We start from the raw sequence: 54,332 nt of genomic DNA, 5'->3' as shown, positions 1-54,332 counted from the left end.
CGCAGATCCGCAAGGGCTGGGGCGAAGCGGTCACCATCCAACTGTTCTCGGCCCCCAAGCGCATGGGCCTGGAAGAGGCCTACACCGTGCTGGCAGGCTGGATGGAACTGGCCGACAAAGGCGCCGAAACCGAGGCCTGAGAAAGAGTTTCAAATTGTCTGCGCGGTGATCAGACAAGGTAAAAAGCGGCGGGAAAGCGGAGTTTAGGGGCCTAAATGAGCATTTCCCGCCGCTTTTTAACGCAGCATGGTCGCCGCGCAGGCAATTTTCAGGCAAAAAAAACCCCGGACTTCGTATGGGGAGGGGGAAGTTCGGGGTTCAAGTTCTAGACCGCTAGGGCGGGGTCCAGATATCTGCCAACACTTAACACAACATAGGAGCATCGAAGGGCTTCACCAGCCATTCAGTAACTCTGAGTGAGCTTTCACCGATTTAGTTCCGGCGGATTGCAAAAACTATTGGCAATAAACGATGAAATTTTCCGTGCTAATAGCCCCTGGCCAGCTTTTGCCGCGACACTATGCCGCGGCAAAAACCGCTTAAAAGAGCCCTTAGTGGGCCTCATCCCAGTTATTTCCCACGCCGACTTCAACCAATAACGGCACATCCAGAGTTGCGGCACCGCTCATGTAGCCGCGAATCTCATCACGTACTTGATCCACCAGGTCCTCACGCACCTCCAGCACCAGTTCGTCGTGTACTTGCAGAATGACCCGGGCATCCAGCCCCGAGGACTCCAGCCAGTTGTCCACCGCCACCATGGCCTTCTTGATGATATCCGCCGCCGTGCCCTGCATCGGCGCGTTGATCGCGGTGCGCTCGGCCCCGGCACGCTCCTGCGGCTTGTTGGAGTTGATCTCCGGCAGGTACAGCCGGCGACCGAAGATAGTCTCTACGTACCCTTGGTCCGCCGCCTGGGCACGGGTACGGTCCATATACTCGCGAACCCCCGGATAGCGGGCGAAATAGGTATCGATGTAGGCCTTGGCCTGCTTGGTATCGACGCCGATATCCTTGCCCAGCTTCTGCGCGCCCATGCCATAGATCAAACCAAAGTTGATGGCCTTGGCACTGCGACGCTGATCGGACGTAACGTCCTTGAGCTCCACCTTGAACACTTCGGCAGCCGTAGCGGTGTGCACATCCAGGTTGTTGCGGAAGGCATTGAGCAGGCCTTCGTCCCGGGACAAGTGCGCCATGATCCGCAACTCGATCTGCGAATAGTCCGCCGCCAGCAGCTTATAGCCGGCCGGGGCGATAAAGGCCTGGCGAATACGCCGACCTTCCGCGGTGCGCACCGGAATGTTCTGCAGGTTCGGATCACTGGAGGACAGACGCCCGGTAGACGCCACAGCCTGATGATAGGAAGTGTGGATACGCCCCGTGCGCGGGTTGATCTGCTCAGGCAGGCGATCGGTGTAGGTGCTTTTCAGCTTGCTCATGGAGCGGTACTGCATCAACACCCGGGGCAGCGGATAGTCGTCTTCGGCGAGCTTGGCCAACACCTCTTCAGCCGTAGAAGGCTGGCCCTTGGCGGTCTTCTTCAGCACCGGCAGGCCGAGTTTGTCGTAGAGAATCGTCCCCAGTTGCTTGGGCGAGCCCAGGTTGAACTCCTCACCCGCGATCTCGAAAGCCTCGCGCTCAAGGGCAACCATCTTGTCCCCCAGCTCGATGCTCTGAATCCCCAGCAGCTTGTCGTCCACCAGAGCGCCCTGACGCTCGATACGCGCCAGGACCGGCACCAGCGGCATCTCGATATCGGTCAATACGCTGGCCAGGCTCGGAATGGCTGTCAGCTTCTCGAACAGCACCTGGTGCAGACGCAAAGTCACATCGGCATCTTCAGCAGCATACGGCCCCGCCTGCTCAAGGGGGATCTGATCGAAAGTCAGCTGTTTGGCGCCCTTGCCGGCGATGTCCTGGAAGCTCACGGTGCTGTGGTCCAGGTACTTCTGCGCCAGGCTGTCCATGTCATGGCGAGTGGCGGTGGAGTTGAGCACGTAGGATTCGAGCATGGTGTCGAAGGCAATGCCGCGCACGTTGATGCCGTTGGCCTGATCGCCACCTATGGCGCAATTGGCCAGGATGTTCATGTCGAACTTGGCGTGCTGACCGACCTTGAGCAGCTTGGGATCTTCCAGCAACGGCTTCAAAGCCAGCAGCACAGTGTCGCGATCCAGCTGCTCCGGAACGCCCATATAGGAGTGGGTCAACGGAACGTAGGCCGCTTCCCCGGCCTTGACCGAGAAGGACAGCCCCACCAGTTGCGCCTGTTGTGCATCGATACCGGTGGTCTCGGTATCGAACGCAATCAGCTTGGCGTTTTTCAGCTTCTCCAGCCAGACCGCAAAACGCTCCTGGTCGAGGATGGTTTCGTACTGCAACTCAAGTGGCGCCTGCTCCGCCGCTGCCGGTTGCTCTGCCACCGCCTCAGGCGCATCGGCAGAGCTGAGCTCGACGCGCTTGGCGTCACGCTGCAAATCATCGAGCCAGCTCTTGAATTCCAGCAGGCTGTAGAGCTCCGCCAGTTTCTCGCGGTCGGGCTCGCGCAAGTGCAGGTCATCCAGCCCCACATCCAGGGCCACATCCACCTTGATGGTCGCCAACTGATAGGAGAGAAAGGCCATCTCCTTGTGCTCTTCCAGCTTGGCCGGCAAGGTCTTGGCGCCGCGAATCGGCAGGGTCGGCACGATATCAAGCTGCTCGTAGAGCTCCTTCAGGCCGCCATTGACCCCGACCAGCAAACCGGAAGCCGTCTTCGGACCAATACCCGGTACGCCCGGAATGTTGTCGGAAGAATCGCCCATCAGTGCCAGGTAATCGATGATCTGCTCGGGAGCGACGCCGAATTTCTCCTTCACGCCTTCCACATCCATGCTGCTACCGGACATGGTGTTGACCAAGGTAATGTGCCCGTCGACCAACTGGGCCATGTCCTTGTCACCGGTGGAAATCACCACCGGGCGATCCGCCGCCGCGCTGCTGCGGGCCAGGGTGCCGATCACGTCATCGGCCTCGACCCCTTCCACGCACAGCAGCGGGAAGCCCAGGGCGATCACGCTGGCGTGCAGCGGCTCGATCTGCACCCGCATGTCATCGGGCATGCTCGGGCGGTTGGCCTTGTATTCGGCGTACATGTCATCGCGGAAGGTCCCGCCCTTGGCATCGAACACCACCGCGAACGGGCTGTCCGGGTACTGCTTGCGCAGGCTCTTGAGCATGTTCAGCACGCCCTTGACCGCGCCGGTAGGCAGGCCTTTGGAGGTGGTCAGAGGTGGCAACGCGTGAAACGCGCGGTACAGATATGAAGAACCGTCCACCAGGACGAGGGGGGCTTGGCTCATGAGCAGGATCAACCTTTTCGGCGGGTCCGGCGCTAGAATAGCGGGACCGTTGACGACAAAGGGACAAGGTTATCATGCGCACACTAAATCGCTTGCTGCTGGCCGGCTTGATTGCAATCGCTCCAATGGCCGTGATCGCCGCAGAAGATGCGCCGTCAGCGGACCCGGAAGTGACCATTCGCACGGAAGGCGACAAGACCATCCAGGAATACCGGCAAAATGGCTTTCTGTACGCCATCAAAGTCACGCCCAAGGGCGGTAAACCCTACTTCCTGGTGCGCGCTGATGGCTCCGACGGCAACTTCATCCGTTCGGATCAGCCGGATATGCTGATCCCTTCGTGGAAAATCTTTGAGTGGTAAACCACTCCGACTTCAACTCATTGGCGCTGGCTCGATAGCGGCGCCCGTACTGGCAGTTTTTAACCATGTCTGTGTTCACCCCCCTGGCTCGGCCCGAGCTGGAAACCTTTCTCGCCCCTTATGGGCTCGGCCGCCTGCTTGACTTCCAGGGGATCGCCGCTGGTAGCGAAAACACCAACTTCTTCATCAGCCTGGAGCAGGGCGAGTTCGTCCTGACCCTGGTGGAGCGCGGCCCGGTCCAGGAAATGCCGTTCTTCATCGAACTGCTGGACGTGCTGCATCAGGCCGACCTGCCGGTGCCTTACGCACTGCGCACCACAGACGGCGTAGCCCTGCGGGAATTGGCTGGCAAACCGGCGTTGCTGCAACCGCGCCTGGCGGGCAAGCACATCAAGGAAGCCAACGCCCAGCATTGCTCTCAGGTGGGTGAGTTGCTCGGGCATCTGCACGTGGCGACCAAGGACAACATGATCAAACGCAAGACTGATCGTGGCCTGGACTGGATGCAGGAAGAGGGCACCCAGCTGTTGTCGCACCTCGATGCTCCCGCTCAAGACCTGCTGCAGCGGGCGCTGGATGAAATCACCGAACAGAAGACCGGGATCCTTGCCTTGCCTCGGGCCAACATCCACGCCGATCTGTTTCGCGACAACGCGATGTTCGAAGGCACCCATCTGACCGGCCTGATCGACTTCTACAACGCTTGCTCGGGGCCGATGCTCTACGACGTGGCCATTGCCTTGAACGACTGGTGCTCCGACGCCGAAGGCGTGATCGACGGACCCCGGGCCCGGGCGCTGTTGGGCGCCTATGCGGCGCTGCGACCATTCACTGCGGCCGAGGCCGAACTCTGGCCGACCATGCTGCGGGTGGCCTGCGTACGCTTCTGGCTGTCACGACTGATTGCCGCCGAGAGTTTCGCCGGCCAGGACGTACTGATTCACGATCCAATGGAGTTCCAGCAGCGCCTGGCACAGCGGCAACAGGTCAGCCTCACGCTGCCGTTCGCCCTGTAAAACTTTTCGCGGGCCAGCCCGCTCCTACAGGTGCACTCTGTAGGAGCGGGCTGGCCCGCGAAAGTCATCCCGCAACAATCCCTGCTTAAAGCTGCTCCAGACAGCCCGCCAGATCGTTCCCCAATTTCTCCAGCACCTGCTCATAGCCCTGAGCGGTCGCGGGCGTATAACCACCCAGCGCATCCAGCTCTGCCAGTTTCACCGGCAAGCCGGCCACCAACGTCTCGGCCAGCCGTGGACGCAGAGGCGGCTCGCTGAACACACAGGTCTTGCCCACCTGCTGCAAGCGCGCGCGCATGGCCGCCACGTGCTGCGCACCCGGCTGCACTTCCGCAGCAACGCTGAACACCCCGGCGTGCTTGAGGCCATAAGCGTCCTCGAAGTAATCGAATGCCTCATGGAACACGAAGTAGGGCTTGCCGGCGATCCCCGCCAGACGAGCCTTCAAACGGGTATCCAGGGCATCCAGACGCTCATTGAATGCTTTCAGGTTGCTCTGGTAACGGGCAGCGTTGGCCGGGTCGGCAGCGCTCAAGTCCGCAGCGATGCGCGTCGCGATCACCCGGGCATTTATCGGCGACAGCCACAGGTGGGCATCCAGGCTTCCCGGGCGATGATCGTGATCGTGTTCGTCGGCTTCTTCGGCATGCGAGTGGCTATCTTCGGCGAAATGGCGAAGCTTCATGCCCGGCAGATCCTGCACCGCCACCGAGGGCAGGCTGCGCCCCTTAAGGACCCGCGGCAGAAAACCCTCCATGTCCGGGCCGATCCAGTACAGCAGGTCCACACTCTGCACCTTGCGTACGTCCGACGGACGCAGCGCATAGTTGTGCGGCGACGCACCCGGCGGCAGCAGCACCTCGGGAACCGCAACGCCGTCCTGCACCGCCGCCGCGATCAGTTGCAGCGGCTTGATGCTGGTGAGTACCCGGACTTCGGCCTGGGCCGAGCCGATCGCGAACAAGCTGAAGGTAAAAGCGACAAAAAGGCGAAAAAGTGTGGGCACGATGGACACTCGAAGAGGCGAGAACGGGTAACATAATAACGTCTCTCACAAACCTCGTCGCCGCTCATGCCTAAAACACCCCTTGCCAGCCGTCCACACGACCACTCTCACTGCGTACACAGCGCACTGTCTGAGGCCGACGCCCTGTGCGCACGGCAAGGCCTGCGCCTGACCGCCCTGCGTCGGCGGGTACTGGAGTTGGTGTGGCAAAGCCACAAGCCCCTGGGGGCTTACGACATTCTCGCCGTACTCAGCGAGCAGGACGGTCGTCGCGCCGCCCCGCCAACGGTTTACCGGGCCCTGGATTTCCTCCTGGAAAACGGCCTGGTACACCGCATCGCCTCGCTTAACGCCTTCGTCGGCTGCAACCACCCGGAACACGCGCACCAGGGTCAGTTCCTGATCTGTCGCGAATGCCACGCCGCCATCGAGCTCGAACAGAAATCCATCAGCGACGCCATCATCACCAGCGCCCGCGACGTCGGCTTCGTGGTCGAGGGCCAGACTGTCGAAGTGGTCGGACTCTGCTCGGGCTGCCAGGGGGCTTGATGAGCACTGCGTTGATCCGCCTCGAGCAGGTCGGGGTGACCTTTGCCGGGCAGAACGTCCTGGACAACATCCAGCTCAGCGTCGAGCCCGGGCAGATCGTGACCCTGATCGGCCCCAACGGCGCCGGCAAGACCACCTTGGTGCGCGCCGTACTGGGCCTGCTCAAGCCCGACAGCGGCAGCGTCTGGCGCAAGCCCAAGCTGCGGGTCGGCTACATGCCGCAAAAGCTCCATGTCGACCCGACCCTGCCCCTGTCGGTACTGCGCTTTCTGCGCCTGGTGCCAGGCGTGGATCGCAGCCGAGCCTTGGCAGCCCTCAAGGAAGTCGGCGCCGAGCAGGTGATCGACAGCCCGGTGCAAAGCATTTCCGGTGGCGAAATGCAGCGCGTGCTGCTGGCCCGGGCATTGCTGCGCGAGCCTGAACTGCTGGTACTCGACGAGCCGGTACAAGGCGTTGACGTCGCCGGCCAGGCCGAGCTCTACAGCCTGATCACCCGCCTGCGGGACCGGCATGGCTGCGGCGTGCTGATGGTCTCCCATGACTTGCATCTGGTAATGAGCACCACCGACCAGGTGGTCTGCCTGAACCGCCACGTCTGCTGCTCGGGCCACCCCGAACAGGTCAGCGGCGATCCCGCCTTCGTCGAACTGTTTGGCAAGAACGCACCAAGCCTGGCGATCTACCACCACCATCACGATCACGCCCATGACCTGCATGGCTCGGTGGTCACCCAGCCCGCCTCGGGCCACCCCCATGTCCACGGAGAAAACTGCAAGCATGGCTGATTTTCTGCTCTACGCCCTGCTCGCAGGTTTGGCCCTGGCGGTGGTTGCCGGCCCCTTGGGGTCCTTCGTGGTCTGGCGGCGCATGGCCTACTTTGGCGACACCCTGTCCCATGCTGCGCTCCTGGGAGTCGCCCTGGGTTTCCTGCTGGATGTCAGCCCCGCCGTGGCAGTCACCGTAGGTTGCCTGTTGCTGGCGGTGCTGCTGGTGACCCTGCAACAACGCCAGCCTCTGGCATCCGACACGCTGCTGGGGATTCTTGCTCCCAGCACACTGTCCCTGGGCCTGGTGGTACTAAGCTTCATGCATGAAGTGCGAATCGACCTGATGGCCTACCTGTTCGGTGACCTGCTGGCGATCAGCCCGGGCGATCTGGCGTGGATTCTCGGTGGCAGCGCAGCGGTGCTGTTGCTGCTGGTGGCACTGTGGCGGCCCCTGCTGGCAATCACCGTGCACGAGGAGTTGGCCAAGGTCGAAGGCCTGCCCGTGGCTGCGCTGCGCCTGGCGCTGATGCTGTTGATTGCCGTGGTGATTGCGGTGGCGATGAAGATTGTCGGGGTATTGCTGATTACCTCGTTGCTGATCATCCCGGCCGCTGCGGCACAGCGTCACGCCCGTTCGCCGGAGCAGATGGCCCTGGGCGCAAGCCTGCTGGGCATGCTCGCGGTGTGCGGCGGGCTGGCGCTGTCCTGGTTCAAGGACACCCCGGCCGGGCCGTCGATCGTGGTCACGGCCGCCGCATTGTTTCTGCTGAGTTTTGTTCTGCCCCGTCGAGGGGTGTAGACTTGCTCGCTTTTTGCGCAATTAGAGAGTCGCAGGAATGAAGCCGTTCGCCTCCCGTTATCTGCTCCTTGTCGCATTCTCCCTGCTGCTGGGGGCCTGCCAAAGCACGCCACCGGCGACCACCCAGGTCCCCGATGCGCGGGCCTCGGCCATCGCGCAGCTGGAACAAAACATTGCCAGCAGTGAGCTGGCCACCGCTGAAGACCAACTCAGTGCACTGCAGGCACAAACGCCTGACGACCCACAGTTGGTGCAATACCAGCGGCAGATTGCCGAAGCCTATCTGCAGCGCAGCCAGATCGTCCTGCAAAAGGGCGATGTGAATGCCGCGGCCACAGCCCTGAGTCGGGCTCGGGCGCTGATGCCCAAGGCCCCGGCGCTGACCGGTGGGGTCAACAACGCCATCGCCCATGCACGCAAGGCCGAGCTGGACCAGGCCGAAGCCGCCTTGAAGGCTGCCGAAGCGCGCCCAGCGGCCAAGCTGATCGATTCTGCGGCCCAGAGCACCACCATCGCCTTGAACGTCACCGATATCCGCAAGCTGCGTCATCAGCTCGATGCGCTGGCCACCGATGTGGTGAATTATCAGTGCGACGTGAGCATCCAGGTGCCGCGCACCGAGGATTATCCCTGGCTGTCGACCTTGCTCGGCAAGCGGGTGAAGAAACTCGACCCCGACTTTGAACAGAAGATCAGCCGGCAGATCGTGCGCCATGTACCGGCGCAGATGGTCTTGAGCCCGCGCAAGGCGCAGTAAAGCCCTCGCCGGCAAGCCGGCTCCTACCGGGAGCGGGCTGGTCGGCGAAAGTTTGTTCAGGCCGGGATTGCCTTGGCCTTTTCCTCTCGATCCCAGACCCGATGCTGCCCAATGGCGGCAAAGAACGCTTTGAGTGCTTTGGCATCTCCTCCAACGATCAAGCCCTTGTCTGCTTCCAGCTTGAGCACCGCCAGCAGCTCCCGGGCTTCGCCGTGCAAGGCGATGGCCTTGAGATGTTTGTAGGCCTCCAACAGGTAATGCAGCGCCACACCATTGCCGCTCAGGGTCTTGATCGACTGCGCGCCGCCCGGCACGAACACCGCGTCGAACGCCACTGACGGCAGGCCTTCCATGGAAGCATCCACCGACAGGCGCTTGCCATCCGCGCTGGTAACCGGTGCCGAGGTCGGCCCCAACAGCTTGGCGTGCGCCCCTTCAGCCTTGAGAGCCTTCTTCAACGCGTCAATCGCTGCACCATCAACGCCGTTGGCCGCTAGAATCGCCACTTTCCGCGTTTTGATATGACCCGGCAGCAGGTTCGCCTGGCTCAGGGCCGGCGAGCGTGTCAGCGACGTCTTGCGCTCAGCCACAGTGGCCTTCTTCGGCGCCGCCAAGCCCAGGTTCTCGGCCACACGAGCGGCCAGGTGCAGATCGATGTTGGCGAGGATCTCGTTCACTTGCCGCTCACGGATCCACTGCCGCTCGACCTTGCCCAGCTCGAAGCTGTAGGCCGCGATGATGTGTTCCTGCTCGTGCTTGCTCATGCTGTTGAAGAACAGCCGTGCCTGGGAGAAATGATCGCCGAACGACTCGCTGCGCTGGCGGATCTTGTGGGCATCGATGCGCTCGTTATAACTCTCGAAGCCACCATCCTGGGCCGCCGGCGGGGTTTCTTTCGGCCAGCCCCCATCAATGGAGTTCGGCTCGTAGGCAGCCCGCCCCCTGTCGATGGTGCTGCGGTGCATGGCGTCGCGCTGACCATTGTGCAAAGGGGTCAGCGGTCGGTTGATGGGCAGCTCATGAAAGTTCGGCCCACCCAGGCGACTGATCTGTGTATCGGTGTAGGAAAACAGCCGCCCTTGCAACAACGGGTCGTTGGAGAAATCGATCCCCGGCACGATGTGCCCCGGGCAGAAGGCGACCTGCTCGGTTTCGGCAAAATAATTGTCGGGGTTGCGGTTGAGCACCATCTTGCCCAGGGGCGTGATCGGCACCAGTTCCTCGGGGATCAGCTTGGTGGGGTCGAGAATGTCGAAGTCGAAATTGTGTTCGTCTTCTTCGGCGATGATCTGCACGCCGAACTCCCACTCCGGGTAATCCCCGGCTTCGATGGAGTCCCACAGGTCACGGCGATGGAAGTCGGTGTCCTTGCCGGCGAGCTTCTGCGCCTCGTCCCAGACCAGGGAACAGGTGCCCACCGTCGGCCGCCAGTGAAACTTGACGAAGCTTGCGCGCCCCTCGGCGTTGATCAGACGGAAGGTGTGCACGCCAAAGCCCTGCATGCTGCGCAGGCTTTTCGGAATGGCCCGATCGGACATGGCCCAGATCACCATGTGTGCCGATTCCGGCTGCAGGGAGACAAAATCCCAGAAGGTGTCGTGGGCCGAGCCGCCGGTGGGGATTTCGTTATGCGGCTCGGGTTTCACCGCATGCACGAAGTCGGGGAACTTGATGGCGTCCTGAATGAAGAACACCGGCATGTTGTTGCCCACCAGATCGAAGTTGCCCTCGTCGGTGAAGAACTTCACCGCAAAACCCCGGACATCACGCACGGTATCGCCGGAGCCTCTTGGCCCCTGGACCGTGGAAAAGCGCACGAACACCGGGGTCTTCTTCTGCGGATCGCGCAGGAAACCGGCCTTGGTCAGCGCCGAATGATTGTCGTAGCTCTGGAAGTAGCCATGGGCGCCAACACCCCGGGCGTGAACGATGCGCTCGGGAATCCGCTCATGGTCGAAGTGGGTGATCTTCTCCCGCATGATGAAGTCTTCCAGCAGCGAAGGACCACGAGCGCCCGCCTTGAGGCTGTTCTGGTTGTCAGCGACCTTCACCCCCTGATTGGTCCGCAGGGCCTGGCCCGTGGCGTCGGAGCGGAACGGCTCCAGGCTCTGTAACTTGGTGTTGCTGTTGCCCCGGTCCAGGGTATCGGTCCCGGCCATCTGGCTTTTCGGGGCATTGGGCTTTTTCGTACTCATCAGACAAAAACTCCTCGTTGGCGAAGTCCCTGGCGCGCCGGGGCTTCGTGAACACAGGCCCGCAGGCACGGCACCTGGGGCTTTTCGAGTGGCTTAAGTAGTGACTGACGAGAAACCGCGAGCGTTCCTTTTTTATGACCTTTGATCGCGTTATTGCCAAATGGCAGGATGATTGCGAAATAAATGCTAAGAACCTCTATACGGACAGGCTAAAATGCGCGCCCGGCTAACCGCTGATCCTTTTCTAACGCGCCCCACAAGGTTCGCTACGTGATCGAGTTTCAAAACGTCCATAAAACCTACCGGGTCGCCGGTAAGGATATTCCCGCCCTGCACCCGACCAGTCTTCGGGTCGAGAATGGCCAGGTGTTCGGCCTGATCGGTCATTCCGGCGCGGGCAAAAGCACGCTGCTGCGCCTGATCAACCGCCTGGAAAACCCCAGCGGCGGCACGATCATCGTCGACGGTGAAGAAGTCACCGCGCTGGACGCCAACGGCCTGCGCCGCTTCCGCCAACAGGTCGGGATGATCTTCCAGCACTTCAATCTGCTGTCCTCCAAGACTGTGGCTGACAACGTCGCCTTGCCCCTGACCCTGGCCGGCGAGCTGTCGCGCAGCGACATCGAACGCCGTGTGGCTGAGTTGCTGGAGCGGGTCGGCCTGTCCGACCACGCCAAGAAATACCCGGCACAACTGTCCGGCGGCCAGAAGCAGCGCGTCGGCATCGCCCGCGCCCTGGCCACCAAGCCAAAGATCCTGCTGTGCGACGAAGCCACCAGCGCCCTCGATCCGCAGACCACGGCCTCGGTCCTGCAACTGCTGGCCGAGATCAATCGCGAGCTGAACCTGACCATCGTTCTGATCACCCACGAAATGGACGTGATCCGTCGCGTCTGTGACCAAGTGGCGGTCATGGACGCCGGCCAGATCGTCGAACAGGGCTCGGTGGCCGAGGTGTTCCTGCACCCCAAGCACCCGACCACCAAACGCTTCGTCCAGGAAGACGAGCAGATCGACGAGAACGAGCAACGCGACGACTTCGCCCACGTCCCGGGGCGTATCGTGCGCCTGACTTTCCAGGGCGATTCCACCTACGCACCGCTGCTGGGCACTGTGGCCCGGGAGACCGGGGTCGACTACAGCATCCTCGCCGGACGCATCGACCGCATCAAAGACACCCCTTACGGGCAACTGACCCTGGCCATCACCGGCGGTGACATGGAAGCGGCCTTCGCCCGCTTCACCGCGGCGGATGTCCACATGGAGGTGCTGCGCTAATGAGCGGCTTACTGCATTACTTCGACAACGTTGACTGGGCCGATATCGGAGTGGCGGCCAGCGACACCATGGTCATGCTCAGCACGTCCCTGGTATTCACCGTACTGGTCGGCCTGCCGCTGGGGGTCTTGCTGTTCCTGTGCAGCCCAAGGCAGTTGCTGGAACAGAAAAATGTCTATTCGATCCTGGGCTTTGTGGTCAACGCCATCCGTTCGCTGCCGTTCATCATCCTGCTGATTGTGATGATTCCGACCACTATCCTCATCACGGGCACCTCCCTGGGTGTGGCGGGCGCCATCCCTCCGCTGGTGGTGGGCGCTTCCACCTTCTTCGCGCGCCTGGTGGAAACCGCTCTGCGTGAAGTGGATCGCGGCATTATCGAGGCCACCCAGGCCATGGGCGCCACGACCCGGCAGATCATCATGAACGCCCTGCTGCCCGAGGCCTGCCCCGGCATCATCGCGGCGATCACGGTCACCGCCATCGCCCTGGTCGGCTACACCGCCATGGCTGGTGTCGTGGGTGCAGGCGGCCTCGGTGACCTGGCCATTCGTTATGGTTACCAGCGTTTCCAGGACGATGTGATGGTGGTGACCGTGGTGATGCTGATTGTGTTGGTTCAGGTTCTGCAAACCGTTGGCGATAAGCTGGTGGTGCACTTTTCCCGCAAATAATTGCAATCGCCGGCCCCGGCCGGCAGGCGCCCGGGGTCGGGCGACTTACAAGGAGCTTGTTCGATGAAAAAACTACTCGTCGCTTTCGCAGCCGTTGCCGCGTTCTCCGCGCACGCCGCCGAAACCCTGACCGTGGCCGCCACACCGGTGCCCCACGCCGAGATCCTGGAATTCGTCAAACCGGCCCTGGCCAAAGAAGGCGTGGACCTGAAGGTCAAGGTCTTCACCGACTACGTGCAGCCCAACGTGCAAGTGGCCGAAAAACGCCTGGACGCCAACTTCTTCCAGCACCAGCCATACCTGGATGAGTTCAACAAGGCCAAGGGCACCAAGCTGGTGAGCGTGGCCGGCGTGCACCTGGAACCCCTGGGCGCCTACTCCAGCAAATACAAGCAACTCTCCGAATTGCCAGGCGGCGCCACCGTGGTGATCCCCAACGACGCCACCAACGGCGGTCGCGCCCTGTTGCTGCTGGACAAGGCCGGCCTGATCAAGCTCAAGGATTCCAACAACATCCTGGCCACCATCAAGGACATCACCGAGAACTCCAAGGACCTGAAGTTCCGCGAACTGGAAGCCGCCACCATCCCCCGCGTGCTGACTCAGGTCGACCTGGCCCTGATCAACACCAACTACGCCCTGCAGGCCAAGCTGGACCCTTCCAAGGATGCCCTGGTGATCGAAGGCAAGGATTCGCCTTACGTGAACATCCTGGTCGCCCGTCCTGACGACAAGGACTCGGACGCCATGAAGAAACTGGTCGCCGCCCTGCACAGCCCAGAAGTGAAGCAATTCATTCTCGAGAAGTACAAAGGCGCCGTACTGCCAGCGTTCTGATCGGTTGCAGAAATACAAACGGGGCGCCTTGGGCGCCCCGTTTTGTTTGTAACCGCTGCCGAAGGCTGCGATAAGGCGCAAAGCGCCTTCCGAGGGCCTCAAGCACGCGTCCTCTTCGAGGCCGATCGCAGCCTGCGGCAGCGGCTACAGGGTTCAGCGGTTCAGCGGTTCAGCGGTTCAGCGGTTCAGCGGTTCAGCGGTTCAGCGGTTCAGCGGTTCAAGCATGCCGCGTTATTGGCGCTGCAACATCACCGGCAACTGGGCCACCAGCTTCTGGTTGTTCAACGGTGCGCGGATAAAGCCACGCTGGTGGCCGTCCGGACCGATCACCGCGAGGTTGCCGCTGTGGTCCACGGTGTAGTTGGGCTTGCTGGTGTCCGCCGGAATGAAGGGAATGCTCACCGCGTTGGCCAGTTTCTGCAGGTCTTCCACCGAGGCGGCGGTCAGGCCCTTGAAGTCCTTGTCGAAGTAGCCCAGGTACTGCTTGAGCTGTTGCGGCGTATCGCGGTTGGGGTCGACGCTGACCAGGATCACCTGCAGCTTGTCCACCGCCTCCTTGGGCAGCTCACTCTTGATCTGCCGCAGTTGGGCCAGGGTGGTGGGGCAGATGTCCGGGCAGAAGGTGTAGCCGAAGAACAGCAGCGACCACTTGCCCTTCAACTCATCGATCACCACGGGCTGGCCGTCCTGGTCGAGCATCTTCACCGCAGGCAGCGTACGGCTCTGGGGCAGGAGGATGATGCCGGCGTCGATCAATGCGGTGGGATCGCCCTGACCCTTGCCGGACAGTACTTTGTTGACGGTCAGCCCCAGGATCAGGGCCACCAGCGCAACGAGAATAAAGACGGTTTTCTGAGTTCGAGTCATAGGTTCAACAATAGGTAGTGGTCTACGAGCAGGGCGATGAACAGCAGGAACAAGTAGTAAATAGAGTACTTGAAGGTGTTGATCGCCGCGTGCGGCCGAGTGCCACGGTACAGCACCCAGGCCCATTGCAGGAAGCGCCCGCCCAGAAGCAAAGCGCACACCAGGTACAGCACGCCGCTCATGTGGATGGCATAGGGCAGCAGGCTCACCGCCAGCAGGGCAAAGGTATAGAGCAGGATGTGCACCTTGGTGTAGTGCTCACCGTGGGTCACCGGCAGCATCGGGATATCGGCCTTGGCGTATTCCTCCTTGCGATGGATGGCCAGGGCCCAGAAGTGCGGCGGGGTCCAGGCGAAAATGATCAGCACCAGCAGCAGCGGCTCGGCGCTCAAGTGCCCGGTAGCAGCAACCCAGCCCAGCAGCGGCGGCGCCGCACCGGCCAGTCCGCCGATCACGATGTTCTGCGGCGTCGCGCGTTTCAGAAAGCCGGTGTAGACCACCGCGTAGCCCAGCAAGGACGCCAGGGTCAGCCAGGCCGTGAGCGGATTGGTGAACGCCAGCAGCAGCGCTTGCCCGGCCAACGCCAGGCACAGGGCGAACGCCAAGGCCGCCCGGGGTGAAACCCGGCCTTGGGCCAGGGGCCGTTTGTGGGTCCGGGCCATCAGCGCGTCGATGCGTCGGTCCACCACATGGTTCACCACCGCCGCGCCACCCGCGCACAGGGCAATGCCCAGGTTGCCGAACACCAGCACCGTCCACGGCACCCCCGCGCGGGTGGCGAGGAACATGCCCACCAGGGAGGTGATCAGCATCAGCACCACCACCTTGGGTTTGGTCAGCTCCAGGTAATCGCGCCAGATGGCCTGGGGATGCTGATGTTCGCTGATCAGAGTCGCCATGGCATCTCTCCTTTGATGGTGATGGGACCCGCCATCTGTTTGCGCGGGCTGAGACGCCAGCCCAGGGGCAGGCGATCCCGGGCCTGCACCAGGCTGGTACGGGCGTGATAGTTGACCAGCACCAGGGTCAGCAACAGCACCGCGCCCCCGGCGTTATGCGCCACCGCCACCGGCAGCGGCAAATGGAACAGCACGTTGCTGATGCCCAGGCTGACCTGCGCCGCCAGCGCCACCAGCACCAGCCCGGCCAGGCGGGTCATGCCGGTTTGCCGGAGTTGCCAGGCCAGCCCCAGCAACACCAGGGTCACCAGCACCGCGCCGACCCGGTGGGTCATGTGGATGGCGGTGCGGGCGTCACTGTCCAATTGTCCGCCCAGGTAGTTGGGGCCTATGTGCTGGGTCAGGTGAAAGCCGTTGGCGAAATCCATGTTCGGCCACCACTGGCCATGGCAGGTGGGCAGGTCGATGCAGGCCACGGCGGCGTAGTTGGAGCTGACCCAGCCGCCCAGGGCGATCTGCCCGATCACCAGCACCAGCCCGGCCGTTGCCCAGTACTGCAGGCGCCGCGGCACAATCAGCGCCGGCAGCACGCCGGACAGGCGCAAGGTCAGCAAGAACAGCAGGCTCAAGGTGGCGAAGCCCCCCAGCAGGTGCGCGGTGACCACTTGCGGCCAGAGCTTGAGGGTGACCGTCCACATGCCGAAGGCCGCCTGGGCAAACACCACCACCATCAGGAACAGCGGCAGCTTCAGGGGCTGCCCGGGATGCCGGCGATGGGTCCAGGCACGGGCCGCCAGCAGCACGATCAACAGCCCCAGGGTGCCGGCGAAATAGCGGTGGATCATCTCGTTCCAGCCCTTGTGGGCTTCCACCGGGGTGTCGGGAAAATGCAGTTCGGCATGGGCCAGTTGGGCTTCGCTTTTGGGCACGCTGATAAAACCGTAGCAGCCGGGCCAGTCCGGGCAGCCCAGGCCCGCGTGGGTCAGCCGGGTGTAGGCGCCCAGCAGCACCACGATCAGAGCCAGCAAAGTGGCAAACAACGCGAGGCGAAATCCAGGTTTGGCCATGACGATGCCCTTATCCGATATTCGACAGTTTCAGCAGGTGCCGCAGGTCATTGAGCAGGTCCTTGCCCTTGACCCGAGCGTCGTAGCGCAACACCAGATTGCTGTGGGGATCGACGATCCACAGCTGCGGCGCGTCCTTGTCGTTGACGCCTTTGGCATAGGTCACCAGGTCCAGGGGGTAGCGTTGCAACTGCGGGTACTCGCGCTGCAGCCTGGCTTGGTATTCGGCGCTCAGCGGCTGGGCGCTGGCCAGGGCATGGCTGGCCCGCGAAGCATCGCGGCCCAGGGCCACCTGGATCTGCCGCGCCAGGTACACCAGTTGCTGGCAATCGGCATCGCACGCCTTGGGGGCCGTGACCAGGATCTGCCAGCGAGCCTCCTCGGACTGCACGCCGATCTGCGCCCGGGTCTGGCCATTGCCAATCAGCTCACCGTGATAGCTGCGGCTTTCCGGCACCCAGAACTGCAGCTTGTACATGCCGGTGGCGAGGATCATCGGACCGATCACCATCAGCAGGATCAGGATCAGTTGCCAACGGCCGCGGCGCCGGTTGGGCACCTGGGCGTCAGAGATGTTGGGTGGATTCATGGCCGTTCCCATGGCGGTTCTCCCGTGCGTTGTGCCAGCCGAAATAGAGATAGAGGAGCAGCAGGGCCAGGGCCATGGCGAACCACTGCACGGCATAGCCCAGGTGTTTTTCCGGCCCCATGGCCACCACCGGCCACGCGGTCAGGTAGGCGCCAGCACCGGACTCCTGACGCACTTCATGGTTGAAGCCGCTGCGGCCAAGCTCGGCCCATAGAGCCTCCGGGTTCACGGCGGTGATCAACCGTGGCCAGCGCGCAGCAGCCGGGTCGGCCTGCAGTTGGAACGCCGCGCCCGGAGAAACGTAGACCCAGGCATCCAGACTCAGGCTCTGCTCCGGGGTGCTGAATGCCGCAGGCGTGCGCCGATCGGGCCAGGGCAGCCAGCCACGATTGACCAGCAACCAGCGCCCGCTGGCCTGATCAAGGAAGGGTTGCAGCAGCTCGACCCCGACCTTGCCGTCGTGCAGGCGGTTGTCCAGCAGCAGGCTGTGATCGGCATCGAAATGACCGTGCAGGCGCACCCGACGAAAGGCCGGGTCCTCGACCGCCAGCAACTCGAACAACGACACCGGCTCGGCCGCGCGGCGCTCGGCGTAGCTGGTCAGCAATTGGCGCTTCTGCTCGCCACGGCTCAGTTGCCAGAAGCCCAGGGAAACCAGCGCAGGCAGCAGCAACAGCACCACCAGGGTCGGCACGACTCCCGGCCGGAAGCCTTTCATGACCGGCCCGCAAGGCTGAGAAATCCACTCGCTATACTGCTGTACATCGCGTTTCCCCCGGAGTCCCACCATGCTCAAAACAGCCATCGTCCTGATGCTGATTGCCACGGTTATCAGCCTGTTCAGCGGCCTGTTCTTTCTGGTCAAGGACGACAGCCAATCCAAACGCCTGGTGACCGCCTTGAGTATTCGGGTATGCCTGGCCGCAATCACCGTGGGCTTGATCGCCTGGGGTTTCTTCAGCGGCCAGCTGGTGTCCCACGCGCCCTGGTAGGGCGCTGCAGGCCCTCAGAGCACGTAGACAAAAACGAACAGGCCGATCCACACCACATCGACGAAGTGCCAGTACCAGCTGGCCGCTTCAAAGCCGAATTGATGTTCGGCGTCGAAATGCCCACGCATGACACGCATCAGCATCACGAACAGGATCAAGGTGCCGATGGTCACGTGGGCGCCATGGAAACCGGTGAGCATGAAGAAGGTGGCGCCGTAGATCCCCGAGCCCAGCGTCAGGCCCAGCTCGCGATAGGCGTGGATGTACTCTTCGGCCTGGAAGCCGAGGAAGGCGCACCCCAGCAGCACGGTCAGCGCCAACCAGATCTTCAGCGCTCCACGATGGCCTTTCTTCAAGGCATGGTGGGCGATGGTCACGGTGACACTGGAACTGACCAGCAGCACGGTGTTGAGCAGCGGCAAGCCCCAGGGGCTGATGGTGCCCGTGGGCGATGGAAAGAGTTTCGGATCGGGGTTGTTGAGCAGGGGCCAGACGAACTCGAAGTTCGGCCAAAGCATATGGGCGATGCCCTTGTTCCCCTCACCGCCGAGCCAGGGCCCGGACAGGTGTCGCACATAGAACAGCGCGCCGAAGAAGGCCAGGAAGAACATCACTTCGGAAAAGATGAACCAGCTCATGCCCCAGCGGAACGAGCGGTCCAGCTGAGCACTGTACAAGCCGGCGCGGCTTTCCTTGATCACCGCGCCAAACCAGCCGAACAGCATGTAGGCCAGCAGCAGGCTACCGACGAAAAAGATCAGCGGGCCATGGGATTCCGGGCGCGCCGCCTTGAGGTCGTTGAACCAGGTCGCCAGGCCGAACACGGTGACGAACATGCCCACCGTCGCAATGATCGGCCACTTGCTCTGGGCAGGAACGTAATAGTGCTCATGAGTCGCCATGGGTTGTTCTCCTTATCGGGCACGCCAGATCGTCTATCCACCGGTCTTGGCGGCAACCGCCACCGGTGGATGACGCGCGGTGATATCGAACAGCGTGTAAGCCAGCGTCAGGTGCTTCACATCCTTGGGCATGTCGCGGTCAACGATGAAACGCACCGGCATCTCGATCTTCTCCCCGGGCTGCAGCACCTGCTGGGTAAAGCAGAAGCACTCGGTCTTGTGGAAATACATGGCCGCGCTGCTGGGGGAGATGCTCGGGATGGCCTGGGCGCTCATCGGGTGATCGCTGGGGTTGCGGGCGATGAAGACCATCTCGTTCACCGCCCCCGGATGGACCACGATGTCATCGGACTTGGGATAGAACTCCCAGACCATGTCGATGGCATTGGTGGACAGGAACTGCACCCGCACCTGGCGCGAAGCGTCGATCTGCTGCCCCTGGTCCGCGTACTGCCCGCCAGTCTTGCCATTGATGCCCAAGGCCTTGCACATCACGTCGTAGATCGGCACCAGGGCAAAACCGAAAACGAACATCGCCGCCACCACCAGCAACAGGCGGGTCACCAGCTTCTTCAGCGAGATCTCGGCCATCTCAACGTCCTCCCGAACCTGTAGGAGCCGGCTTGCCGACGAACCGGGCACCAGGTTCTGGCGCCTTCGCGAGCAAGCTAGCTCCTACAACACAGCTGTTCATTTCACTTCCGGTGGCGTGACGAAGGTGTGGTACGGCGCCGGCGATGGAATGCTCCACTCCAGCCCTTCGGCCCCTTCCCACGGCTTGGCCGGGGCCGGTTTGCCACCGCGAATGCACTTGATGACGATGAACAGGAAGAAGATCTGCGTCGCGCCGAAGGTGAAGGCCCCGATGGAGGACACCATGTTGAAGTCGGCGAACTGCAGGTTGTAGTCCGGAATCCGCCGCGGCATGCCCGCCAGACCCACGAAGTGCATAGGGAAGAAGGCCATGTTCATGCCGACGAAGGACAGCCAGAAGTGCAGCTTGCCCAGGGTTTCGTCGTACATGTACCCGGTCCACTTGGGCAACCAGTAATAGGCCGAGGCGAAGATCCCGAAGATCGCCCCCGGCACCAGCACGTAGTGGAAATGCGCCACCACGAAGTAGGTGTCCTGGTACTGGAAGTCCGCCGGGGCGATGGCCAGCATCAACCCGGAAAAGCCGCCAATGGTGAACAGAATGACAAAGGCCACGGCGAACAGCATCGGCGTCTCGAACGTCAGCGCGCCCTGCCACATGGTGCTCACCCAGTTGAACACCTTGACCCCGGTGGGCACGGCAATCAGCAGGGTGGCGTACATGAAGAACAGTTCGCCCACCAGCGGGATGCCCACCACGAACATGTGGTGCGCCCAGACGATGAACGACAGGAAGGCGATGGCCCCGGTGGCATAGACCATCGAGGTGTAGCCGAACAGCGGCTTGCGGCTGAAGGTGGGGATGATCGAGCTGACGGCGCCGAAGGCCGGCAGGATCATGATGTACACCTCGGGGTGACCGAAGAACCAGAACACGTGCTGGAACAACACCGGGTCACCACCGCCGGCAGCGCTGAAGAAGCTGGTGCCGAAGTGAATATCCATCAGCATCATGGTCACGCAACCGGCCAGCACCGGCATCACTGCGATCAGCAGGAAGGCGGTGATCAGCCAGGTCCAGACGAACAGCGGCATCTTCATCAGGGTCATGCCCGGGGCACGCAGGTTGAGGATGGTGGCGATCACGTTGATCGCCCCCATGATCGAACTGATGCCCATCAGGTGGATGGCGAAAATGAAGAAGGTCACGCTTTCCGGGGCGTAGGTGGTGGACAGCGGGGCGTAGAAGGTCCAGCCGAAGTTCGGCCCGCCGCCGGGCATGAATAACGTCGAAACCAGCATCAGGAAGGCCGCCGGCAGCAGCCAGAAGCTGAAGTTGTTCATCCGCGGCAGGGCCATGTCCGGCGCGCCGATCATCAGCGGGATCATCCAGTTGGCCAGGCCGACGAAGGCCGGCATCACCGCGCCGAAGACCATCACCAGGCCGTGCATGGTGGTCATCTGGTTGAAGAACGCCGGCTCGACGATCTGCAGCCCGGGCTGGAACAGCTCGGCGCGGATCACCATGGCGAAGGAGCCGCCCAGCAGGAACATCGCGAAGCTGAACCACAGGTACAGGGTGCCGATGTCCTTGTGGTTGGTGGTCAGTACCCAGCGCATCAGGCCCTTGGCGGGACCATGGGCGTGGTCATCATGGCCGGCGTGGCCGTGGTCATCGATCACTGCACTCATGCCCTGTCTCCTGCAAACGGGTGGGCTGGACGCTCAGGGACACTGCACCCCGAGCGGTTGCGGAAATACCCAATAAGCCGGCTCATTTGCTTTCCGCCTGTTTCAGCGCCAGCACTTCTTTTGGCGTGACCATGTCGCCCTTGTTGTTGCCCCAGGCGTTGCGCTCGTAAGTGACGACGGCGGCGATGTCGACTTCCGACAACTGCTTGCCGAAGGCCGCCATGGCAGTCCCCGGTTTGCCGTGAAGGACGATATTCAAGTGATCGCCCTTGGGCCCGGTGGCGATCTTCGAGCCCTTGAGGGCCGGGAACATCGGCGGCAGGCCCTGGCCTTCCGCCTGGTGACAGGCGACGCAAGCGGTGTGGTAGACCTTATCGCCACGGGCCACCAGCTCATCGAGGGTCCATTCCTTGCTGGTCAGCTCCTTGAGCTTGGCGGCCTCGGCCTTGCGCTCGCCCATCCAGGTGTCGTAGTCGGCCTGGCTCTTGACCTCGACCACGATCGGCATGAAGCCGTGGTCCTTGCCGCACAGCTCGGCGCACTGGCCACGGTAGATGCCGGGCTTGTCGACCCGGGTCCAGGCTTCGTTGACGAAGCCCGGGATGGCGTCACGCTTGACCGCAAAGGCCGGCACCCACCAGGAGTGGATCACGTCGGCGGCGGTCACCAGGAAGCGCACCTTGGCCCCCACCGGCAGCACCAGGGGCTGGTCGACTTCCAGCAGGTAGTGCTCGCCCTTGACGCTCTTGTTGTGGATCTGCTCGGCGGGGGTGGCCAGGTTGCTGAAAAACTCCACATCCTGGCCGAGGTATTTGTAGTGCCACTTCCACTGGTAGCCGGTGATCTGGATGTCCACGTCCGGCTCGCTGGTGTCGTACATCTTGATCAGGGTCGCCGTCGCCGGGACAGCCATGGCCACCAGGATCAGGAAGGGGATGATGGTCCAGAGGATTTCCACGGTGGTGCTTTCGTGGAACCGGGCCGGGACCTGGCCCGTGGAGCGGCGGTGAACGATCATTGACCAGAACATCGCGCCGAAGACGATGACGCCGATCACCACACAGATCCAGAAGATGGTCATGTGCAGGTCGAATACCGCGTGGCTTATCTCGGTAGCCCCAGGCGTCATATTCACCGTCCAGGCGGCTTGCGCCTGGCTGAATATCGACAACAACAGGAGGCCCATCCAGACATGTGGATGTCGCATCATTGCGGGTTCCCCTTATCGTTCTTGTTATCCCGCCGGCTTAACACCTGCGGCAAGGGAGCGGCTGCCTAGACTACGAACTTAAACCGGCCGGGCCTCGCTGCATTTGCAGTCGGGCGTCATCAGCTAACTTCATACAATGGCGAGTATAGACAGCGACTCTGACCTCGCAACGCGAGGGCGTAAATCAGCTGAAACACTGGAAAGGAGGTTTGCAGGCCACGGCACAAAAGGGGTCGAGTGCCCGGGATGGCAGAACGATATAACCCCGCTGTCTAAGCATGAAATAATTATGACAAATGCGTCTTAAGCATTTTCGTAAGCAGGCTAACTTATGTTCTCCCTATTCAATTGCCCTTGTTCCCTGGAGTTTTCATGAACACCGCCGCATTGCGCGAGCAGATCCAACTGGCCCGGCAACACGAAGCCAGCACAGGCCTTCTGACCCGTCAGTTGGAAACGCAACTGCCTCACCTGCACCCTGCCATCCAGCTGCCCGAAGTCGACGCCAAGGACGTCATGACCCGTTTCGTCAGCGCCTACATCGACCAGGTTCCGGACCTGCTGGACGCCGCCAATGCGGTGGCCCGTGAAGCCGGCATCGAATCGCAGATCAAGCCTGTACTGAAGATCGCCGAGCAATTCTTCCTCCAGCCGCCGGCCATCATGGACGGCCACGTCGGCCTCGACAGCCTGCTGGACGAAGCCTACCTGGCACTGCGCCTGGTGGAAGAGGTCAACGATCTGTACATCAAGCACTTCGGCCGTCCACTGATCCCCCTGGACATGACGGTCGCCAACCTCATCGCCCACCAACTGATCGGTGAAACCTTCGCCAACCAGCTGGACGAAGCGGTACACCACGCGGTCGACGCCATGCTCGACGAAGAAAGCTTCGCCCTGGAATCAGTGGAAGCCTACCGCGACAAACTCAACAGCCCGGACACCGAGGCCGCCTGGAAACGCTGGCCCTGCCTGTCACGCCAGCTGGGCGTGGAGCTAGAGCTCGACCAGCCCGCCGCCTGAACCCACTCCTCGCCAGCAAGGCTCGCAACGAGCCTTGTGGCGAAGGGGGCAGCCCATTCCCTGCTGCCATCAACTTCTTGCTGACGCCACTCCAATCCCACCACCACTGCTCAAGCGTCCTTCCAGGCGTCGCTTCAAGCCCCGCGCCTCGATCATCAACCGCGACCCCTTGGCCTGATTGGCCCGAGTCCATTCCTCCAGCAGCTCCAGGCAGGCGTGATCGATGTAACTGAGGTGGTTGAGAGGCACATGCACCGTCGTCGCCGGTGGAATGCTCGCCAGAACCCGAGTCAGGGCCGGCACTTTGAGAAAGGTCGCGGCCCCCATCAGACGCAGCTCCATCTCGCCGGCGGCGGGAAGGTCGATCAGGCTGATCTTCAAGCGCGAGGCCTTGAACGCCAGCTTGGCCAGCGTCAGGGCAAAACCTATCAGCACCCCGGTCAGCAGATCGCTGAAGACAATCGCCAGGGCCGTCACCGCGTAGGTCAACATCGGCATCCGCCCGTAGCGCCCCAGGCCGCGAAACACCTTGAGGTCCACCAGCTTGAAGCCGGTGTAGACCAGCACCCCGGCCAGGCTCGCCACCGGAATGCTCTGCAGCACGCTGGACAGCAGCAACACGAAACCCAGCAGCCACAGACCATGGAAGATCGTCGAGAAACGGGTCTGGGCCCCGGCCTGGACGTTGGCCGAACTGCGCACGATGACCCCGGTCATCGGCAAGGCCCCAAGCAGGCCGCAGAGCATATTGCCCACGCCCTGGGCCGACAGTTCACGGTCGAAGTCCGAACGCACGCCGCTGTGCATGCGATCCACCGCAGCGGCAGACAGCAAGGTCTCGGCGCTGGCAATGAAGGCCACGGCGAAGGCCGCGATCAACAGGTTGGGGTCCGCCAGATTGAGCAGGTCGGCGGGGCGTAGCCAGTCGATGGCCTCACTCAGGTTGGCCGGCACCTCGACCCGCTTCACCTCCAGGGCCAGGACCAGGCTGGCCAGAGTCGCCAGGCCCACACCCAGCAACGCCCCCGGAATGAAGCGCAGCGATTGTGGCCGCCACTTGTCCCACCCCCACATCAGCGCGATGGTCGACAACCCCAGCAAGCCCGCCTGCCAACCCAGGCTCGGCAAGGCCTGGGCCAGCGCCTGAGGGAAACCGACAAGGTTAGCCAGCCCCGAGGCCTGGGGCGCGGCATCGAGCATCACATGCACCTGGGACAGCACGATCAACACACCAATCCCCGCCAGCATGCCGTAGACCACCGCCGGCGCCGTGACCCGGAACCAGCACCCCAGGCGCAGACGCCCGGCCAACAATTGCAGCAGCCCGGCCAACAGCAGGATCGGCCCGAGCATGGCCACACCGTGCTGGCGCACCAGTTCGAACACCAGCACCGCCAACCCGGCAGCCGGACCGCTGACCTGCAAGGGCGAGCCCGCCAGCCAGCCCACCACCAGCCCGCCGATGATCCCGGTGATCAGGCCCTTGGCTGGCGGCAGGCCCGAGGCAATGGCGATCCCCATGCACAGGGGCAGGGCCACCAGAAACACCACCACCGAAGCCAGCAGCTCCCGTGGCAGGACACTTTTCAACTGTGCTGCACGCATGACAGTTCTCCTGACTTTTGTTCAGGCGTGGCAAAGCCGGACCGCCAAACGGCGGCCCTGGCTACAACCACTCAGGTGTATTTAGGCGGGATTAGAAGCGCGCTTTGGGCGTCGCAACGGGGATCGGATGAGTGCCATCGAGCGGCAGGAAACAGCCCTTGTCCGCGTCGTAGGCCTTGATCGAACTGGTCTCGATGTCGTAGACCCAGCCATGGATGAACAATTGGCCGTTGGCCATGCGCGAAGCCACCGAAGGGTGGGTGCGCAGATGCTGCAACTGGGCGATGACGTTCTCCTCGGTCAGCACATGCATGCTGGAGGATTCATCGGCGCAATCGCAGTTCTCGTGGACCATGGTCCGCGCCACTTCGGCGTGCCGCAGCCAGGCCTTGACCGTAGGCATTTTCTCCAGGCTTTGCGGATTGAGCACCGCGCGCATGGCGCCGCAGTCCGAGTGCCCGCAGACGATGATGTGGTGCACCCCAAGGGCCAGCACCGCGTATTCGATCGCCGTGGAAACACCCCCGTTCATCTGCCCATAGGGCGGCACCACGTTGCCCACGTTGCGGGTCACGAACAAGTCGCCGGGAGAGCTCTGGGTAATGAGTTCGGGAACGATGCGCGAATCCGCGCAAGCAATGAACATCGCCCTTGGCCGCTGGGCGGTGGCGAGTTTCTTGAACAGTTCTTCCTGCTGCGGGAAGACTTCATGATGAAAATGCAAAAAGCCGTCAACGATATGCTGCAGCGCTGCATCGGCGGTTTCGGCAACCTCGGTGGGTGCGGGAGCCGACGCAGCCAACGGCTGTTTATCCTTGTCACTCATGATTCAGCCTCTCTGTCGGATTTGGTGAATTTTCCAGAATTATCCGGCACGACGCCAGTAATCGATTAAAAAATAACCGGGGCGCCGACCGCGACCCGTCGGTCACTTGATGGGCAAGGTAGCGCTAAAAACTTAACTCAAACTGAATGGAACGCTCTAGAACGCCACTATGGGCGATGTCAAAAGGTGACCAGCGGACCTCCGTCAGCAACATCCGCTAGGCAACCATAGGCCAATGCTTCTCACAGCAACGACATCTGCCCCCCCGGCGGACAGAAGGCCGAGCAATCAAGATCGAAGCCCGCGCGCCGATCGAGCCCCAGGCGCTTGAGCGCCTTGGCGAAACGCTGGGCCAACAGGTCGGCGAAGGGCCCCTCACCGCGCATGCGGCTGCCGAAACGGCTGTCGTAGAGCTCACCACCCCGGCTCTGGCGGATCAGGCTGAGCACATGGGCGGCCCGCTGCGGGTAATGCGCCGCCAGCCACTCCTCGAACAGCGGCGCCACCTCCAGGGGCAGGCGCAGCATCATGTAGGCCGCACTCTGCGCCCCGGCGGCATGGGCCTCGCTGAGCAGGCTTTCCAGTTCGCTGTCGTTGATCATCGGGATCATCGGCGAACACAGCACCCCCACCGGAACGCCCGCTTCACGCATCACCCGGATCGCCCGCAAACGCGCCTTGGGCGCCGCCGCCCGGGGTTCGAGAATGCGCTTCAACTCATCGTCCAGGGTGGTCAGGCTGATCATCACCGCCACCAGCCGCTGCCGGGCCAGCTCGACCAGCAGGTCCAGGTCCCTCAGGATCAGCGAGCCCTTGGTGACGATGGTCACCGGATGCCGATAGCGCAGCAGCACTTCCAGGGTGCGTCGGGTCAGTTGCTGCTCGCGTTCGATGGGCTGGTAGGGGTCGGTATTGGACCCCAGGTTGATCGGGGCACAGCGATAGCCGGGCTTGGACAGTTGCTGCTCCAGCAGCGCGGCGGTGTTGCTCTTGGCGATCAGCTTGGTTTCAAAATCCAGCCCCGGGGACATATCCCAATAGGCATGGCTGGGCCGCGCGTAGCAATAGATGCAGCCGTGCTCACAGCCGCGATAGGGGTTGATCGAGCGATCGAAGGGCAGGTCAGGCGAGGTGTTGCGGGTAATGATGGATTTCGCCGTTTCAAAACGCACCTCGGTGCCCTGGGTCAGCGGCACTTCCTGGTACCAGCCGTCGTCCTCGGCCACCGAACGATTGGGCGCGAAACGATTGTGCGGATTGCTCGCGGTACCGCGACCACGGGGAGGCAGGGGGGTGAACATGGGAGCGCTCCATTACTGTATGCATACACAGTAATGGAGCCGGATTTATCTGACCAGCACCGCCGGACCGAAACCCACCCCCCGCAAGTGAACGCTCCCCGGCGCGACACAGGCCGCACCTTCGCCGGCAAGCCGGCTCCTACAGGTTTGTGGCGTTGGGGTATAAGGCAGGCTCAAAGAACAGGAGCGCAAACATGCCCAGGACACCTGGCAGGCTGGAAAAGATCTTCTACGCAGCGGATGCCTACCTCCCCAGCTACGAACAAGGCGCCGACCTGATCATCGTCAGGGCGCCCGATGGCCAGCTCTGGGGCCTGGCCTGCGAATTCGAGCTGTGCACCCAGGACATCGAAAAGGCCACAGTGAACGACCAGCAACCTTTCGATGAAGCGGACCCGAAGTTCGCCGCGGTGCGCTGGAGCCCCCACCACGATGGCATCGGCCTGCTCCCCGCCAGCTGGGAAGACCTGATGAACGCCGGATTGGCGGACTGCATCGCCGGCTATCAACTGGAAAGCCGCTTGGGCATCCAGCGCTTCACCCAGGACTGAACAGCCACCACCGGACCGACGCCCGCAGCGGGCGCCGGCCTCGACGCTAGCGACCAGTGAACGGCCCCAAATCATCGTTGGACGTGCTCTGCAGGTCGCCATTGCGCAACGCCGCCACGTCCCCGGCCTCCACCGCCGACGCCTGGTTGCCCCAGCTGCCGCGGATGAAGTTGACCACATCGGCCACCTCCTGGTCCGACAGGCGCCAGGCGAAAGGCGGCATGGTGAAGGTCGACGGCGCGCTGTGGGTGGCCGGCAAGGTGCCGCCCTTGAGCACGATGTGAATCAGCGAGGTGGCATCCGCCGATTGCAGCACCGGATTGCCCGCCAGCGCCGGGAACACCCGGGTGTAGCCCTGGCCGTCGGTGCGATGGCAGGCTGCGCAGTTGTCGATGTACACCGCCGCGCCGGGCTGGCTGTCATCACCTTTCCACAGGGCCTCGGCCACCTGCTGGTCATACGAGTGCGGCTGATCCTTGGGATCATTGGCCGGCAGCGACTTGAGGTAGCGGGCAATAGCCGTCAGGTCGGCCTCGCTCATGTACTGCATGCTGTGCACCACCACATCGCTCATGCCACCGAACACCGCACTGCGATCGCTGCGGCCGGTCTTGAGGAACTGCACCAGCTGCTCTTCGCTCCAGCTGCCCAGGCCATCCTTGTGGTCACCGCGCAGGCTCTTGGCGATCCAGCCCTCAAGCGGCGCACTGCCGGACAGGAAAGCACTGCCGTCGCTGGCGCTCAGGGCCTTCTCCTGCATGGTCAGGGCCCGGGGCGTGTGGCAGGCGCCACAGTGGCCCAGGCCCTCCACCAGATAGGCACCGCGGCTGATCACCGGATCGCTGCCGGTCGCCAGCGCCGGGGTCTCCACGCTCGGGGCGAACATCCAGCGCCAGATCGACAGCGGCCAGCGCATGCTCAGGGGCCAGGGAATGTCGCTGTCCTGGTTGTCCCTGACCACCGGGGCCACGCCTTTCATGAAGTAGGCGTACAGCGCCTGCATGTCGGCGTCGCTGACCCGGGCATAGGACGGGAAGGGCATGGCCGGATACAGGGTGCTGCCGTCCTTGACCACGCCATGGCGCACGGCCTGGTCGAAGTCCTCGAAGCTGTAGTCGCCGATGCCGGTCTTGTCCGGGGTGATGTTGGTGGAATAGATCACCCCGATGGGGGTTTCCATCGGTAGCCCGCCAGCGAAAGGCTGGCCGTCCTTGGCGGTGTGGCAGGCCACGCAGTCACCGGCACGGGCCAGGTACTCGCCCTGCTTCACCAGGGCCTGCTGATCCACTTCGGCGGCGCTGACAGAGGCGCTGCCCAGCAGCGCCAGGGTGGCGATAACGAGTGCTTTCATGGTCATCGCTCCTTATGCCTGCACCAGCGGGCCGGGGTTTTTCAGGTACTGCTCGCGGATCGCCCGGGCCGACCAGTAGGTCAGCGCCGCCACCAGGCCGGTGGGGTTGTAGCCCAGGCCCTGGGGGAAAGCCGAAGCCCCGGGAACGAAGACGTTGTGCACGTCCCAGCTCTGCAAGTAGCGGTTCAGGGCACTGGTCTTGGGGTCGGTGCCCATGATCGCGCCACCGTTCAGGTGCGTGGTCTGGTAGGACGCGGTGTTGAAGTGCTCCCCCACCTGCTTGCCCAGTCGGGCAATGGCCTTGGGATTCATCGCCTCGGCGATCTTGCCCATCTTCTCGACCATGAAACGGTTCATCTTGATGTCGTTTTCCTGCCAGTCGAAGGTCATCCGCAGCAGAGGCAAGCCGTAGGCATCGCGGTACACCGGGTCCAGATCCAGGTAGTTGCTGCGGTAGGACTGATGCGCGCCGTGGGCGTCCATGGATACCTGGTGGGTGTAGTAATCGGCAGTGGCCTTCTTCCAGGCGCTGCCCCAAGTCGGGGTGCCCGGCGGGTTCGAGGTGCCGGCGATCGGCCGGCTCCCGGCCTGGTTGACCCACATCGGCGAGCCGCCGACGAAGCCGTGCGGGCCGTGGTCGAAGTTGTCGGCGTTGAAGTCGTCCACCGCCACGCCGTTGCCGCCGGCGCCGATGAAGTTGTTGGTGTGCACGTCCTTGTCGAAGTAGGCCTTGATGGTGGCCATGTTCTGGTAGGCGAAGTTCCTGCCCACCACGCCTTCGCCGCTGATCGGGTCGTAGGGCTTGCCGATACCCGACAGCAGCATCAGGCGCACGTTGTGCAACTGGAAGGCGCCGAGGATCACCAGGTCCGCCGGCTGCTCGATCTCCCGGCCCTGGCCGTCGACATAGGTGACGCCCGTGGCGCGGGCCTTGCTGCTGTCGAGGTTGACCTTGAGCACGTGGGCGTTGGGGCGCAACTCGAAATTCGGCAGCGGCTTGAGGGCCGGCAGGATGTTCACGTTGGGCGAGGCCTTGGAATACATGTAGCAGACGTAGCCGCTGCAGAAGCCGCAGAAATTGCACGGGCCCATTTGCGCGCCATAAGGGTTGGTGTAAGGCCCTGAGGTATTGGCCGACGGCAGGTTGTAGGGCTTGTAGCCCACTTCATGGGCGGCTTTCTGGAACAGCTGTGCGGAATAGGTGTTTTTCTGCGACTCCAGGGGGAAGTGGTCCGAGCGATCCGGTGCATAAGGGTTGCCGCCCTTGCCGTCGCCCACCAACTGGCCCTTCACGGTCCAGGCCTGGCCCGAGGTGCCGAAGACCTTTTCCGCGAAGTCGAAGAACGGCTCCAGCTCTTCGTAGCTGACGCCGAAGTCCTGGATGGTCATGTCCTTGGGGATGAAATGCTTGCCGTAGCGTTCTTCGTAATGACTGCGCATGCGCAGCTCGATGGGGTCGACGCGAAAGTGCACGCCAGACCAGTGCAGGCCGGCGCCGCCCACGCCGTTGCCCGGCAGGAAGGCGCCGAGTTGCCGGTTGGGCAAGGCCACGTCGTTGACGCTGTGGCGAATGGTCACCGTTTCTTTGGAAATGTCCTGGAAGAGTTTCTTGCGCACGCTGTAGGTGAGCTCGTCGATCACCTGGGGATAACTGCCGTCGGGGTAGGTGTCCTGCATTGGCCCGCGCTCCAGCGCCAGCACGTTGAGCCCGGCTTCGGTCAGCTCCTTGGCCATGATCGCGCCGGTCCAGCCGAAACCGACGATCACCGCGTCGACCTTTTTCATCACTGTTGCCATGCTCAAGCCCTCTGGCCGCGAATCGATACTGCCGGGAAGGGGTATTGCTCGTTGCGTTCCACCCAATCCATGAAATCGGCGCGCGCGCCGGGAAAGCCGATCAGGGTCCAGCCCACCAGGCCTTGGTTGCCACCGTGGATCGGATCGCTGAAGAAGCCTTCCTTGGTGTTTTGCAGCAGCAGATTGAAGAAAAGCTTGGCCGGGAGCGCATCGAACTGCGGGGTTCCGGCTTCCAGCTGCTTGAGCAAAGCGTCTCGGGTAGCGCTGTCTTGCGCAGCAAAAACTTGACCCTTGAGGTCTTTGCACCATGCATCCACAGCGGCAATGCCCAGGCGATAGATGTCTTTGGGCACCAGCTTGCTCTGCCAACCCATCTCCGGTGCGGCGTCGGCCTTGAACGGGCCTTGCATGTACCACAGGGCGCCGGCGGCGTAGGGGGTGTTCATTTGGCGGTCGATGTACTCCGGCACCCCGGCTTCCAGGGCACCTGGCCCCATTTCGTCCGCCGGGATCAGGCGTTCCACCGCCGCCTTGATGAAGGCCCACTCTTCGGCGCTGAAGTAACTGGGCTCATAGTTCTGGCTGCCACTGGGCAGCTTGCTCGGCGCCGCCGGCCTGGCAGCGACGGCCGTCTCGGGCGCGGCCGCCAGCATGGAACTGCCCAGGCCGGTACTGGCGACAGTGACCACAGGGATCAAGGTCAAGGATTTACGCAAAAACTCACGCCGCGGGTTGTCTCGATCTTGATCAGACATGGGTGCACCTCATCAGGCATTGATGGAAAGGTCAGCCGCGTCATGGCGCGACTTTGTGTTTTGGCAACGCAGAAGGCCGGGCAAGACCCGGTTTTTATGAGCACATCAGCAAAATTTGGTTACAAATGGTAGCAGGCTAAGCATTTGGATGAACCGTTTCAGGCGAAAAAAAGATCAGAAGCGGCGGAAAATTACGTATCAGCTTCAGGTTTCTATGACAGTTGGCTCACGGGGCATTGCTGGCCAATGGCGGCTGCAGCACCTGTGTGTTCGCCACCTGTTCGGTGAAAAGCTGGCTCGAAACGGTGGGGGGTCAGGGGGCCGCGTAGGAGCGAGCTGGCTCGCCAAAGCCCACGGGGCGAAGGAAGGATGGCCAATCGTTTCGCCGGCAAGCCGGCTCCTAAGAGGGAGCCGGCTTTGTCTGGCGTGGTCAGTCGGTTTTTTTCTTCAACTTGGGGTTGGGGAAGAACTGCACCGATTGCACCTTGGTGTCGGCCACCTTGGGCGTCGCGCTGTTGACCCGGGTCCCGAGTTCCTTGGGCACCGACAGGCCCTGCTCGTTGAGGGTGTCGGAGTAGCCACAGGCCACGCACTCGCGATGGGGTACGTCGTCCTCACTCCACATCATCAGCTTGTCCTGCTCACTGCACGCCGGGCATACCGCCCCGGCGATAAAGCGTTTCTTGGTCTTCACGGGTGCGTCACTCATGCTGCCGCGTCCTCGCTGAGGCCGCTGTGGCGCAAGAGTGCGTCAATCGACGGCGCCCGTCCGCGGAAATCGACAAACAGCACCATCGGCTCCTGGGAGCCGCCACGGGCCAGGATCGCCTCGCGGAACGCCCGCCCGGTGGCCGGGTTGAGCACGCCGTCTTCCTCGAATTTGGAGAAGGCATCGGCCGACAGCACTTCCGCCCACTTGTAGCTGTAGTAACCCGCGGCATAACCGCCGGCAAAGATGTGGGCGAAGCTGTTGGGGAAGCGGTTGTAGGCCGGCGGACGCATCACCGAGACCTCGTCACGCACGGTTTCCAGCACTTGCAGCACGCTGCGGCCATCGCCGTGGGTGGCATGCAGTTCGAAGTCGAACAGCGAGAATTCCAGCTGGCGCACCATCATCAGCCCGGACTGGAAGTTCTTCGCCGCCAGCATCTTCTGCAGCAGGTCCTGGGGCAGCGGCTCGCCGGTTTCATAGTGACCGGAGATCAGCGCCAGGCCTTCGGGCTCCCAGCACCAGTTCTCCATGAACTGGCTCGGCAGCTCCACCGCGTCCCAGGCCACGCCATTGATCCCGGAGACTCCGGCATGCTCGACCCGGGTCAGCAGGTGGTGCAGGCCATGGCCGAACTCGTGGAACAGGGTGGTGACTTCGTCGTGGGTCAGGAGTGCAGGCTTGCCGCTGTCGGCCGGGGTGAAGTTGCACACCAGGTTGGCCACCGGGCTCTGCAACACACCGTCAACGGTGCGGCGACGGTCGCGGGCACCGTCCATCCAGGCACCGCCACGCTTGTTGGAGCGGGCGTAGAGGTCGAAGAAGAAACGGCCAACGTGCTGACCGTTTTCCTTGATTTCGAACAGGCGCACGTCCGGGTGCCAGCTGTCGAAGCCCTGCTGCTCGGCAATCTCGATGCCGTACAGGCGCTGGACAATGGCGAACAGGCCGCCAAGTACCTTGTCGATGGGGAAGTAGGCGCGCAGGGCTTCCTGGGACACGCTGTAACGCTGCTCGCGCAGCTTCTCGCCATAGAAACCGCTGTCCCAGCTTTGCAGGTCGGGGCAACCCTGTTCGGCGGCATAGGCCCGCAGCTGTTCCAGGTCCTGAGCGGCAAAGGGTTTGCTGCGCTTGGCCAGGTCCCGCAGGAAGCTCAGCACCTGATCGCTGGACTCGGCCATCTTGGTGGCCAGGCTCAGCTCGGAAAAGCTGGCAAAGCCCAGGAGCTTGGCCAGTTCCTGACGCAGGTCGAGGATCTCTTCCATCACCGGGCCGTTGTCGTTCTGACCGGCGTTAGGGCCTTGGTCCGACGCCCGGGTGCAGTAGGCGGCATAGACCTCTTCACGCAGGGCACGGTCCTGGGCGTAGGTCATCACCGCGTAGTAGCTGGGGAATTCCAGGGTGATCAGCCAGCCGTCCAGGCCTTTGGCCTGGGCCGCGGCGGCCATCTGCGCCTTGGCCGAGTCGGTCAGGCCGGCCAGGGCCGCTTCGTCGGTGATGTGCTTGGTCCAGGCCTGGGTGGCGTCCAGCAACTGGTTGGAGAAACGGCTGGCCAGCTCCGAGAGCCGGCTTTGTACCTCTGCGTAGCGCTGTTGCTGCTCGGGCGGCAAGTCGATACCCGACAGGCGGAAGTCCCGCAGGGAGTGTTCGAGGATGGTTTTCTGCGCCACGTCGAAACCGGCGGCTTCGGGGCTCTTGGCCAGGGCGTCGAAGGCCTGGAACAGCTCGCGGTTCTGGCCCATTTCCGTGGAGTAGGCGCTCAAGGCCGGCAGACAGGCCTCGTAGGCTTCACGCAGTTCGGCGCTGTTGCACACCGCGTTGAGGTGGCTGACCGGACTCCAGGCCGCGCTCAGGCGGTCATTGAGCTCGTCCATGGCCAATACCAGACCGGCCCAGGTGGGCTGGGTGGCTTGGGTCTTGAGGATTTCAGCGATAGCGGCGCGGTTGTCAGCCAGGATCTGTTCGATGGCCGGTTGCACATGCTCGGCGCGGATCGCCGAGAACGGCGGCAGGTCGTAGGGCTGCAGAAGAGGGTTGTTCACACTCACGGTGGGCACCTTGGCTGGAAGAAACATGCAGGGAAACGTAGCACCATCTTAATTACAATGAGCAGCCACCGCAGCTATAGCCCCCATTAATAAATCTCAGAGAGGCATTCGCACTTGGCCATTCGCAGCTATCAGAACCACACCCCGAGCCTGGGCGAACGGGCCTTTGTCGACCACTCGGCAGTGGTCATCGGCGACGTCGAGATCGGCGCCGACAGCTCGGTCTGGCCCCTGACGGTGATCCGCGGCGACATGCACCGCATCCGCATCGGCGCGCGCACCAGCGTGCAGGATGCCAGCGTGCTGCACATCACCCACGCCGGCCCCTTCAACCCCGACGGCTTCCCGCTGCTGATCGGCGACGACGTGACCATCGCCCACAAAGTCATGCTCCACGGTTGCCGCATCGGCAGCCGGGTGCTGATCGGCATGGGCAGCATCGTCATGGACGGCGCGGTGGTGGAAGACGACGTGATCGTCGGCGCCGGCAGCCTGGTGCCACCGGGCAAGCACCTGGAAAGCGGCTTTCTCTACGTCGGCAGTCCAGTGAAGCAGGCGCGCCCGCTGACCGACAAGGAGCGCGCCTTCTTCACCTACAGCGCCGCCAACTACGTGAAGCTCAAGGACCTGCACCTGGCCGAAGGCTACGACCGTCCCTGATCTGCTACTGACTGCCGAGGAACTGCCATGCATTACCAAACCGTCCTGTTCGACCTCGACGGCACCCTGACCGATCCCCGCGAAGGCATTACCCGCTCGATCCAGTTCGCCCTGGGCAAGCTGGGGATCGACGAACCGGACCTGACCCGGCTGGAGCACTTCATCGGCCCGCCGCTGTTGCAGGCCTTCATGCAGTTCTATGGTTTCGACGAAGCCCGGGCCTGGGAGGCGGTGAACTTCTATCGCGAACGCTTCAAGGTCACCGGCCTGTATGAGAACCGGGTCTTCGACGGGGTCGCGCCGCTGCTGGAAACCCTCGGCGGGCAAGGGCGCCAGCTGTACATCGCCACCTCCAAGCCCTGGGTGTTCGCCCGGGAAATCGCCCGCCACTTCGACTTCGCCCGGCACTTCAAGGTGATCTACGGCAGCGAACTGGACGGCACCCGCACCGACAAAGTGGAGCTGATCGCCCATTTGCTGGAGCAGGAACAGCTGGACCCGGCCAGCACCCTGATGATCGGCGATCGCAAGCACGACCTGATCGGCGCCAAGCGCAATGGCTTGGATGCGGCGGCGGTGGGGTATGGATTCGGCAGCCGTGAGGAGCTGAGTGCCGAAGCTCCGGCCTATCACTTTGAGACGCTGGCCGAGTTGCATCAGGCGTTTTTGCGGCGTTAGAACCGCTGTTCGCCGGCAAGCCGGCGCCTACAGGTCAGGGGTGGGAGCCGGCTTGGCGGATAAGGCGCTCTGCAGCCTGAGCAAATCAGCCTTGCGCTGCTCGGCCGGCAGGCGCCCCAGTTTCTCCACTGCAAGGAAGAACGCCGGCCAGTCGCCATTGACCTCCTTGAACAGCGCGGCAAACGCCGGCACCCATTGGTCGTACAGACCGAAGGGCAGCAGCCGGGCGTTGTTCAACGGTGCGTTGATCCAGGCGTCATAGCGCTTGGAACCGGCCCACTCGCGGTCCCGCAGCTGCCGATAATCCCGGCGCAGCACCTCGAACTCCTGGGCCTTGCGCTGGCGCATCTGCTCGGCGGACAAGGGTTGGGCATACAACTGCTCCAGGCGTTTGCGAGCATCCAGCAACAGCTGGATGAACTGATCCCGTTGACGGACATCAGCGTTGTCCTGGGGCGGCAACCCTCGATAGGCCCGCCACTGGCGGGTGCCTTCCTGCTCGACGAAAGTGGCGAAGGACTCATTGAACTCGGTGTCGTCCTTCACATAGCAGCGCTGGTGCGCCAGCTCATGGAAGATCAGGGTCGCCAGACGCTCATCGCCCCAATGCATCATCGAGCTGATGATCGGGTCATCGAACCAGCCCAGGGTCGAATAGGCCTCCACCCCGCCGATCGCCACGTCCATGCCTTTTTGCCGCTGCAGCGCCGCCTCGCCCCGGGCGGCGCCCTGGCTGTAGTAGCCGCGGTAGGCCACGCAACCGGCAATGGGGAAGCAATGGGTCTGCGGGCTCAGGGAAAACTCCGGGGTAGCGAACACGTTCCACACCACATAGGGCCGGCCGATGTCGACGTACAGGCGGTAGCTGTTGTTATCCGGCAGGTGCAGATGCTGGCTGGCAAAGGTACGGGCCCGTTGCGACTGGGCCAGATGGGCCCGCAGGGTCGGGTCGCGGGTGGGGTCGGCGACCACCTGGGCCACCGGCGTGCGAGCCCGCAACAGGTGCATCTGGCCGCTGGCCAACTGGCTGTAGTACGCAACGCTGCTGCAACCGTTGAGCAGCAAAAGCGTCAGGGCCGCAAACAAAAAGCGCAAAAGAGGATCAGGTAACCCATGGCTTGAACGCGGCCTATTCAATTGGAATCATCCATAGAGAGTCTGCCCGCAAGACTATCTCGCCAACCTGGAGTTTCGCCATGTGCGTGTTGCTGCCGACGGCCGCACTCTTGTCTTTCGCCGGCGGCGCTGGACTGCCCGAACCGGCCCCGGCGCAAGCCTGGATCGACCTCACGCCGTCCCCAGGACTGCCACCTGCTGGCTGATGAGCAGCACACCCTGCTGGCGGCGGGCTGCCAGCGCAATTGATCGGCGCTATGCTGAGGGCCTTTCGCTTACTCGGCCTCCGTCATGCGCCCACTTCTGTTGATCCTCGCCCTTGCCACCCTCAGTGCCTGCAGCACGCCCCTGCCCAGTGTCGATCCGCAACAGGCCTGGATCGACCTGGCCACGCCGACGCCGGGGGGCAAGCTGGTCATGGCCGAGCGCCTGGACAACCAGCGCCTGCGGGACGGGCGTTTCTTCCAGGTCAGCCCCGGCAGCCACGAGCTGATGGTGCGTTTCGACTTCGAGGTGTTCGGCGGCGGCATGGGCATGACCACCGATCCCCAGGAGCGACTGTGCTACCTGAGCCTGCGCTACGACCATTTTGAAGCCGGCCAGCGCTATCGCCTGGAGGCGCGCAACCTGGCCTTCACTCCCAGCGCCCGGCTGTACAACGCCAGGCGCGAGATCGTCGCCGAGGAGCGCCTGATCAACTGCGTGCCGTGAGCCGGCTCAGCGATCGTTCTTCTGATAGATGATCTTCTTCGTGCCGTTCTCACAGCTGCCGACCACCATGTTGTTGTCGTGGACCTCGTCGTTGGTGACGATTTCCAGCGTGTAGGAGGCAACGCCCTGGGCCTGGATCTTGGCTTCGATCTCGGCCTTGAGTTCCTCGCAGGGCTTGGGGGCGGCGAAGGCCGATGTGGCCAGCGCACAGCAAACAACCGCCAAGGCAAAACGTTTCATGATCTCAAGCTCCCTTGCTACGGTGCGCACGAGCATGCGCTGAAGCCGCAGTCGCGTATTCGACCACAGGTTCTTGTCCGCCGCACAGACGCATTCACCGGCATGCCGGCTCCTACCAACCGAAGCAGGAGCTGGCTTGCCGACGCAACGATCAACCCAACAACGTCGCTTCCAGGCTGATCTTGGCATTGAGCACCTTGGACACCGGACACCCTTCCTTGGCCTTGTTGCTCAGCTCCGTGAACTGCTGCTGGCTGGCGCCGGGGATCTTCGCCTTGAGGATCAGGTGCACCGCCGTGATGGCGAAGCCGCCGTCCACCTGATCCAGGGTCACTTCGGCCTGGGTATCGATGCTGTCAGCCTTGAGCCCGGCATCACCGAGAATCATCGAAAACGCCATGGAGAAGCAGCCCGCATGGGCCGCACCGATCAACTCTTCCGGATTGGTGCCCTTGCCACCTTCAAAACGTGCCTTGAAGCCATAGGGCGCCTCACGCAACACCCCGGTTTCGGTCGAGATCGAGCCGATGCCGGTTTTCAGATCACCTTCCCAATGAGCCGAAGCCTTCTTTTTGATACTCATCTCTTTCTCCTCAAGAACCGGGTGCGAAGGGTCGCACCGCGCTTGTTTCTGTTGCCTAAGGGTTCTGAGGATAGATCCGGCGGCAAAGTTCAGCCGGTGTGCGCGACGTCTATTTACCCGACAAATTCACTCTGACTATTGAAACTCGGGTATATGCCCACATTGCATGAGTCTGACTTACAAATTTCGGCAGGTTTTGGCTCATGACAAAGGCCTGCACCCCTATGGAGAAGCAGGCCTATGAAACCGCTGTCCGCTGTTAAATTCTCGACCCTCGACCTGGTGCCCGTGCGTGAAGACGGCAGCCCGGCGCAATCCCTGCGCAATTCCCTGGACCTGGCCCAGCACGTGGAAAAGTTCGGCTACACCCGCTTCTGGGTCGCCGAACACCACAACATGGATGGCATCGCCAGTTCCGCTACTTCGGTGTTGCTGGGTTATCTGGCCGGTGGGACATCGAGCATTCGCGTCGGCTCCGGCGGGGTCATGCTGCCCAACCACGCACCGCTGGTGATCGCCGAACAGTTCGGCACCCTGGAAAGCCTGTACCCGGGACGCATTGACCTGGGCCTGGGCCGCGCCCCGGGTTCCGACCAGATGACCGCCCGCGCCCTGCGCCGGGAACGCTCCGGCAGCGCCGACGATTTCCCCGAGGACGTGGCGGAACTGATGGCCTACCTCGGCCCACGAACTCCGGAGCAACGGGTGATCGCAGTACCGGGCACCGGCACCAACGTGCCGGTGTGGCTGCTGGGCTCCAGCCTGTTCAGTGCGCAACTGGCCGGAGAGCGGGGTTTGCCTTACGCCTTCGCCTCGCATTTCGCACCGCGCTATATGCATGAGGCGATTCGCGTCTATCGCAATCACTTCAAGCCTTCCGCGGTGCTCGACAAACCTTACGTGATGCTGGGCGTGCCTCTGGTAGCCGCGGATACCGATGAACACGCGGATTACCTGGCCACCTCGGTGTACCAGCGGATTCTCGCCCTGATGCGCGGCCAGAGCCTGGTCCAGCGCAAGCCGGTCAACAGCATGGACGGCCTGTGGCTGCCCCATGAGAAGGAGGCGGTGTCGAGTTTCCTGGGGTTGGCGATGATCGGCAGCCCGGCGAAGATCCGCGCCAAGCTGGAGGTGCTGATCGAGCAGACCGGCGCCGACGAGCTGATCTTTACCTGCGACCTGTACGAACACGCCGATCGCCTGCACTCCTATGAGTTGCTGGCCCAGGTGATGCAGGGCTAAGGCTGCTTTCGGGCACAAAAAAGCCGACGCTGATGCGTCGGCTTTTCAATGGGCTTCTACAAAGGCTCAACCGCGCTTGTAGACAATCTCCTTGGTGCCGGCTTCGCAGGAGCCAACCACTTTGCCGTCAGCCGCCGCGCCTTTGTCGACCACTTCCAGCGAATAGTGGGTGGCGCCTTTGGCATCGATCTTCGCGGCGATCTCGCTTTTCAGCTCTTCGCACGGCTTGCCGGCGGCAAGGGCAGTTCCCGCAAGACTCAACAAAGCAGCAGCTAATACTAGTTTTTTCATCGGTCACATTCCCTGGTCGGATCAAAAGAGGCGGCGTTGCAGCCAGCCTGACAGAGGCTCAAGACAGTTGTAGCGCTGTGCCACTTCCTATGGCACTCGGCCAGCGCACAAGTTCCAGAGCCTAGCCCAAGCTTTCAACTATTGGCAATCCGGAAGCCTACCTTGAGGGTGACCTGGAAATGCGCCGCTTTACCGTCCTTGATATGACCCCGGGTTTCGGTCACTTCGAACCACTCCAGGTGCTTGATGCTCTTGTGCGCCTCGGCCAGCGCGTTGTTGATTGCCTCTTCGATGCTGTTCGGCGACGAACCCACCAGTTCGACTTTCTTGTAGGTGTGATGATCGGTCATGGCGCTCTCCTTTTTTGCTGTGAAATACAGCCTAGCAGTGATTTTTCTTATTACTTGGGGCGCCATTGCTCACGGCTAGTTCAGATTTTCTGCACTTTCTGAACAGGCCGCAGTCGGAACCTACAGAGTCCGTTCACTACCTCTCAGGAGAGCCGACATGGCCAACACCTCGTTACGCAAAGCCTCACTGGAAAGTATGGAAGCCGAGATCGAAAGCCTGCTCAAATCCCTGGAAAGCCTCAAGGACGATGCGACTGACGAATCGCGCAAAACCCTCAAGGCCCTCAAGAGCAACGCCGAGAATGCGCTCAAGCATTCCCGCAGCCTGATCAGCGATGCCTACGAAGAAGTCAAAGTGAAAACCCGCGAAACCGGGATCGCCACCCGCGAATACGCCCAGGAACACCCGTGGGCGACCGCTGGCGTGGCGGTCGGCACCATTGGTCTGCTGGCCGCCTACCTGCTGTGCAAGCGCGGTAACTAAAGCGTCTGGCGCAGTTCGTTTTTCAACCACTGCGCCAATTGCCGGGCGCGCCCATCGGCGGCGCGCTTGGGTAACCACAGCGCCAGTTGCCCCGGGGTGTCGGAAAACCCCCACGGGGCAACCAGCCTGCCCGCCAGCAAGTCCTCGGCCACCAGCGGCTCTGGAGCGATTGCCACGCCCAGCCCGGCCACGGCCGCTTCCAGCAAGTAATACAAATGCTCGAAACCCTGCCCGTACTTCAGCGCCTCGGCGCTGATGCCGTTGTGCCGTGCCCAACTGGGCCAGGCCTGGGGACGCGAGGTGGTGTGCAGCAGCGACTCCGCCGCCAGGGCCGCCGCTGGCGCTTCGCGCAAGTGCGAGTAACCGGCATAGCGCGGGCTGAGCACCGGCCCGATTCGCTCGCTGGCCAGCTCATAGACCTGCATGTCCGCCGGCCAGGGGGGCTCGGCAAACACCAGCAAGGCATCCAGCCCCGGGCGCCGGGGGTCCAGATCGCCTTCACCAGCGGAAAGGTGCAGGCGCAGGTCCGGCAAGTCGGCATTCAGGCGCCCCAGGCGCGGAATCAGCCAACGCGCCAGCAGGCTGCCGGAGCAGCCGAGCACGAAGGGCGCATCGGCACTGCCCCGGGTCAGTTCGCCACAGACGTCCCGCAGACGCTCGAAGGCCTCGCTGCTGGCATCGCGCAGGCGAACCCCGGCATCTGTGAGTTTAATGCCACGGCCATCCTTGACGAAAAGACTCAGGCCCAGGTGTTCTTCCAGCACCTTCAACTGCCGGCTGACCGCACCGTGAGTCACGTGCAGTTGTTCGGCAGCCTGGCTGACGCTGTTAAGCCGGGCAGTGGCTTCGAAGGCCCGCAGGGCGTTCAGGGGGGGCAGGTCGCGGCTCATGGGATAGGTGAGTTTTCCTGACAGGTTGCGGCGATCTTATCGGTTTTCAGGCTCCAGTGTCAGGGGTAGAGTGGGCTCCATTGTCCTTCCACGAATCTGTCATTCCACACACTTCCCCGGGAGCGCTCCAATGACCCAGTCCCAATTGCGTAATGGTCCTGACGACAACGGCCTGTTTGGCGCGTTCGGCGGCCGTTATGTGGCAGAAACTCTGATGCCGCTGATCCTCGACCTGGCCCGTGAATACGAAAAGGCCAAGGAAGATCCCGAGTTTCTCAAGGAGCTGGCCTACTTCCAGCGCGACTACGTCGGCCGTCCAAGCCCGCTGTACTTCGCCGAACGCCTGACCGAACACTGCGGCGGCGCCAAGATCTACCTCAAGCGCGAAGAGCTGAACCACACCGGCGCGCACAAGATCAACAACTGCATCGGCCAGATCCTCCTGGCCCGGCGCATGGGCAAGAAACGCATCATCGCCGAGACCGGCGCCGGCATGCACGGCGTGGCCACCGCCACCGTGGCCGCGCGTTTTGGCCTGGATTGCGTGATCTACATGGGCACCACCGACATCGAACGCCAACAGGCCAACGTGTTCCGCATGAAGCTGCTGGGCGCCGAAGTGATCCCGGTCGTCGCCGGCACCGGCACCCTGAAAGATGCGATGAACGAAGCCCTGCGTGACTGGGTAACCAACGTCGACAGCACCTTCTACCTGATCGGCACCGTGGCCGGCCCGCACCCGTACCCGGCCATGGTCCGCGACTTCCAGGCCGTGATCGGCAAGGAAACCCGCGAGCAGATGCAAGCCCAGGAAGGCCGCCTGCCGGACAGCCTGGTGGCGTGCATCGGCGGCGGCTCCAACGCCATGGGCCTGTTCCACCCGTTCCTCGACGACAAAAGCGTGCAGATCATTGGCGTTGAAGCCGCCGGCTACGGCATCGAGACCGGCAAGCACGCCGCCAGCCTGAACGGCGGCGTACCGGGCGTGCTGCACGGCAACCGCACCTTCCTGCTGCAGGACGACGACGGCCAGATCATCGACGCCCACTCGATTTCCGCCGGCCTCGACTACCCCGGCATCGGCCCGGAACACGCCTGGTTGCACGACATCGGCCGCGTCGAATACACCTCGGTGACCGACGACGAAGCCCTGGCCGCGTTCCACCAGTGCTGCCGCCTGGAAGGCATCATCCCGGCCCTGGAAAGCGCCCACGCCCTGGCCGAAGTCTTCAAGCGCGCGCCGACCCTGCCCAAGGATCACCTGATGGTGGTCAACCTCTCGGGCCGCGGCGACAAAGACATGCAAACCGTCATGCACCACATGCAACAGTCCCAGCAGGAGAAACACTGATGAGCCGCCTGCACACCCGCTTTGCCAAGCTCAAGGAACAGAACCGCGCCGCCCTGGTGACCTTCGTCACTGCCGGCGACCCGAACTACGACACTTCCCTGGCGATCCTCAAGGGCCTGCCCGCAGCGGGTGCCGACGTGATCGAACTGGGCATGCCCTTCACCGATCCGATGGCCGACGGCCCGGCGATCCAGCTGGCCAACATCCGGGCCCTGGGGGCCAAGCAAAACCTGGCGAAAACCCTGCAGATGGTCCGCGAGTTCCGCGAAGGCAACAATGAAACGCCGCTGGTGCTGATGGGCTACTACAACCCGATCCACCATTACGGCGTGGCACGCTTCATCGCTGATGCCAAGGCCTCCGGGGTGGACGGGCTGATCGTGGTGGACATGCCGCCGGAACATAACAGCGAGCTGTGCGACCCGGCCCAGGCCGCCGGCATCGACTTCATCCGCCTGACCACCCCAACCACCGACGACGCGCGGCTGCCCAAGGTGCTCGACGGCAGTTCCGGCTTTGTCTACTACGTTTCGGTAGCCGGGGTGACCGGTGCCGGCGCCGCCACCCTGGAACATGTGGAAGAGGCCGTGACCCGCCTGCGTCGCCACACCGACCTGCCCATCAGCATCGGTTTCGGCATCCGCACACCGGAGCAGGCCGCCGCCATCGCCCGTCTGGCAGACGGCGTGGTCGTGGGCTCGGCACTGATCGACCACATCGCCAACGCCGAGTCTTCCGAGCAAGCGGTGGATGGCGTCCTGAGCCTGTGCGCAGCCCTTTCCGAAGGGGTACGCAAGGCTCGGGTCAGCTGAAGGTTAAGACCAGACCGCAAGATCAGGGGGGCGCAACCAAAGGTTGCGCCCCCTTTTTGCATGGTGTGCACAAGCAACCACCGGCTCCTTAGAACCCCGTCAGATCCAGCGGCCGCATGGCCCCCATCCAGATCGCATGATCGGTGTGATCGAGCAAGTCGTCCCCGGTATCGGGGTGCAGGAACACCACCAGCCCCCGGCGATTGAGAGCCAGCCACGGCACTACCTGGGCAAACACCTCAGGGGCGAACGCCAACTGGCAACTCCAGTCTGGATGGGGCCCCACCGGCCGCTCGTGGACCCGACCCATTTTCAGGTCAAACAGCTGCGCGGCCTGCTCACACAAGGCCCGGGCCAGGTCGATGGTACTGGCGTCGAAGTAGACGTGGGCGTGATAGCCCTTGATCCGTTGCATGCAAACCCTCGCGATAAAAGACCAAGCCTCAAGGCTCGTCACAGAGGCTGAGCACCCTCTGTGGAAAAAAACACCGGCCCCATGAAAACACCGAAAGCCGAGCAGCTCAAAGCGGTTGCGCCAGCGCGCCTGCCACCTCCAGCAACTGCTGGCGCAACCAGAGATGGGCCGGGTCTGCCGTGTTGCGTCCATGCCAGATCGCCAACAGCGACGACGCTTCAACCGCCAGTGGCAGCGCCCGCTGACACAGGCCAAAGCGCTGTTCGAAAGCCCGGGCCAGTGGCCCCGGCACAATCGCCACCAGCCGCGACTGTTCCAGCAACTGCGGCAGCACCAGGGCATGGGGCAGGGTGACCTTGTATTGGGGACTGCGGCCAATCGCCGCCAGCGCCTGCTCCAGGCGCTGGCGATCGAACATCTCCGACTGCCGGGCAATACCGCGCTCAAGAATGTAGCCGTTGACCGCGCCTTCCTCCTGCCCGCCTACCGACAGTGTGATCAATGGCTGGTCCGCCAGGGCCTCAAGGGTCAACTCGGGCAGGTCGAGCAAGGGATGCTCGGGACACATCAGCAACACATCCTGCTGCTGCCAGAGACGGGCGCTGTGCACTCGCTGCGGCAGCTCGGCAAACACCCCCACGGCCAGGTCGATGCGCCCGACGTCGATCTGCTCGGCCAGATCCAGGCGGGTCGCCGGGCGCACCACCAGGTCCACCCCCGGAGCCTCCTGGGCCAGGCGCCGCAACAGCGGTGCCAGCAGCACCGAACTCAGATAGTCATTGGCGGCAAGGGTGAAGGTCCGCGTTGCGCTGGCGGGGTCGAACGCCTCCACGCCCACCGTGCGCTGAATGGTCAGCAGTGCTTCGCGCAGCGGGCCGGCAATTGCTTCGGCACGGGCCGACGGCTGCATGCCCTTGGCGGTGCGAATAAACAACTCGTCCTGCAGGGACTCACGCAACCGGGTCAAGGCATGGCTGACCGCCGACTGGCTCAGATGCAGGCGCTTGCTGGCCAGCAGGATGCTGCGGTCCTCATAGACGGCATCGAAAACCCGCAGCAGGTTGAGGTCGATACGCGGGACGCGGGGCACTTCATCACGGAGCATATTGCATATCCTGCAGGAGGCTATTGCGGATTGTTCCCTTGCCCCAAGGGGCGGGCGCGGGCAACTTTAGCGCATCCGACAAGCGAGCAGATGGCACTGAAAATCAAACCGTGCGATCACGGCCACGGCTTGCCCGAAGTTCAGTGAAAGCAACTGACCTGAGTGTTTTTCGACCCCTTGAAACCTCGTCCTCAGTTGCGATCAAGACCGTGCTCAAGTTCAGGGAACGAAGATGCCCGCAAGCCCCGACCTCAATGACATTCGCGCCCACGATTGGGTCGCCACCCGGCTGCCCCGCTCCTGGCAGGCCTACGCCCGCCTGATGCGCCTGGACCGGCCCATCGGCACCTGGCTGACCCTGCTGCCGGCCCTGGCCGCGTTGATACTCTGCGCCGGACGTATTCCGCAGCTCGGCACGGTGCTGGTGTTCGCCCTCGGCGCCCTGCTGATGCGCAGTGCCGGCTGCTGCATCAATGACATCCTCGACCGACGCTTCGACGCCCAGGTCAACCGCACCCGCCAGCGGCCCCTGGCCAAGGGCTCACTGAGCCTGAATCAGGCCCTGGCTTGCCTGGTCGTACTCTTGCTGCTGGCGGCCGCATTACTGCCCTTGCTGCAACCACTGACGGTGCTGCTGGCCCTGGGCTGCGTGCCGCTGACCCTGATCTACCCGCTGTTCAAACGCTTCACCCACTGGCCCCAGGCGTTTCTCGGCGCGGTGTTCAACTGGGGCGTGCTCATGGCCAGTGTGGAAACCACCGGCAGCCTGCAAGCCAGTGCGCTGGCGCTGTGGCTGGGCTGCCTGTTCTGGCAGTTGGGCTACGACACGCTCTATGCCTACAGCGACCGTGAGGACGACCTGAAAATGGGCCTGCGCTCCACCGCGACGCTGTTCGCCGAACGGGGCAAGACCTGGATCGCCGGGTTCTACGCCATGACCGTGCTGTGCTGGTGCGGCGGGGGGCTGCTGGCCGGTGCCAACCCGGGCTTTTTCATCGTGCTGCTGCCGATCGCCTTGTCCCTGGCCTACCAGCTCAACCTGTTCAGTCCGGACCACCCGGAGCCCTGCAACGACCTGTTTCGCAGCAACTTCCACGTCGGCGTGCTGCTCCTGGCCGGCGCCTCGGTGGCCATCGTTTAACCGCTGAACACTCAGCAATCGGCAACATTCCCAACCACACAAGGACTTGTCATATGCCTGCCCGCTCAATCGCATCACCACTCTCGGCACCGGAACAATGGGCCGCCCTGTTCCTGCGCCTGGCCCTGGGCGCCATGTACATCGCCCATGCGCTGTTCAAAGTCCTGGTCCTGGGTTGGCCGGGCACCCTCAAGCTGTTCGGCGCCACCGGCATGCCCGAGTGGATGACCTACCCGGCGGTGTGCGCCGAGCTGGTGGGGGGCTTGTTGCTGATACTCGGAGTCGGCGTGCGCTGGATCGCCCTGGGGCTGCTGCCGATGCTGCTGGGGGCGATTGTCTTCGTCCACGGCGCCCACGGCTGGATCTACACCAGCCCGGGCGGCGGCTGGGAATACCTGGCCTTCCTGGCGGTGGTGTCGGTGTCGCTGGTGTGCCTGGGCAACGGCGCACTGTCCCTGTTGAGCCTGTTCAAGGCGCCGCCTACAAGGCAATGGACGGCAACGACAGCCCCTTGAGGGATTGAGCGCTGCCGGCTTGCTCGGCCATCAGCCAGTCGACGAAGCGCTGGATCAATGGGCCACGGCGCTTGCGTGGCGGCAGCACCACGTAATAGCCGTAGCCGGACAGCGCACTCTGGGCGATCGGCCGGCACAACAGCCCCTGCGCCAGCAAATCGTCCACCAGATGACGCCAGCCGATGGCCACGCCCTGACCGCCGATGGCCGCCTGGATCAGCAGGGTGTAGTTGTCGAAACGCAATTGCCCGGGAGGCGGGGCGCCAGCCAGGCCCAGTTCGCGGAACACCCCGCTCCAGTCGAACCAGTGGCTGGCGTTTTCACCCCGCAGGTGCAGCAGCGGCATCTCCAGCAGGGCATGGGCGGGCAGGGGAGCCAGACGCTCCTTGAGCAGCAGCGGGCTGCACACCGGAAACACTTCCTCGCTGAACAGCCAGCGACTTTCGCCGTGCTTGAAACGCCCGTCGCCGAACAGCACCGCCACGTCGATATCGCTGCGCAGCATGCTGTGGCTGCGTTCACTGGTCACCAGGCTGACGTCCACCTGGGGATTGGCCTCATGAAAACGATGCAGGCGCGGCATCAGCCAGTAGGCGGCGAAGGCGAAGTCCGTGGCCACCTGCAACACCTCGTGCTGATGCTGCTGGCTCAGAGCACTGAGGCCGGCATCGATGCTCTGCAAGCCAATCTGCACCTGTTCCAGTAACAAGGCGCCGGATTCGGTCAGTTCGATACCGCGGTAGATCCGGTCGAACAGGCGCACGTTCAACCGCTCCTCCAACCGTTTGATCTGCTGGCTGATGGCCGGCTGGGTGGTCCCCAGTTCCACCGCCGCGGCGGTGAAGCTGCGCAAACGGGCCGCTGCTTCAAACACCCGGAGCAGGTCCAGGGACAGGTCGCCAAGGGCTTCATACATAAGCTGTGCTTATCCTAGTCATTGCCGTGCATGGGCTTTACCGCCAAAGACATGGAATCCATGCTCGATCGCAGCACTTTCGCATAACCATCGACTATGGAATGCCGCGAATCCATGAAGCGCAAGAACATTCTTTTCATCATGGCCGACCAGATGGCCGCGCCCTTGCTGCCATTCTACGGTTCATCACCGATCAAGCTGCCGCACCTGAGCCGCCTGGCTGCCCAGGGCGTGGTATTCGATGCCGCCTACTGCAACAGCCCACTGTGCGCGCCGTCGCGCTTTACCCTGGTGAGCGGGCAGTTGCCGAGCAGGATCGGCGCCTACGACAACGCTGCGGACTTTCCCGCCGACGTGCCCACCTACGCCCACTACCTGCGGCGCCTGGGCTACCGCACCGCGCTGTCGGGCAAGATGCACTTCTGCGGCCCGGATCAGTTGCACGGTTATGAAGAGCGCCTGACCACCGATATCTACCCCGCCGACTACGGCTGGGCAGTGAACTGGGATGAGCCCGAGGTGCGCCCCAGCTGGTACCACAACATGTCCTCGGTGCTGCAGGCCGGGCCCTGCGTGCGCACCAACCAGCTGGATTTCGATGAAGAGGTGGTGTTCAAGGCCCAGCAGTACCTGTTCGACCATGTGCGCGAAGCCGGCGACCAGCCGTTCTGCCTCACCGTGTCCATGACCCACCCCCACGATCCCTACACCATTCCCAAGGCCTTCTGGGACCTGTACCGCGACGACGAGATCCCACTGCCCCAGACCCCACCGCAAAGCGAACTGGACCCTCATTCCCAGCGCCTGCTCAAGGTCTACGACCTGTGGGACAAGCCCCTGCCTGTGGATAAGATCCGCGACGCGCGGCGGGCCTACTTCGGCGCCTGCAGCTACATCGACAGCAACGTCGGCAAGCTGCTGCAGACCCTGGAAGACACCGGGTTGGCGGACGACACCCTGATCGTGTTTTCCGGCGACCACGGCGACATGCTCGGGGAGCGCGGCCTCTGGTACAAAATGCACTGGTTCGAAATGGCCGCCCGGGTGCCGCTGCTGATCCATGCGCCGGGGCAGTTCGCCGCCGGGCGAGTCAGCGTGGCAGTCTCCACCGCCGACCTGCTACCGACCCTGGTGGAACTGGCCGGCGGCCGGGTGGAGGCGGACCTGCCCCTGGACGGCCGCTCCCTGGTCCCCCATCTGCTGGGGCAGGGCGGCCACGATGAGGTCTTCGGCGAATACATGGCCGAAGGCACCATCAGCCCGCTGATGATGATTCGTCGGGGCGCCTACAAATTCATCTACAGCGAAGACGACCCCTGCCTACTCTTCGATGTAGCCAACGACCCCCAGGAACACCGCGACCTCAGCCAGTCGGCCGAGCATCGAGCGCTGTTCGACGCCTTCCTCGCCGAAGCCCGGGCCAAGTGGGACATCCCCACCCTTCACCAACAGGTCCTGGCCAGCCAGCGCCGTCGCCGCCTGGTGGCCGACGCCCTGGGCCGGGGCACGCGCAAGAGCTGGGATCACCAGCCACTGGTAGACGCCAGTGCGCAATACATGCGCAACCACATCGACCTCGACGATCTGGAGCGCAAGGCGCGTTATCCACAACCCTGCCAACACCAATAATCCAAGGGGAAGAGCATGCAAAAGTTATCCACAGCGCTGGCCGTCGGGTTCCTGGCTCTGGGCAGCACAACCGCCTGGGCCGACTCGTGCGCAACCGTGAAGATGGCCGATCCGGGCTGGAGCGACATCGCCGCCACCAACGCCATCGCCAGCTTTCTACTGGACGGCATGGGCTACAAGGCCAAGATCGACACCCTGGCGGTGCCGATCACCTACGGCGGCCTCAAGGACGGCCAGGTGGATGTGTTCCTGGGCAACTGGATGCCGGCGCAGCAGGGCTTCTACGACAAGTTCGTGGCCAATGGCGAGGTGATCCAGCTGGCAAAGAACCTGGAAGGCACCGAGTTCACCCTGGCAGTTCCGGATTACGTGTGGGACGCCGGGGTGCACGACTTTGCCGACCTGAGCAAGTTCGCCGACAAGTTTGACAAGAAGATCTACGGCATCGGCTCCGGTGCCCCGGCCAACCTGTCGCTGCAGGAGATCATCAAGAACAACGAGTTCAGCCTCGGCCAGTGGAAGCTGATCGAGTCCAGCGAGCAGGCGATGCTCGCCGAAGTGTCCCGGGCCACGAAAAAACAGCGCTTCGTGACCTTCCTCGGCTGGACCCCGCACCCGATGAACGTGCAGCTGAAAATGCATTACCTGACCGGGGGCGAGAAGTACTTCGGCGCCAGCGGCAGCGTCTACACCCTGACGCGCAAGGGTTATGCACAGGCCTGCCCGAACGTCGGCAAGCTCCTTACCAATCTGCGGTTCACCCAGGACATGGAGAACGCCATCATGGCCGAGGTGGTGAACAAGAAGGTCAGCAACGCCGACGCCGCCAAGGCCTGGATCAAGGCCAACCCGGCGGTGCTGGAGCAATGGCTGGAAGGGGTCCGGACCATTGATGACAAAGAGGCCCTGGCGGCGGTGAAGGCCAAGTTGTAGCCCGAGGTGCGCCGGCAAGCCGGCTCCTCGGAGAGGAGGGGCCGGCCTCGGCACATGCCCAAGGCCGGACAATGCTTTACCCTGGCCCCCCCCTGAATCTACCCAACCGTGAGGAACCATGGCCTGGCCCAACCGCCATTCACTCCTGCCTTTCCTCGGCTGGCTGCCACAGCAGACCCGGGCCAGCGTTGGCCGGGATCTGCTGGTGGGCCTCAGTGGCGCGATTCTCGCCCTGCCGCAATCCATCGCCTATGCGCTGATCGCCGGCCTGCCGCCGGAGTACGGCCTGTACGCAGCCATAGTCCCGGTGCTGATCGCCTGCCTCTGGGGTTCGTCCTGGCACCTGATCTGCGGGCCCACGGCAGCGATCTCCATCGTGCTGTATGCCAGCGTCAGCCCCCTGGCCGTGCCGGCATCCGAGGACTACATCACCCTGATCCTGCTGCTGACCTTGCTGGCGGGCATCTTCCAGTGGCTGCTGGGGCTGCTGCGCTTCGGCGCCCTGGTGAACTTCGTCTCGCATTCGGTGGTGCTGGGTTTCACCCTAGGTGCCGCGGTGGTGATCGCCCTGGGGCAATTGCCCAACCTCCTGGGCCTGGAGCTGCCGAACCAGGCCACCGCCCTCAATAGCCTGACCTCGCTGCTGGAACACCTGGACGCTGTGGACCAGCCTTCGCTGTTGCTGGGGCTGGGCACCCTGATCGTCGGCCTCGGCCTGAAGCTGTTGGCGCCGCGCTGGCCCAGCCTGTTGCTCAGCCTGGTCCTCAGTGCGCTGGTGGTCTGGCTGCTGCCGGGGGTGTTCGGCCACGTCAAATTAGTCAGCGCCTTCGTGGGCCGGCTACCGCCCTTGAGCCCGTTGCCACTGGACCTGGATCTGGTCCTGCGGCTGCTGCCCAGTGCCGTGGCGGTGGGGATGCTGGGGCTGGTGACCAGCCTGTCGATTGCCCGCTCACTGTCGGCACGTTCGGAACAACTGCTCGACGCCAACCAGGAAGTCCGCGCCCAGGGCTTGTCGAACATGGTGGGGGCGTTTTTCTCCGGCTACCTGTCCTCCGGCTCCTTCACCCGCTCGGGCTTGAGTTATGAAGCCGGTGCCCGCTCGCCCCTGGCCGGGGTGTTCTCGGCGCTGTGGGTGGCGCTGTTCGCGGTGGCCGGCGCCGGGCTGATCGCCCATATCCCGATTCCGGCCATGGCCGGGAGCATCCTGCTGATCTGCTGGGGCCTGGTGGATCATCGGGGCATTCGCGCGCTGTTCCGGGTCAGCCGCGCCGAATTTTTGGTGATGAGCCTGACCTGCATCGCCACCTTGCTCCTGGAGTTGCAGACGGCGATCTATGCCGGGGTCCTGGCGTCGCTGTTCTTCTACCTCAAGCGCACCTCCCAGCCACGGGTGCAGCATTCCAGCGAGGGCGATGCAGACATCCTGCGGGTGGGCGGCTCGATCTTCTTTGGCGCCAGTCATTACCTGCAGGTGCGCATGCAACGCTGCCATGCACCGAACCTGGTGATCGACGCCCGGCAGATCAACTTCATCGACTATTCAGGGGTGGAGATGCTGCATCAGGAGGCGCGCCGACTGAAACGCCAGGACCGCAGCCTGACCCTGCGCCGGGCACGGCAGACGGTGAAGGAGGAATTGATCAAGCTCGAAGGACCAGAGCACTGCCCGATCCGCTTCGAAGACTGAACCCCATCCGTAGGAGCCGGCTTGCCGGCGAAGAGGCCCTTGGACCTGGCGCCAGTCTTGAGGCCGCCTTCGCTGGCAAGCCAGCTCCTACGAGGGGGAGGGGTTACTGCGCCAACTGGCGGCGCAGTTCGGCCAGCACCGGGGCACTGTCCGGGCGCACGCCGCGCCACAGGTAGAAGGCTTCCGCCGCCTGTTCGGCCAGCATGCCCAAACCATCCAGCACCAGCGCCGCGCCATGTTCACTGGCCCAACGGCAGAACGGCGTCGGCTCCTTGGCGTACATCATGTCGTAGCACACCGTTTTGCCCGGTTCGATCAGGCTGCTGGCAATCGGCGGCAAGTCCCCCGACAGGCTGGCGGAAGTGGCATTGATGATCAGGTCCACCGACTCCTGCAACCAGTCGAAGCCGCTGGCCGACACCGGCCCCAGGTCGGCGAACAGTTCGGCCAGCAACTCGGCTTTTTCCACGGTGCGATTGGCGATCACCACCGACGCCGGCCGCTGCGCCAACAGGGGTTCCAAGGCTCCACGCACGGCGCCACCGGCCCCCAGCAAAAGGATGCGCTTGCCCTTGAGACTGACCCCGGCGTTCACCGTCAGGTCGCGTACCAGTCCGGCGCCGTCGGTGTTGTCTCCCAGCAGAGTGCCGTCCGCTTGCTTGCTCAGGGTGTTCACCGCACCGGCCCGCTGGGCGCGCTCGGTCAGGCTGTCGCACAGGCGATAGGCGTCTTCCTTGAACGGCACGGTGACGTTGGCACCACGGCCCTGGGCGAAGAAATCGCGGGCGGCGCCGGCGAAATCGTCCAGAGGCGCCAGCAGGGTGTTGTATTCCAGTTGCTGGCCGGTCTGCTGGGCGAACAGCCGATGGATCAAGGGTGATTTGCTGTGGCCGATCGGATTACCAAAGACAACGTACTGATCCATCTCTCATCCCATTTGCTCAACACACTGGCAGGAACCGCGTCCGCCTTGAAGGCCTCTTCGCCGGCAAGCCGGCTCCTGCGCAGTGGGTGCGGTTTAGTTGCTGGCGGCCAGCCAGTCGCGGTCTTGCAGGAAGTATTCGGTCAGGCGCGCCTCTTCGCTGCCCGGCTCGGCCTTCCAGTCGTAGCCCCAACGCACTTGCGGCGGCAGCGACATGAGGATCGACTCGGTGCGACCGCCCGATTGCAGGCCGAACAGGGTGCCACGGTCGTAGACCAGGTTGAACTCGACGTAGCGACCGCGGCGGAACTCCTGGAACTCGCGCTGCTGCTCGGTATAGGCGGCAGCCTTGCGGCGCTGGACGATGGGCAGGTAGGCCTCGATGTAGGCATCGCCGATGGCGCGCATGAAGGCGAAGCTGGTGTCGAAGTCCCATTCGTTGAGGTCGTCGAAGAACAGGCCGCCGATGCCCCGCGGTTCGTTGCGGTGCTTGATGTGGAAATAGCTGTCGCACCAGGCCTTGTAGCGCGGGTAGACGTCGGCACCGAAGGGCGCACAGGCGCGCTCGGCAACCCGGTGCCAATGCACGCAGTCTTCTTCATTGCCGTAGTAGGGGGTCAGGTCGAAGCCGCCACCGAACCACCAGACCGGCTCTTCACCTTCCTTCTCGGCGATGAAGAACCGCACGTTGGCGTGGGACGTCGGCACATGAGGGTTGTGCGGGTGAATCACCAGGGACACGCCCAGGGCCTCGAAACCCCGGCCGGCCAGTTCCGGACGGTGAGCACTGGCCGAAGGTGGCAGGCCGCTGCCGAACACATGGGAAAAGTTGACCCCACCCTTTTCGATCACCGCACCGTCGCCGATCACCCGGGTGCGTCCGCCGCCGCCGGCAGGGCGGGTCCAGGCGTCCTCGATAAAGCGTGCGCCACCGTCTTCGGTTTCCAGTGCAGCGCAAATGCGGTCTTGCAGGTCGAGCAGGTAGGCTTTTACGGCCTCGGTGCGGGTAGTCATGGCATCACCTTGAATCGGGCAAAGCTACGCGGCGCTAGGGATGGAGCAGGGGACGCGCGCAAATGGGCGCGTAGCATAACACCGCGTCGGGGCGCTCCGCAGTTGACGAAGGTCAAGCACAGGAGTCCGATAGAGCACTTTCACGACACGACCAAGGAGAGAGTGCAGATGGCCAAACGTATCCAGTTCCGTGCCCATGGCGGCCCCGAAGTACTCGAGTATGTGGATTACCAGCCCGCCGAACCGGGACCACAGCAGGTTCGCGTCAGCAACAAGGCCATCGGC

The 54,332-nt window shown here is 63.2% G+C and carries 57 protein-coding genes (2 of these 57 cut by a window edge); 26 read left to right on the top strand and 31 right to left on the bottom strand.

Annotation, left to right across the window (positions count from 1 at the left end):
* A protein-coding gene (gene yihA, locus PFZ56_RS06315; protein WP_060836883.1) for a ribosome biogenesis GTP-binding protein YihA/YsxC crosses the window boundary here: on the top strand, nt 1–140 show its 3' portion. The gene continues 502 nt to the left of window position 1, outside the view; 140 of the gene's 642 nt are visible here — the last part of the coding sequence; its start codon lies off the left edge, out of view; its stop codon occupies nt 138–140.
* A 411-nt stretch (nt 141–551) separates the two neighbouring features.
* Here yihA and polA read toward each other — a convergent pair whose 3' ends face one another.
* Nucleotides 552–3,344, bottom strand: coding sequence for a DNA polymerase I (gene polA / locus PFZ56_RS06310; RefSeq protein ID WP_170001351.1), 2,793 nt, complete (start codon nt 3,342–3,344; stop codon nt 552–554).
* 74 nt (nt 3,345–3,418) lie between these two features.
* Between polA and PFZ56_RS06305 the strand changes: the two genes are divergently transcribed.
* Both PFZ56_RS06305 and PFZ56_RS06300 read left to right on the top strand, forming a co-directional pair.
* The gene (locus tag PFZ56_RS06305) at nt 3,419–3,706 is read left to right on the top strand and encodes a DUF2782 domain-containing protein (protein WP_102862493.1); all 288 of its coding nucleotides are present in this window, start codon (nt 3,419–3,421) and stop codon (nt 3,704–3,706) included.
* Between the two features lie 65 nt (nt 3,707–3,771).
* Complete coding sequence (locus PFZ56_RS06300; RefSeq protein ID WP_110594119.1) at nt 3,772–4,722, top strand: homoserine kinase; 951 nt, start codon at nt 3,772–3,774, stop codon at nt 4,720–4,722.
* Between the two features lie 85 nt (nt 4,723–4,807).
* Here PFZ56_RS06300 and PFZ56_RS06295 read toward each other — a convergent pair whose 3' ends face one another.
* Complete coding sequence (locus tag PFZ56_RS06295) at nt 4,808–5,737, bottom strand: zinc ABC transporter substrate-binding protein (RefSeq protein ID WP_170001352.1); 930 nt, start codon at nt 5,735–5,737, stop codon at nt 4,808–4,810.
* 57 nt (nt 5,738–5,794) lie between these two features.
* Between PFZ56_RS06295 and zur the strand changes: the two genes are divergently transcribed.
* Genes zur through PFZ56_RS06275 form a run of 4 tightly spaced genes read left to right on the top strand, consistent with a single transcriptional unit; the run spans nt 5,795 to nt 8,600 of the window.
* Nucleotides 5,795–6,277 (top strand): zinc uptake transcriptional repressor Zur, encoded by a 483-nt coding sequence (gene zur, locus PFZ56_RS06290; RefSeq protein ID WP_060836879.1) that lies wholly within the window; start codon nt 5,795–5,797, stop codon nt 6,275–6,277.
* Nucleotides 6,277–7,062: a zinc ABC transporter ATP-binding protein ZnuC gene (znuC, locus tag PFZ56_RS06285; RefSeq protein ID WP_102881444.1), complete on the top strand. Its 786-nt coding sequence runs from the start codon at nt 6,277–6,279 to the stop codon at nt 7,060–7,062. The genes zur and znuC overlap by 1 nt, the downstream gene beginning before the upstream one ends.
* Complete coding sequence (gene znuB, locus PFZ56_RS06280; protein WP_102881443.1) at nt 7,055–7,843, top strand: zinc ABC transporter permease subunit ZnuB; 789 nt, start codon at nt 7,055–7,057, stop codon at nt 7,841–7,843. Before znuC ends, znuB begins: the two co-directional genes overlap by 8 nt.
* Nucleotides 7,844–7,880: 37 nt before the next feature.
* Nucleotides 7,881–8,600, top strand: a complete 720-nt coding sequence (locus PFZ56_RS06275; protein ID WP_394304627.1) for a PA5502 family lipoprotein — start codon at nt 7,881–7,883, stop codon at nt 8,598–8,600.
* A 56-nt stretch (nt 8,601–8,656) separates the two neighbouring features.
* Here PFZ56_RS06275 and katE read toward each other — a convergent pair whose 3' ends face one another.
* The gene (gene katE / locus PFZ56_RS06270; RefSeq protein WP_170001353.1) at nt 8,657–10,795 is read right to left on the bottom strand and encodes a catalase HPII; all 2,139 of its coding nucleotides are present in this window, start codon (nt 10,793–10,795) and stop codon (nt 8,657–8,659) included.
* A 270-nt stretch (nt 10,796–11,065) separates the two neighbouring features.
* Between katE and PFZ56_RS06265 the strand changes: the two genes are divergently transcribed.
* The 3 genes from PFZ56_RS06265 (at nt 11,066) to PFZ56_RS06255 (ending at nt 13,584) form a co-directional block, all read left to right on the top strand.
* Nucleotides 11,066–12,073, top strand: coding sequence for a methionine ABC transporter ATP-binding protein (locus PFZ56_RS06265; RefSeq protein ID WP_102862486.1), 1,008 nt, complete (start codon nt 11,066–11,068; stop codon nt 12,071–12,073).
* The gene (locus PFZ56_RS06260) at nt 12,073–12,747 is read left to right on the top strand and encodes a methionine ABC transporter permease (protein ID WP_170001354.1); all 675 of its coding nucleotides are present in this window, start codon (nt 12,073–12,075) and stop codon (nt 12,745–12,747) included. The genes PFZ56_RS06265 and PFZ56_RS06260 overlap by 1 nt, the downstream gene beginning before the upstream one ends.
* Before the next feature lie 63 nt (nt 12,748–12,810).
* Nucleotides 12,811–13,584, top strand: a complete 774-nt coding sequence (locus tag PFZ56_RS06255) for a MetQ/NlpA family ABC transporter substrate-binding protein (protein WP_102862484.1) — start codon at nt 12,811–12,813, stop codon at nt 13,582–13,584.
* A 231-nt stretch (nt 13,585–13,815) separates the two neighbouring features.
* On the opposite strand, the gene PFZ56_RS06250 is transcribed toward PFZ56_RS06255, so the two are convergent.
* The 5 genes from PFZ56_RS06250 to PFZ56_RS06230 are packed head-to-tail and all read right to left on the bottom strand — an operon-like array spanning nt 13,816 to nt 17,724.
* Entirely contained in the window at nt 13,816–14,451 is a 636-nt protein-coding gene (locus PFZ56_RS06250) for an SCO family protein (protein ID WP_102862483.1), read from the bottom strand.
* Nucleotides 14,448–15,350 carry a heme o synthase gene (gene cyoE, locus PFZ56_RS06245; protein ID WP_170001355.1) on the bottom strand — a complete coding sequence of 301 codons (903 nt, stop codon included), beginning with the start codon at nt 15,348–15,350 and terminating at the stop codon, nt 14,448–14,450. The genes PFZ56_RS06250 and cyoE overlap by 4 nt, the downstream gene beginning before the upstream one ends.
* On the bottom strand, nt 15,338–16,417 hold the full coding sequence (locus PFZ56_RS06240) for a heme A synthase (protein WP_170001356.1): 1,080 nt from the start codon (nt 16,415–16,417) through the stop codon (nt 15,338–15,340). The genes cyoE and PFZ56_RS06240 overlap by 13 nt, the downstream gene beginning before the upstream one ends.
* Before the next feature lie 10 nt (nt 16,418–16,427).
* The gene (locus PFZ56_RS06235; protein WP_110594123.1) at nt 16,428–17,018 is read right to left on the bottom strand and encodes a hypothetical protein; all 591 of its coding nucleotides are present in this window, start codon (nt 17,016–17,018) and stop codon (nt 16,428–16,430) included.
* Nucleotides 16,984–17,724, bottom strand: a complete 741-nt coding sequence (locus tag PFZ56_RS06230; RefSeq protein WP_110594124.1) for an SURF1 family protein — start codon at nt 17,722–17,724, stop codon at nt 16,984–16,986. The genes PFZ56_RS06235 and PFZ56_RS06230 overlap by 35 nt, the downstream gene beginning before the upstream one ends.
* A gap of 70 nt (nt 17,725–17,794) precedes the next feature.
* Between PFZ56_RS06230 and PFZ56_RS06225 the strand changes: the two genes are divergently transcribed.
* Nucleotides 17,795–17,998, top strand: a complete 204-nt coding sequence (locus tag PFZ56_RS06225) for a twin transmembrane helix small protein (RefSeq protein ID WP_170001357.1) — start codon at nt 17,795–17,797, stop codon at nt 17,996–17,998.
* Nucleotides 17,999–18,012: 14 nt separating this feature from the next.
* Here PFZ56_RS06225 and PFZ56_RS06220 read toward each other — a convergent pair whose 3' ends face one another.
* The 4 genes from PFZ56_RS06220 to coxB form a co-directional block, all read right to left on the bottom strand.
* Nucleotides 18,013–18,900 carry a cytochrome c oxidase subunit 3 gene (locus tag PFZ56_RS06220; protein WP_102881438.1) on the bottom strand — a complete coding sequence of 296 codons (888 nt, stop codon included), beginning with the start codon at nt 18,898–18,900 and terminating at the stop codon, nt 18,013–18,015.
* A 33-nt stretch (nt 18,901–18,933) separates the two neighbouring features.
* Nucleotides 18,934–19,491 (bottom strand): cytochrome c oxidase assembly protein, encoded by a 558-nt coding sequence (locus PFZ56_RS06215; protein WP_102862478.1) that lies wholly within the window; start codon nt 19,489–19,491, stop codon nt 18,934–18,936.
* A 99-nt stretch (nt 19,492–19,590) separates the two neighbouring features.
* Nucleotides 19,591–21,186 (bottom strand): cytochrome c oxidase subunit I, encoded by a 1,596-nt coding sequence (gene ctaD / locus PFZ56_RS06210; RefSeq protein ID WP_102881437.1) that lies wholly within the window; start codon nt 21,184–21,186, stop codon nt 19,591–19,593.
* An 82-nt stretch (nt 21,187–21,268) separates the two neighbouring features.
* On the bottom strand, nt 21,269–22,396 hold the full coding sequence (gene coxB / locus PFZ56_RS06205; RefSeq protein ID WP_102862476.1) for a cytochrome c oxidase subunit II: 1,128 nt from the start codon (nt 22,394–22,396) through the stop codon (nt 21,269–21,271).
* 372 nt (nt 22,397–22,768) lie between these two features.
* Between coxB and PFZ56_RS06200 the strand changes: the two genes are divergently transcribed.
* Nucleotides 22,769–23,419: a hypothetical protein gene (locus PFZ56_RS06200; protein WP_102881436.1), complete on the top strand. Its 651-nt coding sequence runs from the start codon at nt 22,769–22,771 to the stop codon at nt 23,417–23,419.
* A 69-nt stretch (nt 23,420–23,488) separates the two neighbouring features.
* On the opposite strand, the gene PFZ56_RS06195 is transcribed toward PFZ56_RS06200, so the two are convergent.
* The 3 genes from PFZ56_RS06195 to PFZ56_RS06185 form a co-directional block, all read right to left on the bottom strand.
* Entirely contained in the window at nt 23,489–25,024 is a 1,536-nt protein-coding gene (locus PFZ56_RS06195) for a SulP family inorganic anion transporter (RefSeq protein ID WP_110652528.1), read from the bottom strand.
* A 91-nt stretch (nt 25,025–25,115) separates the two neighbouring features.
* Nucleotides 25,116–25,850, bottom strand: a complete 735-nt coding sequence (locus PFZ56_RS06190) for a carbonic anhydrase (RefSeq protein WP_102862473.1) — start codon at nt 25,848–25,850, stop codon at nt 25,116–25,118.
* 242 nt (nt 25,851–26,092) lie between these two features.
* Nucleotides 26,093–27,151: a PA0069 family radical SAM protein gene (locus PFZ56_RS06185; RefSeq protein WP_110594127.1), complete on the bottom strand. Its 1,059-nt coding sequence runs from the start codon at nt 27,149–27,151 to the stop codon at nt 26,093–26,095.
* A 194-nt stretch (nt 27,152–27,345) separates the two neighbouring features.
* Between PFZ56_RS06185 and PFZ56_RS06180 the strand changes: the two genes are divergently transcribed.
* Entirely contained in the window at nt 27,346–27,702 is a 357-nt protein-coding gene (locus tag PFZ56_RS06180; protein WP_170001358.1) for a hypothetical protein, read from the top strand.
* A gap of 46 nt (nt 27,703–27,748) precedes the next feature.
* Here PFZ56_RS06180 and PFZ56_RS06175 read toward each other — a convergent pair whose 3' ends face one another.
* From PFZ56_RS06175 to prlC, 5 genes are all read right to left on the bottom strand, one after another.
* Nucleotides 27,749–29,053 (bottom strand): cytochrome c, encoded by a 1,305-nt coding sequence (locus tag PFZ56_RS06175; RefSeq protein WP_170001359.1) that lies wholly within the window; start codon nt 29,051–29,053, stop codon nt 27,749–27,751.
* A gap of 12 nt (nt 29,054–29,065) precedes the next feature.
* Nucleotides 29,066–30,850 carry a GMC family oxidoreductase gene (locus PFZ56_RS06170; protein ID WP_110594130.1) on the bottom strand — a complete coding sequence of 595 codons (1,785 nt, stop codon included), beginning with the start codon at nt 30,848–30,850 and terminating at the stop codon, nt 29,066–29,068.
* A 2-nt stretch (nt 30,851–30,852) separates the two neighbouring features.
* Nucleotides 30,853–31,605: a gluconate 2-dehydrogenase subunit 3 family protein gene (locus PFZ56_RS06165; RefSeq protein WP_170001360.1), complete on the bottom strand. Its 753-nt coding sequence runs from the start codon at nt 31,603–31,605 to the stop codon at nt 30,853–30,855.
* A gap of 430 nt (nt 31,606–32,035) precedes the next feature.
* Complete coding sequence (locus PFZ56_RS06160) at nt 32,036–32,314, bottom strand: YheV family putative zinc ribbon protein (RefSeq protein ID WP_047290196.1); 279 nt, start codon at nt 32,312–32,314, stop codon at nt 32,036–32,038.
* Entirely contained in the window at nt 32,311–34,389 is a 2,079-nt protein-coding gene (gene prlC / locus PFZ56_RS06155; RefSeq protein ID WP_170001361.1) for an oligopeptidase A, read from the bottom strand. The genes PFZ56_RS06160 and prlC overlap by 4 nt, the downstream gene beginning before the upstream one ends.
* Nucleotides 34,390–34,476: 87 nt before the next feature.
* On the opposite strand from prlC, the gene PFZ56_RS06150 reads away from it, so the two are divergent.
* Nucleotides 34,477–35,022 carry a gamma carbonic anhydrase family protein gene (locus PFZ56_RS06150; protein ID WP_123390219.1) on the top strand — a complete coding sequence of 182 codons (546 nt, stop codon included), beginning with the start codon at nt 34,477–34,479 and terminating at the stop codon, nt 35,020–35,022.
* A 27-nt stretch (nt 35,023–35,049) separates the two neighbouring features.
* Entirely contained in the window at nt 35,050–35,700 is a 651-nt protein-coding gene (locus tag PFZ56_RS06145; RefSeq protein WP_102862466.1) for an HAD family hydrolase, read from the top strand.
* 27 nt (nt 35,701–35,727) lie between these two features.
* Here PFZ56_RS06145 and PFZ56_RS06140 read toward each other — a convergent pair whose 3' ends face one another.
* Nucleotides 35,728–36,837, bottom strand: a complete 1,110-nt coding sequence (locus PFZ56_RS06140; RefSeq protein ID WP_170001362.1) for an aminopeptidase — start codon at nt 36,835–36,837, stop codon at nt 35,728–35,730.
* A gap of 270 nt (nt 36,838–37,107) precedes the next feature.
* Between PFZ56_RS06140 and PFZ56_RS06135 the strand changes: the two genes are divergently transcribed.
* A complete protein-coding gene (locus PFZ56_RS06135) occupies nt 37,108–37,527 on the top strand; it encodes a hypothetical protein (RefSeq protein ID WP_170001363.1) in 420 nt (139 codons plus the stop codon).
* Nucleotides 37,528–37,533: 6 nt separating this feature from the next.
* Here PFZ56_RS06135 and PFZ56_RS06130 read toward each other — a convergent pair whose 3' ends face one another.
* Both PFZ56_RS06130 and PFZ56_RS06125 read right to left on the bottom strand, forming a co-directional pair.
* On the bottom strand, nt 37,534–37,767 hold the full coding sequence (locus tag PFZ56_RS06130; RefSeq protein ID WP_102862463.1) for a DUF1161 domain-containing protein: 234 nt from the start codon (nt 37,765–37,767) through the stop codon (nt 37,534–37,536).
* Nucleotides 37,768–37,918: 151 nt separating this feature from the next.
* On the bottom strand, nt 37,919–38,350 hold the full coding sequence (locus PFZ56_RS06125; protein WP_102862462.1) for an OsmC family protein: 432 nt from the start codon (nt 38,348–38,350) through the stop codon (nt 37,919–37,921).
* Nucleotides 38,351–38,590: 240 nt separating this feature from the next.
* Here PFZ56_RS06125 and PFZ56_RS06120 point away from each other — a divergent pair, with 240 nt between their 5' ends.
* Nucleotides 38,591–39,592 (top strand): LLM class flavin-dependent oxidoreductase, encoded by a 1,002-nt coding sequence (locus PFZ56_RS06120; RefSeq protein WP_110594134.1) that lies wholly within the window; start codon nt 38,591–38,593, stop codon nt 39,590–39,592.
* A gap of 66 nt (nt 39,593–39,658) precedes the next feature.
* Here the strand turns inward: PFZ56_RS06120 and PFZ56_RS06115 are convergent, their stop codons facing one another.
* Nucleotides 39,659–39,883: a DUF1161 domain-containing protein gene (locus PFZ56_RS06115; RefSeq protein WP_102862460.1), complete on the bottom strand. Its 225-nt coding sequence runs from the start codon at nt 39,881–39,883 to the stop codon at nt 39,659–39,661.
* 134 nt (nt 39,884–40,017) lie between these two features.
* Nucleotides 40,018–40,233, bottom strand: a complete 216-nt coding sequence (locus PFZ56_RS06110) for a dodecin (protein WP_016965134.1) — start codon at nt 40,231–40,233, stop codon at nt 40,018–40,020.
* A 157-nt stretch (nt 40,234–40,390) separates the two neighbouring features.
* Between PFZ56_RS06110 and PFZ56_RS06105 the strand changes: the two genes are divergently transcribed.
* A complete protein-coding gene (locus PFZ56_RS06105) occupies nt 40,391–40,717 on the top strand; it encodes a YqjD family protein (protein ID WP_170001364.1) in 327 nt (108 codons plus the stop codon).
* Here the strand turns inward: PFZ56_RS06105 and PFZ56_RS06100 are convergent.
* Nucleotides 40,714–41,607 (bottom strand): LysR family transcriptional regulator, encoded by an 894-nt coding sequence (locus PFZ56_RS06100; RefSeq protein ID WP_170001365.1) that lies wholly within the window; start codon nt 41,605–41,607, stop codon nt 40,714–40,716. The genes PFZ56_RS06105 and PFZ56_RS06100 overlap by 4 nt on opposite strands.
* A gap of 130 nt (nt 41,608–41,737) precedes the next feature.
* Here PFZ56_RS06100 and trpB point away from each other — a divergent pair, with 130 nt between their 5' ends.
* Nucleotides 41,738–42,958 (top strand): tryptophan synthase subunit beta, encoded by a 1,221-nt coding sequence (gene trpB, locus PFZ56_RS06095; RefSeq protein ID WP_102862457.1) that lies wholly within the window; start codon nt 41,738–41,740, stop codon nt 42,956–42,958.
* Nucleotides 42,958–43,770 (top strand): tryptophan synthase subunit alpha, encoded by an 813-nt coding sequence (gene trpA / locus PFZ56_RS06090; RefSeq protein ID WP_102881424.1) that lies wholly within the window; start codon nt 42,958–42,960, stop codon nt 43,768–43,770. The genes trpB and trpA overlap by 1 nt, the downstream gene beginning before the upstream one ends.
* A gap of 88 nt (nt 43,771–43,858) precedes the next feature.
* On the opposite strand, the gene PFZ56_RS06085 is transcribed toward trpA, so the two are convergent.
* Nucleotides 43,859–44,185, bottom strand: coding sequence for a DOPA 4,5-dioxygenase family protein (locus PFZ56_RS06085; RefSeq protein ID WP_019095600.1), 327 nt, complete (start codon nt 44,183–44,185; stop codon nt 43,859–43,861).
* Between the two features lie 106 nt (nt 44,186–44,291).
* Nucleotides 44,292–45,290: a LysR family transcriptional regulator gene (locus tag PFZ56_RS06080; protein ID WP_102881422.1), complete on the bottom strand. Its 999-nt coding sequence runs from the start codon at nt 45,288–45,290 to the stop codon at nt 44,292–44,294.
* A 232-nt stretch (nt 45,291–45,522) separates the two neighbouring features.
* Here PFZ56_RS06080 and ubiA point away from each other — a divergent pair, with 232 nt between their 5' ends.
* Complete coding sequence (gene ubiA / locus PFZ56_RS06075) at nt 45,523–46,431, top strand: 4-hydroxybenzoate octaprenyltransferase (protein ID WP_170001366.1); 909 nt, start codon at nt 45,523–45,525, stop codon at nt 46,429–46,431.
* 53 nt (nt 46,432–46,484) lie between these two features.
* Nucleotides 46,485–46,946: a DoxX family protein gene (locus PFZ56_RS06070; RefSeq protein ID WP_019095597.1), complete on the top strand. Its 462-nt coding sequence runs from the start codon at nt 46,485–46,487 to the stop codon at nt 46,944–46,946.
* Here the strand turns inward: PFZ56_RS06070 and PFZ56_RS06065 are convergent.
* Nucleotides 46,912–47,862, bottom strand: a complete 951-nt coding sequence (locus PFZ56_RS06065; RefSeq protein WP_102881420.1) for a choline sulfate utilization transcriptional regulator — start codon at nt 47,860–47,862, stop codon at nt 46,912–46,914. The two genes, PFZ56_RS06070 and PFZ56_RS06065, sit on opposite strands and share 35 nt — an antisense overlap.
* Before the next feature lie 114 nt (nt 47,863–47,976).
* Between PFZ56_RS06065 and betC the strand changes: the two genes are divergently transcribed.
* From betC to PFZ56_RS06050, 3 genes are all read left to right on the top strand, one after another.
* Nucleotides 47,977–49,491 carry a choline-sulfatase gene (gene betC, locus PFZ56_RS06060; protein ID WP_170001367.1) on the top strand — a complete coding sequence of 505 codons (1,515 nt, stop codon included), beginning with the start codon at nt 47,977–47,979 and terminating at the stop codon, nt 49,489–49,491.
* Nucleotides 49,492–49,506: 15 nt separating this feature from the next.
* Nucleotides 49,507–50,424: a choline ABC transporter substrate-binding protein gene (choX, locus tag PFZ56_RS06055; RefSeq protein WP_102881418.1), complete on the top strand. Its 918-nt coding sequence runs from the start codon at nt 49,507–49,509 to the stop codon at nt 50,422–50,424.
* A 118-nt stretch (nt 50,425–50,542) separates the two neighbouring features.
* Nucleotides 50,543–52,111, top strand: coding sequence for a SulP family inorganic anion transporter (locus PFZ56_RS06050; protein WP_170001368.1), 1,569 nt, complete (start codon nt 50,543–50,545; stop codon nt 52,109–52,111).
* 103 nt (nt 52,112–52,214) lie between these two features.
* Here the strand turns inward: PFZ56_RS06050 and aroE are convergent, their stop codons facing one another.
* Both aroE and hemF read right to left on the bottom strand, forming a co-directional pair.
* Nucleotides 52,215–53,036 carry a shikimate dehydrogenase gene (aroE, locus tag PFZ56_RS06045; protein ID WP_102881416.1) on the bottom strand — a complete coding sequence of 274 codons (822 nt, stop codon included), beginning with the start codon at nt 53,034–53,036 and terminating at the stop codon, nt 52,215–52,217.
* Between the two features lie 93 nt (nt 53,037–53,129).
* On the bottom strand, nt 53,130–54,047 hold the full coding sequence (hemF, locus tag PFZ56_RS06040) for an oxygen-dependent coproporphyrinogen oxidase (RefSeq protein ID WP_102881415.1): 918 nt from the start codon (nt 54,045–54,047) through the stop codon (nt 53,130–53,132).
* Between the two features lie 168 nt (nt 54,048–54,215).
* Here hemF and PFZ56_RS06035 point away from each other — a divergent pair, with 168 nt between their 5' ends.
* On the top strand, nt 54,216–54,332 hold the 5' end (the start) of the coding sequence (locus PFZ56_RS06035; protein WP_102881414.1) for an NADPH:quinone reductase. Its footprint extends 861 nt past the window's final position; only the first 117 of its 978 coding nucleotides appear in the window; the start codon lies at nt 54,216–54,218; its stop codon lies off the right edge, out of view.

Origin of the sequence: Pseudomonas danubii, assembly GCF_042980055.1 — a bacterium.
Taxonomy (GTDB): Bacteria; Pseudomonadota; Gammaproteobacteria; order Pseudomonadales; family Pseudomonadaceae; genus Aquipseudomonas; species Aquipseudomonas danubii.
Note: the sequence above shows the minus strand (reverse complement) of the source record. Positions and strands in the feature narration are given on the sequence as shown.

Excerpts from the sequence above, each read along its gene's own strand:
- polA (WP_170001351.1), bottom strand. The coding sequence starts at position 3,344 with ATGAGCCAAGCCCCCCTCGTCCTGGTGGACGGTTCTTCATATCTGTAC.
- PFZ56_RS06305 (WP_102862493.1), top strand. The coding sequence starts at position 3,419 with ATGCGCACACTAAATCGCTTGCTGCTGGCCGGCTTGATTGCAATCGCT.
- PFZ56_RS06300 (WP_110594119.1), top strand. The coding sequence starts at position 3,772 with ATGTCTGTGTTCACCCCCCTGGCTCGGCCCGAGCTGGAAACCTTTCTC.
- zur (WP_060836879.1), top strand. The coding sequence starts at position 5,795 with ATGCCTAAAACACCCCTTGCCAGCCGTCCACACGACCACTCTCACTGC.
- znuC (WP_102881444.1), top strand. The coding sequence starts at position 6,277 with ATGAGCACTGCGTTGATCCGCCTCGAGCAGGTCGGGGTGACCTTTGCC.
- znuB (WP_102881443.1), top strand. The coding sequence starts at position 7,055 with ATGGCTGATTTTCTGCTCTACGCCCTGCTCGCAGGTTTGGCCCTGGCG.
- PFZ56_RS06275 (WP_394304627.1), top strand. The coding sequence starts at position 7,881 with ATGAAGCCGTTCGCCTCCCGTTATCTGCTCCTTGTCGCATTCTCCCTG.
- katE (WP_170001353.1), bottom strand. The coding sequence starts at position 10,795 with ATGAGTACGAAAAAGCCCAATGCCCCGAAAAGCCAGATGGCCGGGACC.
- PFZ56_RS06260 (WP_170001354.1), top strand. The coding sequence starts at position 12,073 with ATGAGCGGCTTACTGCATTACTTCGACAACGTTGACTGGGCCGATATC.
- PFZ56_RS06255 (WP_102862484.1), top strand. The coding sequence starts at position 12,811 with ATGAAAAAACTACTCGTCGCTTTCGCAGCCGTTGCCGCGTTCTCCGCG.
- PFZ56_RS06250 (WP_102862483.1), bottom strand. The coding sequence starts at position 14,451 with ATGACTCGAACTCAGAAAACCGTCTTTATTCTCGTTGCGCTGGTGGCC.
- cyoE (WP_170001355.1), bottom strand. The coding sequence starts at position 15,350 with ATGGCGACTCTGATCAGCGAACATCAGCATCCCCAGGCCATCTGGCGC.
- PFZ56_RS06240 (WP_170001356.1), bottom strand. The coding sequence starts at position 16,417 with ATGGCCAAACCTGGATTTCGCCTCGCGTTGTTTGCCACTTTGCTGGCT.
- PFZ56_RS06235 (WP_110594123.1), bottom strand. The coding sequence starts at position 17,018 with ATGGGAACGGCCATGAATCCACCCAACATCTCTGACGCCCAGGTGCCC.
- PFZ56_RS06230 (WP_110594124.1), bottom strand. The coding sequence starts at position 17,724 with ATGAAAGGCTTCCGGCCGGGAGTCGTGCCGACCCTGGTGGTGCTGTTG.
- PFZ56_RS06225 (WP_170001357.1), top strand. The coding sequence starts at position 17,795 with ATGCTCAAAACAGCCATCGTCCTGATGCTGATTGCCACGGTTATCAGC.
- PFZ56_RS06220 (WP_102881438.1), bottom strand. The coding sequence starts at position 18,900 with ATGGCGACTCATGAGCACTATTACGTTCCTGCCCAGAGCAAGTGGCCG.
- PFZ56_RS06215 (WP_102862478.1), bottom strand. The coding sequence starts at position 19,491 with ATGGCCGAGATCTCGCTGAAGAAGCTGGTGACCCGCCTGTTGCTGGTG.
- ctaD (WP_102881437.1), bottom strand. The coding sequence starts at position 21,186 with ATGAGTGCAGTGATCGATGACCACGGCCACGCCGGCCATGATGACCAC.
- coxB (WP_102862476.1), bottom strand. The coding sequence starts at position 22,396 with ATGATGCGACATCCACATGTCTGGATGGGCCTCCTGTTGTTGTCGATA.
- PFZ56_RS06200 (WP_102881436.1), top strand. The coding sequence starts at position 22,769 with ATGAACACCGCCGCATTGCGCGAGCAGATCCAACTGGCCCGGCAACAC.
- PFZ56_RS06195 (WP_110652528.1), bottom strand. The coding sequence starts at position 25,024 with ATGCGTGCAGCACAGTTGAAAAGTGTCCTGCCACGGGAGCTGCTGGCT.
- PFZ56_RS06190 (WP_102862473.1), bottom strand. The coding sequence starts at position 25,850 with ATGAGTGACAAGGATAAACAGCCGTTGGCTGCGTCGGCTCCCGCACCC.
- PFZ56_RS06185 (WP_110594127.1), bottom strand. The coding sequence starts at position 27,151 with ATGTTCACCCCCCTGCCTCCCCGTGGTCGCGGTACCGCGAGCAATCCG.
- PFZ56_RS06180 (WP_170001358.1), top strand. The coding sequence starts at position 27,346 with ATGCCCAGGACACCTGGCAGGCTGGAAAAGATCTTCTACGCAGCGGAT.
- PFZ56_RS06175 (WP_170001359.1), bottom strand. The coding sequence starts at position 29,053 with ATGAAAGCACTCGTTATCGCCACCCTGGCGCTGCTGGGCAGCGCCTCT.
- PFZ56_RS06170 (WP_110594130.1), bottom strand. The coding sequence starts at position 30,850 with ATGGCAACAGTGATGAAAAAGGTCGACGCGGTGATCGTCGGTTTCGGC.
- PFZ56_RS06165 (WP_170001360.1), bottom strand. The coding sequence starts at position 31,605 with ATGTCTGATCAAGATCGAGACAACCCGCGGCGTGAGTTTTTGCGTAAA.
- PFZ56_RS06160 (WP_047290196.1), bottom strand. The coding sequence starts at position 32,314 with ATGAGTGACGCACCCGTGAAGACCAAGAAACGCTTTATCGCCGGGGCG.
- prlC (WP_170001361.1), bottom strand. The coding sequence starts at position 34,389 with ATGTTTCTTCCAGCCAAGGTGCCCACCGTGAGTGTGAACAACCCTCTT.
- PFZ56_RS06145 (WP_102862466.1), top strand. The coding sequence starts at position 35,050 with ATGCATTACCAAACCGTCCTGTTCGACCTCGACGGCACCCTGACCGAT.
- PFZ56_RS06135 (WP_170001363.1), top strand. The coding sequence starts at position 37,108 with ATGCGCCCACTTCTGTTGATCCTCGCCCTTGCCACCCTCAGTGCCTGC.
- PFZ56_RS06130 (WP_102862463.1), bottom strand. The coding sequence starts at position 37,767 with ATGAAACGTTTTGCCTTGGCGGTTGTTTGCTGTGCGCTGGCCACATCG.
- PFZ56_RS06125 (WP_102862462.1), bottom strand. The coding sequence starts at position 38,350 with ATGAGTATCAAAAAGAAGGCTTCGGCTCATTGGGAAGGTGATCTGAAA.
- PFZ56_RS06120 (WP_110594134.1), top strand. The coding sequence starts at position 38,591 with ATGAAACCGCTGTCCGCTGTTAAATTCTCGACCCTCGACCTGGTGCCC.
- PFZ56_RS06115 (WP_102862460.1), bottom strand. The coding sequence starts at position 39,883 with ATGAAAAAACTAGTATTAGCTGCTGCTTTGTTGAGTCTTGCGGGAACT.
- PFZ56_RS06110 (WP_016965134.1), bottom strand. The coding sequence starts at position 40,233 with ATGACCGATCATCACACCTACAAGAAAGTCGAACTGGTGGGTTCGTCG.
- PFZ56_RS06105 (WP_170001364.1), top strand. The coding sequence starts at position 40,391 with ATGGCCAACACCTCGTTACGCAAAGCCTCACTGGAAAGTATGGAAGCC.
- PFZ56_RS06100 (WP_170001365.1), bottom strand. The coding sequence starts at position 41,607 with ATGAGCCGCGACCTGCCCCCCCTGAACGCCCTGCGGGCCTTCGAAGCC.
- trpB (WP_102862457.1), top strand. The coding sequence starts at position 41,738 with ATGACCCAGTCCCAATTGCGTAATGGTCCTGACGACAACGGCCTGTTT.
- trpA (WP_102881424.1), top strand. The coding sequence starts at position 42,958 with ATGAGCCGCCTGCACACCCGCTTTGCCAAGCTCAAGGAACAGAACCGC.
- PFZ56_RS06085 (WP_019095600.1), bottom strand. The coding sequence starts at position 44,185 with ATGCAACGGATCAAGGGCTATCACGCCCACGTCTACTTCGACGCCAGT.
- PFZ56_RS06080 (WP_102881422.1), bottom strand. The coding sequence starts at position 45,290 with ATGCTCCGTGATGAAGTGCCCCGCGTCCCGCGTATCGACCTCAACCTG.
- ubiA (WP_170001366.1), top strand. The coding sequence starts at position 45,523 with ATGCCCGCAAGCCCCGACCTCAATGACATTCGCGCCCACGATTGGGTC.
- PFZ56_RS06070 (WP_019095597.1), top strand. The coding sequence starts at position 46,485 with ATGCCTGCCCGCTCAATCGCATCACCACTCTCGGCACCGGAACAATGG.
- PFZ56_RS06065 (WP_102881420.1), bottom strand. The coding sequence starts at position 47,862 with ATGTATGAAGCCCTTGGCGACCTGTCCCTGGACCTGCTCCGGGTGTTT.
- betC (WP_170001367.1), top strand. The coding sequence starts at position 47,977 with ATGAAGCGCAAGAACATTCTTTTCATCATGGCCGACCAGATGGCCGCG.
- choX (WP_102881418.1), top strand. The coding sequence starts at position 49,507 with ATGCAAAAGTTATCCACAGCGCTGGCCGTCGGGTTCCTGGCTCTGGGC.
- PFZ56_RS06050 (WP_170001368.1), top strand. The coding sequence starts at position 50,543 with ATGGCCTGGCCCAACCGCCATTCACTCCTGCCTTTCCTCGGCTGGCTG.
- aroE (WP_102881416.1), bottom strand. The coding sequence starts at position 53,036 with ATGGATCAGTACGTTGTCTTTGGTAATCCGATCGGCCACAGCAAATCA.
- hemF (WP_102881415.1), bottom strand. The coding sequence starts at position 54,047 with ATGACTACCCGCACCGAGGCCGTAAAAGCCTACCTGCTCGACCTGCAA.